This window comes from Pseudomonas sp. 24 E 13, from assembly GCF_900004715.1.
Lineage (GTDB): Bacteria > Pseudomonadota > Gammaproteobacteria > Pseudomonadales > Pseudomonadaceae > Aquipseudomonas > Aquipseudomonas orientalis_A.
In genome coordinates this window covers 43,999-94,484 of sequence record NZ_CVTO01000094.1, presented here as the reverse complement: position 1 = coordinate 94,484, position 50,486 = coordinate 43,999, and the positions used below count along the sequence as shown (strand labels likewise).

The window sequence follows — 50,486 nt, the reverse complement described above, 5'->3', positions numbered from 1 at the left end:
TTGCCCACGGATTCAAGCCTGCGTTCGGCCAGCGTGGTTTAACGGGGCGCCTAAGATCAAGATCAAAAGCCAGATCAAGGGCGACTCGCTTCGCATCGTGGTTAGCGTTGGGTGCTACCGCGTTGTGTCGATACCTATGGCTGTCAGGTGCCCGCGGGGGCATCCGGCACGTGCGGCAGCGGCGTACCCTTGGGCCATAGCATCCAGATCTGTCCCTGCTGCTTCATGTTCCCCGCCAACTCGCCTGCTGCTTCGCCTGTGCCCCAGAACAAATCTGCGCGTACTTCTCCGGTGATGGCGCCGCCGGTGTCTTGGGCTGCGACGGGTCTGGCGATCGGTGAGCCGTCGGGTTTGGTGGTGGACAGCCACAACAGACTCCCCAGCGGAATCACCTTGCGGTCAACCGCTACGCTGTATCCTGCTGTCAAGGGCACGTTCAGCGAGCCGCGCGGCCCTTCATTGCTGTCGGGGCGGGCGCTGAAGAACACGTAGCTGGGGTTGCTCGCCAGCAGTTCGGGGATGCGTTGCGGGTGCGCCTTGGCCCAGGCGCTGATGGCGGCCATGCTCACGTCTTCCTTTTTCAGCTCGCCCTGCTCGACCAGCCAGCGACCGATAGGGCGATAGGGATAGCCGTTCTGGTCGGCATAACCCACGCGCAGTTGACGACCATCGGCCAGTTGAATACGCCCGGAGCCCTGGATCTGCAGGAACTGCAGGTCCATCGGGTCGGTCAGCCAGGCGATCGGCTTGGCGCTCGAGCCTTGGCCGTTGAGGGTGCCGGCATCGTCATATGGCTTGAGCACGCGGCCCTCCAGGCGACCGCGCAGGCGTTTGCCCTTGAGTTCCGGGTAGATGGCTTCCAGGTTGACGATAATCAGGTCGTCCGGCACGCCATACACCGGCACATGGGCGGTGGCGGTTTCGGTGAGGCTGCCGGGGTAGACCGGCTCGTAGTAGCCGGTGATCAGGCCGTTCGGCGTGTTGTCGGCTGAACGCAGGCCAAATACATCCAGGCGCTCCTTGAGGAACCCGCGAACCGCCACGGCATCGCCCGGCACGCTCGCTGCGGCTGCGCAAGTCGCACCCCAGACCGGGTCGGCCTTGAGGCGCTGGCAGGCACTGCGCCAGGATTCGAAACCCGCCAGCAGATCGCTGTCGGAAACAGACGGCAGCGCCTCCCACGGCGCGCTCACGTAAGTGGCGACGGCATGGGGTTTGGCGGCTTCTTCTTTGGCGGGCTCTTTGCCCGCGTCCTTGCCCAGGTCGCAGCCGGCCAGCAGCGCGATCATCGGCAGAGCCCACGCCAGGCGGCTCCAGGGTTTCCAATTGTCATTCATGCACGTAATTCCTGAAGCGATTGCCCGGGCTTTATCGCGTTGGGCAACCCTTATTATTAATAGGGCTATTGGTCTTTGCGGACGAGGCGGGGATACTGGCCGCCGTTTCCCGTGACCCTGAGCCACCATGACTTTTAAACATATGACGGTTGTAGTGCTGGCCTGCCTGGCCTTGTCCGCCTGCGGCGGTGTTGACCCCAATTCGCCCCTGGGCCAGCGCAAGGCGATCTTCAAGCAGATGCTCAAGACCAGCGAAGACCTGGGTGGCATGTTGCGCGGGCGTATCCCGTTCGACGGCGCCCGGTTTGCCGACGGCGCGGTCAAGCTGGACGTGTTGGCCCATGAACCCTGGCAGCACTTCCCGAGCGTACGTGAAGACGACCACACCAGTGCCAGGGACGAAGTGTGGCAAAAGCAGGCGCAATTCCAGCAACTGGCTCGCGACCTTGAAGCGGCCACCGGTGAATTGGTGACCGCAAGCCGCGTCCAGCCCTATAAGGCCGGCAGCCTTCAACCTGCGGTGCAGAAAGTCGAAGATGCCTGCAGCGCTTGCCATAAGCAGTTCCGGGACCATTGAGCGGTTTTACTGGTCGAGTTCTTCCACCGCATCCTGCAACTCTTTGCGCGATTCGGCGAGCTTGTCCTTGCGCTTGTTGATCTTGTCCGCATCGCCTTTTTTCATGGCCTTGTCGAGGTCGGCTTGACGGCGGCTGACTTCGTGCTTGGCATCGAGCACCTTGTTTTCGCGCTCTTTCTTCAGCGATGCGTCAGTGCAGTTGGCGGTGACCTCGCTCAGGGCTTTTTCCAGCCCGGCCTGTTGGGCGCTGTTGCCATGGGCCTTGGCCTGTTCGATCTGGGTACTGATGGCTTGGCGCTTGGCGGCGCAGCCTGTCAGTTGGGGGGCTTCGTCGGCGGCCAGCAGCGGCGTGGTCGTGAAGCTTGCGAAGGTGAGTAACGCAAGAGGGGCAAGAAATTTCATATAAGGGCTCCAAGGTAGCAATCAGAGGGCCGGGCCGGTTTCAAAAACCGTCTATGCCGGCGCCATGTAATATTTCAGCCAATGCTTGTACCTGCGGGTCGCGGAAAAAAGCGCTCAGTTGCGCTGCGCGTCCCGGGCCGATGCCGTCAGAGGCCAGCCAGGCTTGGGTGTCTTTGGCGACCAGCGTATGCCAGTCGCCCTGCAGGTTGTTGCGCGCCGCGGGCGGCACCCCCAATGCTTTGAGCCATTGTGCAAAAGGCCGTTTGCGGGCGCTGTGAATACTGTCGAGCACCCGCGTACGGGTGCGTTCGCCGAAGCCATCAATGTTAGCAAGCTCTGCCGCATCCAGGGTCAACCAATCGAGAAAGCCTGCGATTAGACCGGCCTGGATCAATACGTTCCAGGTCTCACGCCCCATATGGGGCAAGGCCAGGCCCTGGTTGCTGCTCAGCCAGGTGAGGCGCGAGAGCAGTTGCTCCTCGCAACCCGGGTCCAGTTGCCAGCAACTCAAGGCATGAAAGTCGCGAGTATCGGGCACCGGCACTTCCACCCGGGTCTTGTTACGCAGGACCACCTCATCGAGCCGGGGAATGACCTGGCCGGCCAGGCTGATGGACACTTGGTCGCCGGGACGGATGTCCAGGTTCTGCCAGTTTTTCAGCGAGCCTGCGCTGACCCGCCTGATTTGCCGATCATCCAGCCACACGGGGTCCAGTTCGAGAATCGGTGTGATACGCCCGGTACGCCCGATCCTGAACTGCACCTTGCGCACCAGCGCCAACGCCTTGCTCACCGGGTACTTCCAGGCCACGGCCCAGTAGGGTGCGCTGGCTTTCCAGCGTTTGGCCGGCGCGCGCGCCGCCTGATGCAACACCACGCCATCGCTGGCGAACGGCAGCGGATGGTTGTACCAATGCAGACGCCAACGCGCGGCATCGCTGATGCTGGCGATGGACTGGCTATACCGCTGGCTGTCGGTAAACCCCCACCGCGCCAGCGTGGCCAGGCGCTCGGTGAAGCTGGCCGGGCCCTCGGGCCAGGCCCACACGAACAGCCCGATCCCGCCTGCCTCGGTGTCGCTCAATTGCCGTCGGTTCATCAAGCCAGCCACTTTACTGCGCGCGTTGAGCCCGCCCTGTGCGGACTGTACGTGGTCGTCGAGGCGCCAGTAGAGCTCGCCTTGCAGTACCGCATCGACCGGCTCCGACAGTTGCTGGACGATACCCGGGATTCTGCGGGCGCCAGCGGACCAATCGTGACCGAGCAGGCCGTCGCCGCGGCTGATGAGTTGGTGCAAGCGGCCTTTGCGATACACCAGGGTCACGGCGACGCCGTCGACCTTGGGTTGAATCCAGACCTCCTGTCGGGTGCTGAGCCAATCACCCACTTCGGATGCGTCCAACAGCTTCTCCAGCCCGGTATGGGCGACCGGATGGCGGACTGTGCCACGAGCGCTTGCCAGCGGATTGTCAGCCCTGGGTGTGGGTTGCAGCGCGCATTTGCGCCAATGGGCCAGGCGACGCCGGGCCTGGTCGTACAGTTCATCGCTGATGGGGGATTGACCCTGTCGGTGGTAGGCGTCATCCCATTGGCTGACCTGCCTGGCCAACGTGTCGATTTGCGCTCGGACATCATCGGGGCAGTCTTCGGCCCAGGCCCGGCACGCTAGAAAGCTGATCAGGAAAATCATCAACAGACGCATCGTGAGCATCCTTGCTCGGAAAGGGTGCTCAGCCTAAGTGATCGGCACGGCCACAAAAAAGCCCCGACCGAGCGGGGCTTTTTACCGGGTGTTTCTGCTTGGGTGAACAGGCCGCCCCACGCGTGCGGCGCGTCGTTGTTATGCGTCTCGGCGCCGCGCTTTTGCTGGCCCGCGTCGACTTCGGCCGTGGTTTCAACGATTTTGTTGCAACCTTTGAGAAACGAAAAAGCCCCACCGGGCGAACCCGGCGGGGCTTTGGCGGCCGCGAGCGATTACAGGCCGGCAGCGGTCCGCAGGTCGTTGGCGCGGTCGGTTTTTTCCCAGGTGAAGGTGGTGAAGGTGTCGTCGCCGACCGTCTTCTGCGCAGGGGTACGGCCGAAGTGGCCGTAGGCTGCGGTTTCCTTGTACATCGGGTGCAGCAGGTCGAGCATGGTGGTGATCGCGTAAGGGCGCAGGTCGAAAATCTCACGCACCAACTTGACGATCTTGTCATCGCTGATCTTGCCGGTACCGAAGGTATTCAGCGAGATGGACGTCGGCTGGGCTACGCCAATGGCGTAGGACACCTGGATCTCGCAACGCTCGGCCAGGCCTGCGGCGACGATGTTCTTGGCCACGTAGCGACCGGCGTAGGCGGCGGAACGGTCAACCTTGGAAGGGTCTTTGCCCGAAAATGCACCACCGCCGTGGCGGGCCATGCCGCCGTAGCTGTCGACGATGATCTTGCGACCGGTCAGGCCGCAGTCACCCACCGGGCCACCAATGATGAACTGGCCGGTCGGGTTGATATGGAACTGGGTGTCCTTGGTGAGCAGTTCGGCCGGCAGCACGTGCTTGACGATCAGCTCCATCACGCCTTCGCGCAGGTCTTTGTAGGAAACGTCCGGGTTGTGCTGGGTGGACAGTACGACGGCGTCGATACCGACCACTTTGCCGCCGTCGTAGCGGCAGGTGACCTGGGACTTGGCGTCCGGGCGCAGCCATGGCAACAGCCCGGATTTGCGCGCTTCGGCCTGGCGCTGCACCAACTGGTGGGAGAAGGTGATAGGCGCAGGCATCAGCACGTCGGTTTCATTGCTGGCGTAGCCGAACATCAGGCCCTGGTCGCCGGCGCCCTGATCTTCAGGCTTGGCGCGGTCGACGCCCTGGTTGATGTCGGGGGACTGCTTGCCGATGATGTTCATCACGCCGCAGGTTGCGCCGTCAAAGCCCACGTCGGAGCTGGTGTAGCCGATGTCGGTGATCACGTCGCGCACGATCTGTTCCAGATCGACCCAGGCCGTGGTGGTGACTTCGCCGGCGATGATCGCCACGCCCGTTTTCACCAGAGTCTCGCACGCCACACGGGCGAACTTGTCTTCAGCAATGATGGCGTCCAGCACCGCGTCAGAAATCTGGTCGGCGATTTTGTCCGGATGCCCTTCAGACACGGACTCGGAGGTGAAAAGGGAGTATTCGCTCATCTCGATGTTTTCCTGATATTTACCGATGGTGAGTGTCGCCAGCCGGTCGCTGAAAATGGCGGACCTGAATCTGGAAACCATTACGTAAACCTACATAGAGGCTTTCCCCGGGAACGAGTCCCGCAGCGGTGGCCCAACGGGCCAGATCGTCCTGTTCAAAACCCAGCCAGAGATCACCGCAGGCCTCCTTGGCCCAATTCTGGTTGTGGCTGCATAAATCCGTCACCAGCAGGCTACCGCCGGGGTGCAACAGCCCGGCCATTTGCCTGAGCGCATCGGCCGGGGCGGCGAAATGGTGCAAGACCATGTTCAGCACCACGCAATCGGCCTGCAGGCGGGTGTCACTCAGGGCGTCGGCCAGTTGCAGGCTGACATTGGCCAACGCTTCGCGCTCACACAACTGGCGGGCCAGTTCGAGCATCGCCGGGCTGTTGTCCAGTGCCGTCACCTGCCCGAAGCGTCGCGCCAGGTCCGGCAGAAAACCGCCGTCGCCAGGGCCCACTTCCAAGGCCGTGGCCTTATCACTGAAGCTCAGCTTGTCCAACAGCGCCAGTACGCTTTCGCGGTACTGGGGCAAGCCGGCGATCAGGTCCTGCTGGGCGCGAAACTTGTCGGCGACCCGGGAGAAAAAGTCCTGGCTGGCGGCAGCACGTTGCCCATGCACCTGGGCGATCCGCGCTTGCACAGCGCCGGGCAGGCCCAGGTTGTCGACTTCTTCGAGCAGCGCCGCGTGCAATTTGCCGCCGAGCAACTCGGTGTGGGGCAGGGCGCGGCGGTAAAAAATCGCATTGCCTTCGCGGCGAGTGGCCACCAGGTCGGCCTGGGCCAGTACCTTCAAATGATGGCTCATGCCGGACTGGCCGATGGCGAAGATCTGCGCCAGTTCCAGTACCCCGAATGAATCATTGGCCAGTGCGCGCAATACGTTCAAGCGCAACGGATCACCCGCAGCCTTGCAAAGGGCTGCCAGTTCATCGCTGTCGGCGGGAAGCAGGGAGGGCACGGGTAGGTTCATAAGGCCAGCAGTCTAGAGACGGGTGGTACTCGCCGCAAGGCCAATATCAAAAAGTTTTGATATTGATCGATAAGTGGCGGTTATAAGCAGCCGCTATTGCCTTTAGACGAACCCGCAGCGCAATTGTGCAAGGGATCGGCGCGCAAACCGCGGGAAAAACCTGCTCAAGTGACTATCTGTCATTGCCCGCAGGCGGTGGCTGAGGGAAAATGCCGGTCCTTTTTTCCGTTTCCTTATTCAAGCCCCCAGGAGATCAGCGATGCCCAGCCGTCGTGAGCGTGCCAACGCCATTCGTGCCCTCAGCATGGATGCCGTGCAAAAAGCCAACAGCGGCCATCCCGGTGCCCCGATGGGCATGGCGGATATCGCCGAGGTACTTTGGCGTGACTACCTGAAACACAACCCGAGCAATCCATCGTTCGCCGACCGTGACCGCTTCGTGCTGTCCAACGGCCATGGCTCGATGTTGATCTATTCGCTGCTGCACCTGACCGGCTATGACGTCACCATCGACGACCTCAAAAGCTTCCGTCAACTGCACAGCCGCACCCCCGGCCACCCTGAATTCGGCTACACCCCAGGCGTCGAGACCACCACTGGTCCCCTGGGCCAGGGCCTGGCCAACGCTGTCGGCTTCGCGCTGGCTGAAAAAGTCCTGGGCGCGCAGTTCAACCGCCCCGGCCATGACATCGTCGACCACCATACCTACGTGTTCCTCGGTGATGGCTGCATGATGGAAGGCATTTCCCACGAAGTCGCCTCCCTGGCCGGCACGCTGGGCCTGGGCAAGCTGATTGCCTTCTACGATGACAACGGCATCTCCATCGACGGCGAAGTCGAAGGCTGGTTCACCGATGACACCCCCAAGCGTTTCGAAGCCTACAACTGGCAGGTAATCCGCAACGTCGACGGCCACGATCCGGAAGAAATCAAGATCGCCATCGACACCGCCCGCAAGAGCGCGCAGCCGACCCTGATCTGCTGCAAGACCACCATCGGTTTCGGTTCGCCGAACAAGCAAGGCAAGGAAGACTGCCACGGCGCCCCACTGGGTGACGCGGAAATCGCCCTGACCCGTGAAGCGCTGAAGTGGACCCACGGCCCGTTTGAAATCCCGGCCGATATCTACGCCGAATGGGATGCCAAGGAAAAAGGCCTGGCCGCCGAAGCCGAGTGGGACCAGCGTTTCGCTGCCTACTCCGCCGAATTCCCGGAGCTGGCCAATGAACTGGTACGTCGCCTGGCCGGTGACCTGCCTGCCGACTTCTCGGAAAAAGCCTCCGCCTACATCGCCGAAGTCGCGGCCAAGGGCGAGACCATCGCCAGCCGTAAAGCCAGCCAGAACACCCTGAACGCCTTCGGCCCGCTGCTGCCCGAGTTCCTCGGCGGTTCGGCCGACCTGGCCGGTTCCAACCTGACCCTGTGGAAAGGCTGCAAAGGCGTGTCGGCTGAAGACGCCAGCGGCAACTACATGTACTACGGCGTACGCGAGTTCGGCATGAGCGCCATCATGAACGGCGTGTCCCTGCACGGTGGCCTGGTGCCTTACGGCGCGACCTTCCTGATGTTCATGGAATACGCCCGTAACGCCGTACGCATGGCCGCGCTGATGAAGAAGCGTGTGATCCATGTGTACACCCACGACTCCATCGGCCTGGGTGAAGACGGCCCGACGCACCAGCCGGTCGAGCAACTGACCAGCCTGCGCACTACGCCGAACCTGGATTGCTGGCGCCCCGCCGACGCGGTGGAATCCGCCGTGGCCTGGAAGCACGCCATCGAGCGCAAGGATGGCCCTTCGGCGCTGATCTTCTCGCGTCAGAACCTGCAACACCAGGTGCGGACCGACGCGCAGATCGCCGACATCAGCCGTGGTGGTTATGTGCTCAAGGACTGCATCGGCGAGCCGGAACTGATCCTGATCTCCACCGGTTCCGAAGTGGGCCTGACCGTCCAGGCCTACGACAAGCTGACCGCGCAAGGTCGCAACGTTCGCGTTGTGTCCATGCCGTGCACCAGCGTGTTCGAAGCCCAGGACGCCGGCTACAAGCAATCGGTACTGCCGTTGCAGGTCAGCGCGCGTATCGCTGTCGAAGCGGCCCACGCTGACTACTGGTACAAGTACGTGGGCCTGGAAGGACGCGTGATCGGCATGACCACCTACGGTGAGTCGGCGCCGGCGCCAGCGTTGTTCGAAGAGTTCGGTTTCACCTTGGAAAACATTCTGGGTCAGGCTGAAGAGCTGCTGGAAGACTAAGGCGCTAACGCGGTGGCCCACTGGCCACCGCCTCTACTGTAGGAGCGAGCTTGCTCGCGAAGATCGTCAACGATAACGCAGCGTTTCTGGTTTAACGCGGCGCTCTCAAGTTCTTCGCGAGCAAGCTCGCTCCTACAGTTTGTGTCGCCCACAATGCGAGAACCCCATGCCCCAACCGCGTCCCTACAAAGTTGCACTCAACGGCTACGGCCGCATTGGTCGTTGCGTCTTGCGTGCGCTGTTCGAGCGAGGGGCGGCGGCCGGGTTTGAAATTGTCGCGATCAACGATCTGGCCGACATGGCCAGCATCGAATACTTGACACGCTTTGACTCCACCCACGGCCGTTTCCCCGGCGAAGTGCGGATCGAAGGTGATTGTCTGCATATTAATGGCAGCTGCGTGCAGGTCTTGCGCAGCGCCACCCCTGAAGGCATCGACTGGAAAGCACTGGGCGTCGACCTGGTGCTGGAATGTTCCGGTGTCTATAACACCCGTGCCGACGGCCAGCGTTTTCTCGACGCCGGCGCACCGCGCGTGCTGTTTTCCCAGCCGATGGCCAGCGAGGCCGACGTGGACGCCACCATCGTCTACGGCATCAACCAGGATTGCCTGACCGGCGCTGAGCTGCTGGTGTCCAATGCCTCGTGCACCACCAACTGCAGCGTGCCGTTGTTGCGCCTGCTGGATCAGGCGATCGGCATCGATTACGTGTCGATCACCACGATTCACTCGGCGATGAACGACCAGCCGGTGATCGACGCCTATCATCATGAAGACCTGCGCCGCACGCGCTCGGCATTCCAGTCGGTGATTCCGGTGTCCACCGGCCTGGCCCGCGGCATCGAGCGACTGTTGCCGGAACTTGCCGGACGAATCCAGGCCAAAGCCGTACGGGTGCCGACGGTGAATGTGTCTTGCCTGGACATCACCCTGCAAACCGTCAGCGACACCGATGCGACGGAGGTCAACCGGATCCTGCGCGACGCCGCCACCCGCGGCCCGCTCAAAGGCCTGCTGGCTTACACCGAGTTGCCGCACGCCAGTTGTGATTTCAACCATGACCCGCATTCGGCCATTGTCGATGCCAGCCAGACCCGCGTTTCCGGCCCGAGGCTGGTGAACATCCTGGCCTGGTTCGACAACGAATGGGGCTTTGCCAACCGCATGCTTGATGTGGCAGAACACTATCTGCACATCGCCGCTAAACAACCTCAACAGTAACTCAGGAACTGCGACCCATGACCGTGTTGAAGATGACCGACCTCGATCTGCAAGGTAAGCGCGTACTGATTCGCGAAGACCTCAACGTCCCAGTCAAGGACGGTGTTGTCACCAGCGATGCGCGAATCCTGGCCTCGCTGCCGACCATCAAGCTGGCCCTGGAAAAAGGCGCGGCCGTGATGGTCTGCTCCCACCTGGGCCGTCCGACCGAAGGCGAGTTTTCCGCCGAAAACAGCCTCAAGCCGGTCGCCGAGTACCTGAGCAAGGCCCTGGGCCGTGACGTGCCGTTGGTCGCAGATTACCTGGGTGGCGTGGACGTGAAAGCCGGCGACATCGTGCTGTTCGAAAACGTGCGCTTCAACAAGGGCGAGAAAAAGAACAGCGACGAACTGGCCCAGCAGTACGCAGCATTGTGCGACGTGTTCGTGATGGACGCCTTTGGCACCGCCCACCGCGCCGAAGGTTCGACCCACGGCGTGGCCAAGTTCGCCAAGGTCGCCGCGGCCGGCCCGCTGCTGGCGGCTGAGCTGGATGCGTTGGGCAAGGCCCTGGGCGCCCCGGCGCAACCGATGGCTGCCATCGTCGCGGGTTCCAAGGTCTCCACCAAGCTGGACGTGCTCAACAGCCTCAGCCAGATCTGCAACCAGTTGATCGTCGGCGGCGGCATTGCCAACACCTTCCTGGCTGCAGCGGGTCACCCGGTGGGCAAGTCCCTGTACGAGCCGGACCTGCTGGACACCGCCCGCGCCATCGCCGCCAAAGTCAGCGTGCCGCTGCCGGTGGACGTGGTGGTCGCCAAGGAATTTGCTGAAAGCGCCGAAGCGACCGTCAAGCTGATCGCTGACGTGGCCGACGACGACATGATCCTGGACATCGGCCCGCAAACCGCAGCCAACTTCGCTGAACTGTTGAAAGCTTCCCAGACCATCCTGTGGAATGGCCCGGTCGGCGTCTTCGAATTCGACCAATTCGGCAATGGCACCAAAGTATTGGCCAAAGCCATTGCTGAAAGCTCCGCATTTTCCATCGCCGGCGGCGGTGACACCCTGGCGGCCATCGATAAATATGGCGTTGCTGATCAGATCTCCTACATTTCTACCGGTGGCGGTGCGTTCCTTGAATTCGTCGAGGGCAAGGTACTGCCGGCCGTGGAAGTGCTGGAAACCCGGGCCAAGGGTTAAGGCGCGCGTGATCAGGAAAAGGAGCGTTCCCATGATCAAGTCGTTGGCACTGGTGATCGCAGCGGGCCTGTTGGCCGGCTGCGGCAGCACGCCGAGTGCGGCGCCCGAGGCGGAAAAGGCCTCGGCACCGCTTAAAAAAAGCTGCTACCAGGCTGACTGGCAAGCCGAGACCATGCCGGTGATCAACAAGCGCATCGGCAACGAACGGCTGGAGAAATACGACTCCGCGCCCAACGGTCAGGAACAGGGTTGCCCATGACGGGTCTGATCCACTAACCCACAGCAACGGCGGCCCCTGGTCGCCCTGCGAGGATTGGCAATGAAAGGCGTTTTCGCCCTGGCAACCCTGGCCTTGTTGGCCGGTTGCAGCAGCATGAGCATGTTCGACAAGGCAGAGCCTGCAGACAAGTGGACCACCTGGACCTGCGACAGCAAGGCCGAGGTCAACTGGCGCTTTGTCAATCAGGACCGCAGCGAGGTGGATGTACGTCTCGGTGGTTCGGACCGGGTCTACCGCCTCAAGCAGGACGTGGCGGCATCGGGCGCGCTGTACAGCGACGGCCAGCTGGCCTTTCACACCAAGGGTGAGGAAGGCCTGGTGTATTGGGTGGCCACGGATGATTTGATTGGGCGCGGCTGCAAGGCCAACTGAGATCTGTCATGAGATGAGATCCAAATGTGGGAGGGGGCTTGCCCCCGATTGCGGTGTGTCAGTCAGCACTTGGGTGTCAGGCTGACCGCTATCGGGAGCAAGCCCCCTCCCACATTGATTCGGTTTCAACTTGGAATTTGAGTCGGCTACACCAGCAATAACGATTCAGCAGCTCAAGCTCAACCCCTTGATCTGCAATAACTTGAATAGCAGCCGCCGCTACGGCAGGCTTGCACGATTAACGACCCTCGATCGGGAGAGACAACACAATGGCACTTATCAGCATGCGTCAAATGCTGGACCACGCAGCCGAGTTCGGCTACGGCGTTCCAGCCTTTAACGTCAACAACCTTGAGCAGATGCGCGCCATCATGGAAGCCGCTGACAAGACCGACTCCCCCGTGATCGTCCAGGCTTCGGCCGGTGCCCGCAAATACGCCGGCGCGCCGTTCCTGCGCCACCTGATCCTTGCCGCCATTGAAGAATTCCCGCACATCCCGGTGTGCATGCACCAGGACCACGGCACCAGCCCTGACGTGTGCCAGCGCTCCATCCAACTGGGCTTCAGCTCGGTGATGATGGACGGCTCCCTGGGCGAGGACGGCAAGACCCCGACCGATTACGAGTACAACGTACGCGTGACCCAGCAAACCGTGGCCATGGCTCATGCCTGCGGCGTGTCGGTAGAAGGCGAACTGGGCTGCCTGGGCTCCCTGGAAACCGGCATGGCCGGTGAAGAAGACGGCATCGGCGCCGAAGGCGTGCTCGATCACAGCCAGATGCTGACCGACCCGGAAGAGGCTGCGGACTTCGTCAAGAAGACCCAGGTCGACGCCCTGGCCATCGCCATCGGCACCAGCCACGGCGCCTACAAGTTCACCAAGCCGCCTACCGGCGACGTGTTGGCGATTGATCGCATCAAGGAAATCCACAAGCGCATCCCCAACACCCACCTGGTGATGCACGGCTCTTCCTCGGTACCGCAAGAGTGGCTGGCGATCATCAACCAGTACGGCGGCGACATCAAAGAGACCTACGGCGTGCCGGTTGAAGAAATCGTCGAAGGCATCAAGTACGGCGTGCGCAAGGTCAACATCGATACTGACCTGCGCCTGGCGTCCACGGGTGCGATGCGTCGCCTGATGGCGACCAATCCGAGCGAATTCGATCCGCGTAAATTCTTCGGTGCGACCGTGACCGCGATGCGTGATGTGTGTATCGCGCGTTATGAAGCATTTGGTACCGCCGGTAATGCTTCGAAGATCAAGCCGATTTCTTTGGAGGCTATGTATCAGCGGTATTTGAAGGGTGAGTTGAACGCTAAGGTGAACTGAGTCTTAAGCGTTTAACTAAGGAAGCCCGCAGCGATGCGGGCTTTTTTTTGCCTTGGGTTTGATCAGGCGGCGTGGGGCGTATCGAAACCACGCTGTTCAATCACTCGAAACACATCACTCACATCCTGCACCAGAATGCGTGCGGTATTGGCCGCGTTGTTCAGGTCGCGCTCGGCGAAGTCCGGCAGGCTGGAGCAAGCCATGAGGTTGAGGTGTTCGAGGGCGGCGTTGAGGCGTTCGCGCAGGCAGGCGTGGAGGTCCAGCAGTGGGGCGTTGCTGTCTATCAAGAGAACGGGCGAATCGGTCGCGGACTCAGTGCAGGGATAAAAACGGCGGGGCGGAAGTTGGTTGTTCATGGCAAATCCTTAACTCGAAAGAAGAATAGCCACCGTTTGCTGCGAAACAAATTGGGTGGCAGCTGTACGCGGGTTCGCAGACCGAGGAGTTAAGACCCGGCAGACCCGAAGGTCTCCCACGCACAGCCGCCATAACAAAGACGACCTTCGGCTGGGAGCCTGGGCTGTTTTGACGGATGCGGAATTAACTCTGTAGGGCTGCGAAACCCTGTCGCCGATCAATGCCAGCGATGGAGCGAACTATAAGCGGCCATCTGTCTGGCCGCAACGGTACTGTAGGACGAACACCGGCCTCTCAGGCCAGGCAGGACAACTGTGGGAGGGGGCTTGCCCCCGATTGCGGAGTGTCAGCATGCACAGTCGGCGGCTGGCCCACCGCTATCGGGGGCAAGCCCCCTCCCACAGGGTATTCAAGCGTCTGGACTTATCCTCGCGCTCATCGGACATGGCCTACTCGCATTGAGGCCAATCCGTTACTCGTGAGCAGACGCTCGTCGGCAATTGCATCAGACGTATGGTGATTGAAATGTCCGTTATAACGGACATAATCAGATTAATTTCATTAAAAGTTCTGTATAGGTGACATTTTGCTCATCACTACTCCCCCGGCTTTTGGCGAGCGGATCAGGCAATTGCGCCGGGCGAAGCACTACAGTCAGCAGCAACTCGCGGAAAAAGCGCGGTGCAGCCGTAAAACCATCATCGACCTGGAAGCGGGGGAAAACGTCGCCATGTACACCGCCTTCAGGGTGATTATGGCGTTGGGAATGGCATTGGAAGTGGTTGACCGGCGAATCGATCTCAAATCCCTTGCCGAGTTGGTAGAGCACGATGAGTAAAATCAAGCGGCTTAACATTGCCACACCTCAAGGCAATGCGGGTGAACTGTCCGAGGGGTCGCAGTTTTCCTTCGCCTATGCGTCGGCCGAGGCGTCTCGTGAGGTGTCATTGGTCATGCCTTACGACCCGACGCCTACGGTCAGTAATGTTCTGCATCCAATTTTCGATATGAATGTGCCCGAAGGTTTTCTGGCTGATCAAATCAAGCGCCGCATGGCCAAGCATATGCAGGTGGACGAAATGCGCCTGCTGTCGATCATTGGAGGTAACCAGATTGGTCGGCTGAGTTATGAGAATCCTGTAGAAGCATCGGTCCCTGTTAAAGCTCAGGTGGGATTGCAGGAGATATTGTCAGCACAGGGCTCGCAGGGTGTGTTCGATTTCCTGGTAGACACCTATTTTGAATCAGGTATTTCGGGAGTGCAGCCCAAGGTGCTGGTGCCTGATCTGGACAAGCTCAAAGGCAACCGCAAAACCATGCTCAGCTCTGACCTGATTGTAAAATCCGGCGCAGATGAATATGCCCACCTGGCGCAAAACGAATTCCTCTGTTTAGAAGCAGCTCGCCTTTGCGGCTTGGAAACGCCGCGTTTCTGGCTCTCCGACAGTGGTGATCTTTTTGTCATGGAGCGCTTTGATCTGACACCGTCCGGCAGGTTGGGCTTTGAGGACATGGCTGTATTGCTGGGATTGAACAAGGATCCTCACGACAACTACAAATATTCCCAAAGTTACGAAACGCTCGCCGCGGTGATCCGCGAGGTTTGCGGCCAGGGCGATGTGTTGCGTGAGCTCGAACGTTTTTTCTCTATGATTTGCCTGTCGGTCATGGTGCGCAACGGCGATGCCCATCTGAAAAATTTCGGCGTGCTCTATACCCATCCGGGCTCCCCCGAAACCGCGCAGTTGGCGCCTGTGTTCGATGTCACAACCACCACGGCCTATGAACACTACAATCCGAAATCCGGCCAGGCATTGGTTGATCGCACGTTGGCAATCAAGATGAACAAAACCAAGGCGTACCCTGACCGTCAGCAACTGATTGAGTTTGGTCGCAAGCACTGCGGTGTAGCAGCCCCAGGCGTGATCATCGAGCGTATTGCAGACGCGATGTCCGAGGCGCTTGGCGCCCATCAGACGCGAGTTGATGTTGAGCTTTTTTCCACAATGCGCAAGGAGTGGGACGCGGGCCGTGCGATGGCGTTACACGACTCGGTGGCGGCGGGTATGCGACGCAAGCCGGTGGTAAAGCCTTTGCATTAAGGCTTGTGGAAAACCCGCACGATTGCGGTGTGTCAGCAAACGGAGTGGGTGACTGGCCCACCGCCATCGGGGGCAAGCCCCCTCCCACAGGTGGACTGCAGTGGCTTCAAGGCCTGGGAACGGTCCCTGGGTTTATCAGACCTTGCCTGCATACGCTGGGCCGATCCGTTTTACTCGTGATCAATATCCAACTTGGCAAACGTCACCCGTGCGCCTTCCTTGCTGTCCCCACTGTTGTCCTGCACATACACCCCCGCCTTGAAGTACAGCGGTTTGTCGCCCCAGGCCGCGCCGATGCGATCATTCCACTCGCTGTCGGCCGCGTTCACGCTGAGCAATCCGGCCTTGTTGAGGTTGATCACATAGGTAAAGCTCTTCTCCAGGGGCACGTTGGAGGCGACCGTGATGACCCTGCTTTCGGATTCATCCGGGCGCATGCGCACTTTGGCGACGATGTTGCCGGTCTGGGTTTTTTCCTTGAATTGGTACTCCAGCTTGATCAGGGGTTTCTGGCTGTCATAGGCATGGATCTGGCCGATCACGACCTTGCCGCTGGACGGCACCTGGTTGACGGTGAGCGTGGCGCGCAGGAAGTTGTCGGCCTCGGGGTAGGTCCAGTTGCGCAGGCGCCCGTCGGCGTAGGTTTCGCGCAGTTCGCTGCGCGGGTAGATGGCGTTTTCGGTGCGGGTGCCGGTGACGGGCGTCCAGAACTGCACATCGCTGCCTTCGGCCAGGAAGTACTGGTCATTGAAGCCGCTGAGCAGCTTCGGGGTTTCGATGGTCGTGGGCGGGGAGCCGACCGGAATGCTCAGGTTCCAGGTGGAAAGGTCGATCATGGTGTTGGCCTTTTGACGAGGGGTGAACGCTTTAGCCCGAGGGCTGCACAGGTTCTTTATAGGTGGTGTTAACCCACTTGTTAAACGCTGGCTGGCGATTTATTGGCGTCAGAGGAATGCCAAAAAGCCATGTTGCCCATGGTACGCGGGCTGTAGCGCCTTACCGTTAGTCGGCTTCCCGGGGTTTGGCGCGATGATGGCACCGACGTTACTTCTGCTTTTATATTCCCGGGGCTAGAGTGAGGCCTCATTATTTGTCCGGTTTTGAGTACCCGAAGTGACCGGTGCAGTTCCTTAAGGAAGAGACGTAGCATGGATTGCGCTTCAAACCTCGGCGACGGTAGTTCAGTTCTCCTGGTGGTCGATGACTACCCGGAAAATCTCGTCAGCATGCGTGCCGTGTTACAGCGTGAAGACTGGCGAGTGATTACCGCGACTTCCGGTTTGCAGGCCCTGGAGTTGCTGCTGGAGCATGACGTCGACCTGGTGTTGCTGGACGTGCGGATGCCCGGTATGGATGGCTTCGAGGTGGCCCGTCTGATGCGCGGCAGCCAGCGCACGAGCATGACGCCGATCATCTTTCTCTCGGCCAATGCCCAGTCCCCCGACGCGGTGCTCCAGGGCTACGCCAGCGGTGCGATCGACTACCTGTTCAAACCCTTCGACCCGCATATTCTCAAGCCCAAGGTACAGGCACTGCTGGAACATCAGCGTAATCGCCGTGAGCTGCAGCGGTTGAGCCATGACCTGGAGGCCGCCCGCGCCTTCAATGCCTCGGTATTGGACAACGCCGCCGAAGGGATTCTGGTGGTGGGCGAGGGCAGCGTGATCCAGTACGCCAACCCGGCTATCTCCAGGCTGCTCAATGCCACGATGGCCGAGTTGCAGGGCGAGAGTTTCCTGAGTTTCCTGCAAAAGCCCCATGTGCCGGCCTGGCTGGGGTTCCCGATGTACGAGGCGTATTGCAAAGGCGAAACGTGGCGCTTGCACGACGCTATTTTGCGCACCAGTCGCGGTCAACAGGTGCCGGTGGCGTTGTCCTGCGCACCCTTGCCCGCAGAGCAGAAGGCAATGGTGGTGACGGTGCTGGACATGTCCGAGGTGCGCCACCTGCACCAGCAGTTGGAGTTTCAGGCGGTGACCGACCCGTTGACCGGGCTGCTCAATCGTCGGGGCTTCCACCAGACGGTGGAGAGCATGTTGTCGCGCAGCGAGCGCAATGAGCAGTCGCTGGTGCTGCTGTACCTGGACCTGGATGGCTTCAAGCGCGTCAACGACACCCTGGGCCACGACGCCGGCGATCGCGTGCTGCGCTGGGTGTCCGAGCAGATGCAGGCGTGCCTGCGCTCCTACGACATTCTTGGGCGCATGGGCGGGGATGAGTTCACGGCATTGCTGGAGCTGGAATTCCCGGAGCAGGCCGCGAAGATTGCGGAAAAACTGATCGAGCGGGTGTCGGTGTGCCAGCAGGTCGACGGTTTGGAGGTGATGCTCGGCGTCAGCATCGGTATCGCGACCTTCCCGGACTGCGGCTCGGACCTGAGCGGCCTGCTGCGCGCGGCGGACATCGCCATGTACGAAGCCAAGCGCGCCGGCCGTCAGCAATATCGCTATTACGACCATGAAATGAACGGTCGAGCCCGCTCGCGCCTGATGCTTGAAGACAGTGTGCGCACCGCGATTCAAAACAAGGATTTCGTCCTGGTGTACCAGCCCCAAGTGTCGCTGGTGGACGGGCGCTTGCGGGGTGTCGAGGCGTTGCTGCGCTGGCAGCACCCGAGTGTCGGTGACGTGCCGCCGGGATTGTTCCTGCCGCTGCTGGAAGAGGCGCGGCTGATCAGCCAGTTGAGCAGTTGGATTTACCAGCAGGTCGCTGCCCAGCGCCAGGTCTGGCAAGCGTCTTTCGATGATGAGCTGGTGTTGAGCGTGAGCCTGAGCAGCAGCCAGTTCAATACGCCCAACCTGGTCGGCCAACTGCGGCAGGTCCTCGAACGGCACGGTTTGCAGGGGCGGCAACTGGAGGTGGAAATCAGTGAAGACTGCCTGATGAGCAACCTTGAGGAATCGACCAAGCAACTCACATTGTTGCGTGAGCTGGGGGTGCGTATCGCCCTGGATGACTTTGGCGCGGGTCGCTGTTCCCTGGCCCACCTGCGCGACCTGGCGTTCGACACCCTCAAGCTTGACCCGCAATTGGTGGCCCGATTGCCAGGCTCCGCGCGGGATGCCGCAATGGCGCGCAGCATCATCGAGCTGTGCGGGCATTTTGAGGTGCTGGTGATCGCCGAAGGCGTGCAGACCCTCGAACAGGCGCAGTGGCTCAAGGCCAACGGGTGTTCATTGATCCAGGGCACCTGGGCGGCGGCACCGCTGATGGCCGAGGACGTCGTCGGTTGGTCGCACCCTCACGCGCTGTGAATTCGCTACACTGGCGGCCGTCCGAATCACATTGCAGCCCCCATGACCGCGTTGAAATACCTTCAGGCCTATCCCGCCGCCCTTCAGGAACAAGTGCGCCAATTGATCGCCAAGGACCAGTTGGGCGCCTACCTGGAGCAGCGTTACCCCGAGCGCCACGCCGTGCAGAGCGACAAGGCCCTGTACAGCTACGCCCTGGCCTTGAAGCAGGAACACCTGCGCAATGCACCGTCGATCGACAAGGTGCTGTTCGATAACCGCCTGGACCTGACCCACCGCGCCCTGGGTTTGCACACCACGATTTCCCGGGTGCAGGGCGGCAATCTCAAGTCCAAGAAAGAGATCCGCATCGCCTCGCTGTTCAAGGAGGCGGCCCCCGAGTTTCTGCGCATGATCGTGGTGCACGAACTGGCGCACTTCAAGGAATCGGACCACAACAAGGCGTTCTATAAACTCTGTGAACACATGATGCCGGGCTACCATCAGGTGGAATTCGACCTGCGGGTGTACCTGACCTGGCGCGATTTGCAGGGCAAGCCCCAATTACAAGGCGATTGACCATGGATGTGAGCAAGACCAAGAGCAGCTTTTACCGTCGCTTGTATGTGGCGTACCTGATCGACAGCGGGCTGGCCAGCAGCGTCCCGGCGCTGACTGAAGTGACCGGTATGCCGCGGCGCACGGCGCAGGACACGATTGCGGCGTTGGCCGACCTGGATATCGTGTGTGAGTTCGAGCAGGAAGAGGGTGCGCGCAATCACGCCGGGGGTTATCGGATTCGTGAGTGGGGGGCGATTGATCGGGGGTGGATCGAGGCCAATCTTGCGGCGGTCAAGCGGGTGTTGGGTTATCCCTGAGTGATGCGGTGTCTGGGCTGGCGCTATCGGGGGCAAGCCCCCTCCCACATTTGAATGTATTCACACATCAAGTGTGGGAGGGGGCTTGCCCCCGATGAGGCCCTCAAGCCCGGCGCATACCAATATGTGGAATATCGTCCTCCAGATATTCCTCACCCTCCACCACAAACCCATACCGCCCGTAATACCCCTGCAAATGCGCCTGGGCGGACAGGAAGATCGGTGTCTCGGGCCAGATCTCCTCAATCTGCTTGAGGGTCTCTTCCATCATCAAATGCCCCAGCCCGGTGCCCCGCGCAGACGGCGCGACGATCACCCGGCCAATCACCACATCGCCGCCCTGGGACTCCGGGTCGAGCAGCCGCAGGTAGGCCACCAGCTCATCCGCTTTCCAGGCCATCAGGTGGTGGGTATCGCCGGACAGGTCCTGCCCGTCGATGTCCTGGTAAACACACTGTTGCTCAACCACGAACACTTCGCCACGCAGGCGCAGGATGGCGTACAGCTGTTCCTTGCCCAGATCGTCGTGATGTCTGCAGATCCAATCGACCGTCATGAGGTGCGCTCTTGTCAAAGGCTTGGCAGGGATAGTAAGTGCGACCGGCGCTGCTGTCCAAAGCCGGTCATTTTTGTGAATGGCGTCAATTTGCCATCATTCAGTGCATGCGTGCCTGACTTCTTTGTGCAATAACCAATGCAGGCTCATTGATGAGCTACTGTTATCAGGCCATCGCCTGCCCGCCAAGGATTTTAAGCATGCCGCGATTGTCTCGTGCCGTTGCTTTGATTGCAGTGTTGTTGCTGGCTCAACCGGTATTGGCGCAGCGTTTGCGCCTGGTGGCGGACGGTTGGCCGCCGTTTACCGATGTCACCCTGATCAACGGCGGGCTGGCTACGGATATTGTCAGCACCGCGCTGGCTCGGGCCGGGTACGCGAGTGATTTTGAGCAGGTGCCTTGGGCGCGCGCGCTCAAGGGCATAGGCGATGGGCGCTACGATGTGCTGATCAACGCCTGGTACAACGATGAGCGCACGCAGTTGGGTGAGTTTTCCGCGCAATATCTGGTCAACCGCGTGCGCTTTATCAAGCGCCGCGACGACCCTGTCGATTATCAAGACCTGCAACGGTTGCACGGCGAAAGCATCGCCGTGGTGCGTGGTTATGCCTATTCGGCGGCGTTCGACCAGGATGCGCTGCTACAGAAAGTGCCGGTGCATAACTTTGCCATGGCCGTGCGGATGCTGGCGGCGAAACGTGTGCGCCTGACCCTGGAGGATGAGTTCGTGGCGCGCTACTACCTGGCGCGCGAGTCGCCCAGGGTGCGCAGCGCCGTGGAGTTCGTGGGCGAGCCGCTGAGCGAGAACAGCCTGCATATCCTGGTCAGCCTGAAGAACCCCGAGCATGCGCAGATCGTTGCCGGCTTTGACCGGGAGATCGCCAGGATGAAGGCGGATGGCAGTTATGCGAAGTTGATGAAGGCCCATGGGATGTAGCGTCTGTGCAGGCCTCATCGGGGGCAAGCCCCCTCCCACACTTTTGATTTGTGAACACCGTCAAATGTGGGAGGGGGCTTGCCCCCGATAGCGGCCTAAGCCGCGCTGGTATCCTTGATCAAGTGCGCCGCCAACGTACGCAACGGCCCCAACTGCCGACAAATCAACGCCAACTGCGTCTGCACCAGCCGCTGGCCCTCATCGATCTCATCCGGCATCTGCTCAAGCTGCGCGGCCAGTGCTTCCTCATCATCGCTCTGGATCGCAATCGGCTGTTTGTTCGCCAGCCCCGTGGCGATCTCATCAATGCTCGCTGCCAGGCTGTTGCCCGCGCCTGCGATCAACTGTTCGCGCACGTCGGCCGGCAGTTGGGTATCGCGGTGCGCGCCAAGGCCCGACAAATAGCTGAGCAGCGTGTGCGAGAGCACCAGGAAGCGGAAGCCGACGTCGGCCTCCTTACGAAAGTGCCCAGGCTCCATCAGCATATTCGCCAGGGTGGTGGACAGCGCCGCATCGGCGTTGTGCGCGTTGCGACGGGCCAGCCGGTAAGCCAGGTCGTCGCTCTTGCCGGCGGCGTACTGCTGCATGATCTGGCGCAGGTAAATGCTGTTGCAGGTCAGGGTGTTGGCCAGCACCTTGTTCAGGCGCCGGCCTTGCCAGTCCGGCAGGAACAGGAACACCGCCAGGCCCGCGATCAGGCTGCCGAGCAAGGTATCGAACAGGCGTGGCAGGAACAGTCCGTAGCCATCGCCCACCTGGTTGAAACAGAACAGCACCATCAGGGTGATCGCCGCCGTGGCCAGGGTGTAGCGCGTGGTGCGGTTGATAAAGAACACCAGGCCGGCGGCGATGGCGAACATCGACTGCACCACCGGGTTTGGGAACAGGTCGAACAGCGCCCAGGCCACGGTCAGGCCGATCGCGGTGCCGATGATCCGCTGGCCGAGCTTGCGGCGCGTCGCCCCGTAGTTCGGTTGGCAAACAAACAGCGTGGTGAGGATGATCCAGTAACCCTGGGAGGCATGGATGGCATGCAGGGTGGCGTAGCCGACGGTCAATGCCAGGGACAGGCGCAAGGCGTGGCGAAACAGCAGCGAGGTGGGCGTGAGCTGGGTGCGCAGGCGCGTCCACATTTCCTTGAGGTTGCGTGGGGCACGGTCCAGCAGGTTGCTGTCGGTGGCGTCGGCCAGGGCGTCGGGGTTGCTTGCGTCGCCGAGCAGGCGGTCGAGGGTCGACAGGTTCGCCGCCAAGGCGCGCAACGAGCGCAGCAAACCGCGCCAGGCTGGATTGCTCTGGATGCGCAGGTGTTCCAGGGAGGCATTCAAATCGCCCAGGGCTTCGGCGAAGCTGTCGTCATAAATGAACGGCTGGCGCAGTTGGATCGACTCGGCCAGGGCCTGGCAGGCCTTGCCCTGCTGGCGCAGCAGGCGTTGGCAGCGGAACAACACGTCGCTGTGGAAGAACGCGTCGGCCAGTGCGTTATACGGGTAGTGGGACGAACTGGCACGCTCGTGGATGTCCTGGGCCAGAAAGTACAGCTTCAGGTAGCGGCTGACCTTCGAGCCCGGCCGGCCATTGCCGACGCGGTGCAGGATGATTTCCTTGGCCGCATTCAACGCCGCGACCACGCGGCCATTCTGCTGGGCCAGTTCCAGGCGGCGTGCTTCCACATCCAGTTGGCGGATCGGCTCGAACAACGCAGATTTGAGCTTCAGGTAACGTCCCAGCTCGCGGAACAACCGCGCCAGGCTCTGTTGCACCGGCTGGTTGGAAAACAGTGCCTGCCACAGCACCGACAGTACGCCGTACCAGGCCGCGCCCGCCACCAGCAGCAACGGCTCGTGCCAGAAATCACTGACGGCACCGCCGCGCTGGTCCACGCCGATCATGGTGTAGACCGACAGGATCAACGTGGCCGAGGCAATCGCGCCATAGCGTTCGCCGAGCGCGCCGAGCATGGTCAGGCCGAACGTGGCCAGGGCCAGGGAGGCCGCGAAAATCCAGGGGTAGGGAAACAACAGCTCCACCGACAGCGCGGCGATGCTGAAACACACCAGCGTCACCGCCAGGGCGTTGAGACGGCCTTGCCAACTGTCATCGGTCTCGGCCAGGGCGCTGGCGATAATCCCCAGGAACAGCGGGATCAGCAGCGTCATTTCATCCTGATACCAGCACAGCGCCATGCTGCCGGTCAGGGCGATGAATACCCGAATGCTGTAGCTGAATTTATCCAGTGCCCACAGGCGTCGCAGGGACTGCTTGAACGAGGTCGATGACATGAAGTCTGGAGTCTTCCGGGACGTTGTCGCTAAATTGAGCTATCAAGGACGCCACGGCAAGGGTGGTGATCACATCCAACAGAAAATTATTCCCGCACACCCATTCTCAATGTGGAATGCAGTCAATGTGGGAGGGGGCTTGCCCCCGATAGCAGTGTGTCAGCCACTGCATGTGCAAACTGATACACCGCCATCGGGGGCAAGCCCCCTCCCACATTTGACCGAGTACACCCTTCAGGCATATTGCGCGGCTGCGTAGCCCGAAGCCCAGGCCCACTGGAAATTGAACCCGCCCAGGTGACCGGTCACATCCAGCACTTCACCGATGAAGTACAGCCCGGGGCTTTTCAGGGATTCCATGGTCTTGGACGACACTTCCCGCGTATCCACCCCGCCCAGCGTCACCTCGGCCGTGCGATAGCCCTCGGTGCCCGCCGGTACCAGTTGCCAGTTGCCGAGCTTCTCGGCGATGTCGGCGATTTCGGCATGGGTGTACTGCTTCATCGGCTTGGACGCGAACCAGGTGTCCGCCAGCAGGTTGGCCATCTTCTTAGTGAAAATCTCGCCCAGCAGTGTCTTCAACTCGCTGTTGGGACGCTCGGCCTGTTGCTGTTGCAGCCACGTGTGGGCGTCGTGGTCGGGCAGCAGATTGATCTCCACGGTGTCACCCGGCTCCCAGTAGGAGGAAATCTGCAAAATCGCCGGCCCGCTCAGGCCGCGATGGGTAAACAGCAGGTTCTCGCGAAAGCTCTGGCCGTTGCAGCTGACCAGGCAATCCACCGAGGTGCCGGACAGCTCGCCGCACAGGTCCTTGAGCTGGTCGGTGATGGTGAACGGCACCAATCCCGCGCGGGTCGGCAGCAGTTCATGGCCGAACTGTCTGGCCACTTGATAACCGAAACCGGTAGCGCCCAGGGTCGGTATCGACAAGCCGCCGGTGGCAATCACCAGGGACTCGCAGTGCAGCTCGCCCAAGGTGGTGTGCAACTGATAGCCGCTGTCGAGCCTGGCGATTTGCTGGATGGAGGTGTCCAGGTGCAGGCTCACGCCGGTCTGGATGCATTCATCGAGCAGCATGCCGAGGATGTCGCTGGACTTGTTGTCGCAGAACAGCTGGCCGAGCTTCTTTTCGTGGTACGGCACGCCGTGCTTGGCCACCAACCCGATGAAATCCCACTGGGTGTAGCGCGCCAGGGCCGACTTGCAAAAGTGCGCGTTGTGCGAGAGGAAGTTGGCCGGCTCGGTGTACAGATTGGTGAAGTTGCAGCGGCCACCACCGGACATCAGGATCTTTTTGCCGGCCTTGTTCGCATGGTCGATCAGCATCACCTTGCGCCCGCGCCCGGCGGCGGTCAGTGCGCACATCAAGCCTGCGGCGCCGGCGCCAATGATCACAACTTCGGTCGAGCGCACAGCCATGTCCTCATACAAATATTCATCTGAAATGTAATCAAAACTGTGGGAGGGGGCTTGCCCCCGATAGCGGTGTATCAGTAACAGATGGACTGACTGACACACCGCCATCGGGGGCAAGCCCCCTCCCACATTGGATCTTCATTGGATCAACGGTCGTGTTACAGGATCCGCACGCGCAACGAACGGCCTTTGATCTTGCCGTCGTTCAAGCGCTGCAGCGCCTGCTTGGCGATGCCGCGTTCCACGGCCACGAAGGCCTGGAAGTCAAAGATTGCGATTTTGCCGACCTGGGCACCCGGGATGCCGGCGTCACCCGTCAGGGCGCCGAGGATGTCGCCTGGGCGCACCTTGTCCTTGCGACCGGCGGCGATGCACAGCGTGCTCATCACCGGCAGCAGCGGGCCACCGCTCTGCGGCTTGAGGTTGTCCAGTTGATCCCAGTTCAGCGGCGACTTCTGCAGTTGCTCGATGGCCTGGGCGCGGTGCGCTTCGGACGGCGCCACCAGGCTGATGGCGAGGCCGGTCTCGCCCGCGCGACCGGTACGGCCAACACGGTGAATGTGGATTTCCGAGTCGCGGGCCAGTTCGACGTTGATCACCATGTCCAGCGAGTCGATGTCCAGGCCACGGGCGGCGACGTCGGTGGCCACCAGCACCGAGGTGCTGCGGTTGGCGAACATGGCCAGTACCTGGTCACGGTCGCGTTGCTCCAGGTCACCGTGCAGGCCGACGGCGGAAATGCCTTTGGACGTCAGGTGATCCACGGTTTCCTGCACTTGCTGCTTGGTAAAGCAGAACGCCACGCACGACGCCGGGCGGAAATGCGCCAGCACCTTGGTCACGGCGTCCATGCGTTCTTCCGGCGAGATCTCGTAGAACCGCTGTTCGATCTGATCGTCGGAGTGGAACGCTTCGGCCTTCACTTGCTGCGGCGCGCGCATGAACTTGGAGGCCAGTTGCTTGATGCTCACCGGGTAGGTGGCCGAGAACAGCAGGGTCTGGCGGCGTGCCGGGGTCTTGCTGATGATGTCTTCGATGGCGTCGTAGAAACCCATGTCGAGCATGCGGTCGGCTTCGTCGAGGATCAGCGTGTTCAAGCCGTCCAGTACCAGCGAACCTTTGCGCAGGTGCTGCTGGATGCGGCCCGGGGTGCCGACGATCACGTGGGCACCGTGCTCAAGGGAGGCGATCTGCGGGCCGAGGGACACGCCGCCGCACAGGGTCAGCACCTTGATGTTGTCTTCGGCGCGGGCCAGGCGACGGATTTCCTTGGCCACCTGGTCGGCCAGCTCGCGGGTCGGGCACATCACCAGGGCCTGGCACCCGAAATAGCGCGGGTTGATCGGGTTCAGCAGGCCGATACCGAAGGCGGCGGTCTTGCCGCTGCCGGTCTTGGCCTGGGCAATCAGGTCCAGCCCCTTGAGGATCACCGGCAAGCTCTGCGCCTGGATCTGCGTCATCTCGACATAACCCAGCGAGTCGAGGTTAGCCAGCATGGCGGCGGACAGGGGCAAAGTATTAAAAGCGGTGGCGATGGTGGTCACGGGACTGGCTCTGCAAAACAAAATGTCGCGCAGTGTACCAGTCTCGTGGGAATTTCCCCGCAAGTTCTAGACGAGACGCCGGTCAGTGCTCGATATCATGCTCGCGGCTGACCACGCGTTTGCCGTCTTTTGGCGACAATTGCAGGAAGATCGCCGCCGCCAGCATCGCCATGATGCCCACGGTGAGGAACGTCAGCTGGAACGCGCCGAGCACCGTGTTCACCCCATCGTTGCCGGTCTCCAGGGTGAACCCGCCGAGCAGGGCACCGGCGCAGGCCACGCCCAGGCTCAGGGACAGTTGTGCCACCACCGACAGCAAACTGTTGCCGCTGCTGGCCTGGGCGTCGTCGAGGTCGATCAGGGTCACGGTGTTCATCGCCGTGAATTGCAGCGAGTTGATGGCGCCGAGCACCGCCAGCATCGCCAGCAGCAGCGGGTAAGGGGTTTGTTCGCTGACCAGGCCCATGCTTGCGAGCATGGCGCCCAGGGCCAGGGTGTTGCCGGTGAGCACCACGCGATAACCCAGGCGCTCGATCAACGGCCGGGCGATGGACTTGGCAAACATCGCCGCCGCCGCCAGCGGCAGCATGCTCATGCCGGCCTGTGACGGCGAATAACCCAGCGCCACCTGCAACAGCAAGGGCACCAGGAACGGCAGCGCACCGCTGCCCAGGCGCGCGAACAGGTTACCGAGGATGCCCACGGCAAAGGTGCGGGTCTTGAACAGCACCGGCGAGAACAGGGCGTTGTCGATATGCCCGGCGCGCAGCCAATACGCCGCCAGGCACGCCAGCCCGCCGAACAGCAGCAACATCACCCGCAGGTGCGGCAGGTGCAGTTCGCCCAGGCCCTCCATGGCGATGGTGATCAGCACCATGGCCGCGCCGAACAGCAGGAAGCCGAGGCTATCGAAACGCGTGCGCTCGCTGCCGCGCAGGTCGGGGATGAACTTCCACACCGCGTAGCAGCCGATCATGCCCACCGGCAAGTTGATCAGGAAGATCCAGTGCCAGGTCAGGTATTGCACCATCCAGCCGCCCAGGGTCGGGCCGAGCAATGGGCCGAGCAGGCCGGGGATGGTAATGAAGCCCATGATCCGCACCAGCTCGGAACGGGGATAGGCGCGCAGGACCACCAGGCGCCCGACCGGCAGCATCAGCGCGCCGCCCAGGCCCTGGATCACCCGCGCACCCACCAGCATGCTCAAGCTGCTGGACAAGGCGCACAACAATGATCCGATGCTGAACAGCAGGATGGCGCCAAAGAAGATTTTCTTGGTGCCGAAGCGGTCGGCGATCCAGCCCGACGCGGGGATCAGCAAGGCGACGGTGAGCATGTAGGCAATGACCACGCCCTGCATGCGCAGCGGGTTTTCCGCCAGGTCCCGGGCCATGGCCGGCAGCGCCGTGTTGAGGATCGTCCCGTCCAGCGACTGCATGAAGAAGGCAATCGCGACCACCCAGGGGAGCCAGCGGGCGGTCTTGGCGTCGAGAGGGGCACGATTCGGCATGGGAACCCTTTTGTTAGCAGGCTATGTGTTGGCGATTATGCGCCATTCGTCGCTGTTTTTCCCACTAGCGGTTCGTCTATAGCCGACAACGCGGCGTGCTCGCCCACCAGAAAATCCAGCAAGGCACGATGCACCGCCAGCGCCGCCTCGCGTGATTCCAGGTCGAGCAAATGGCCGGTGTGTTCGGCCACGGCGAAACTGCTGCGCCCTACGTAATCGCCGAACAAACGGGCTTCGGCGGCAGGGGTGTATTCGTCCAGCGTACCGTTGAGGAAGTGCACCGGTGTTGCAATGTGCCGCAGCGCCGGCAAGTAGTTGCCATCGCCCAGCGCCAACACCTGGTGGATATGAAAACGCGCCTGGCGATATTCGGTGGTGGCCATGTTCGACAGGTGGCGGTGGTTGTTGCGCTTGAGGCGCGGCGACAGGTATTTGCCGACTGTCTCGTTGAGCAGGTGGCCCACGGCGGATTTGTCATCGGCCTCGATCAGCACACGCACGCGCTCCACGTACGCAAGCATGGCCGGGTTGAGGTTGGGGGCGAGGGCCATCACCACCGAGCTTTCGATGGACGGCGGGTTGTGCGCCAGGGTCAGCAGCGTGGAGATACCGCCCCAGGAGGCCGATACCAGGTGGTTGACCTCGAAGCGCTCCACCAGGGCGCGGAGCATCTGCACTTCGTCGTCCTTGGTCACCAGGTCCAGGTCGGTGTTGTATTCACGCGAGTAGCCGGAGAAAGGCAGGTCGAACAGCACCACATTGAAATGCCCGGCCAGGCACCTGCTGGTGCGCGCAAAGGCACGCGTGGTGGACAGTGCACCGTTGACCAGCAACACGGTTTTTCTGCGCGGGTCGTTGCCCAGTTGCTCTACATGGACGTTGTAGTGCTTGTACAGCTTCTCTATGACAAAACTTCCCTGGGTCATCGCAACACTCCCTGTTGTGTGGCGGTATGCCACTAGCTCTTATAACGAGGTTTTTTGCAGGCGACAACAGGCCTGCCCGCGAAGAGCACGAAGAAGGGAATTGGCGGTAGGAAGGGTTGAAACCGAGCTGTCTGAAATCAACTCAGGACAATGTGGGAGGGGGCTTGCTCCCGATAGCAGTGTGTCAGTCAGTACATGTGTCACTGATACACCGTCATCGGGAGCAAGCCCCCTCCCACAGGGGGTTTGTATTTACAACGTCAGGGTCAGGCGTTTGACCAGGGCGCCCGGCAGCAGATTGGACGCGGTGTTGCGCTGGCTGTAGGTACTGGCCGACAGCAGCAGTTCCCGTTCAATCGTCAACGCTTCCAGCTGTGAGCCAAGCAGGCTGTACACACTGTCATCAAAGCGCATGGTGCTGACCGGGGCCTTGATCTCGCCGTCTTCCACCCAGAACGTGGCGAAGCGGGTCATGCCGGTCAGGCGCGCCGCCGGCAGGTCGGAGTAGTTCAGGTACCACAGGTTGCTGATGTACAGCCCGGTGCCCAATTGCTTGAGGACATCGGCCTGGGCCAGGTTGCCGGCGGCCATCTGCAGGGCGCTGGGGGACTCGTCGCCGCCGGCGCCGTTGGCGCTGAGGCCATATTCGGCGGCGCTGCGCGAGTTGACCAGTTGCCCGTCGGCGCGGCCTGCATCGATCAACCTGACATCGCTGCGCGGGTAGCCTTCCGGGGAAAAGGCCTGGCTCAGTGAACCGCTGATCTGCTCGCTGACGGTCACCAGCGGGCTCAGGTGCTGTTCGCCGGCATACAGGCGTTGCAACGAGCTGCCTTTGCTGGCGATGGCCTGGGCGGAAAAACCGCCCCAGGTCACGATGCTGATGATCTCTTCGAGTGCCGCCGGAGCGAGGTAGGCGCGGTACTGTCCGGGCGCCAGCGGGTGCAGCGGTCGGCCCAGGAAGTGGAGCTGGTCGCGCGCCTGTTGGACGCGCCGGGCGAACTCGGCACTGTCCCAGGTGTGCCCGGCGTAGCTGGCCTTGACCGCTTCGCCATTGGCGTGGAACAGGCTGAAGTCGAAGTTGAAGCTATTGGCCTGGTGCCAGCCGAACGCGCCGTCGGAGCTGGCAAAGCCACGGCTGATGGGACCGGCGGCATAGAAGCCGACCATGTCCACGTCTTCTGCAGCCTGGCTGATGTCTTGCAGCACCTGGGCCAGCTTCGGCAGGGGGCGTAGCTGTTCGTTGTGACTGTGCCAGGCGTCGTGGTTCAGCAACAGGTACGGGTCCGCCGGCAGTAACGGCAAGGTTTCGCGCAGTTGTTGCAGGCCATCGGCCAGACGCTGGCGATCCAGCGCCGGCTCGCCGGACAGGGTGATGCCCAGGTCGGCGTGGCGGCCGTCGTTGATCAGCTTGAGGTTCAGGCTCGATTGTTGCACCTGGCCGGCCTGGCGTACCTGCGCGTGGTTGAACCGCACGAACTCCGACGATTCATCCGCGTAGCCGAGGTGAAATTGCTCTTTATCGGTGATGGCCTGCTTGAGCCAGTCCACCAGTGCCTTGAAGTTATTCATCAGGCGTCTCCCCCGAATACATCGACGTTGCTGAACACACAGGCCGGCGACGCATGGCCGACGCGGATCACCTGGTTGGGTTCACCCTTGCCGCAGTTCGGCGTGCCCAACACCTTGAAGGTGCTGGCATCGCCGACCGCGCTGAGGTTGCGCCAGAACTGCGCGGAAATGGCGCGGTAGTTGGGGTTCTTCACCACACCCTTGAGTTCGCCGTTTTCGATCAACTGGCCCCACTCACACCCGAACTGGAACTTGTTGCGCGCATCGTCGATGGACCACGAACGATTGGTCGACATCAGGATGCCGTGTTCAATACCGCCCACCAGTTGCGCGAGGTTTTTATCGCCGGGCTCGATATTCAAGTTGGCCATGCGATCGATGGGCGGGCGATTCCAGCCGCAGGCGCGGCTGTTGGCGACGCCTGGCAGGTTGGCGCGAAATTGCGACAACGCGCCGCCCAACGGCTTGAGCAGCAGCCCTTCGCGGATCAGGAACTGCTTGCTGGCGCGGGTGCCGTCATCGTCATGGCTGTAGCTGGCAAGCTGCTCGGGGATGTCCGGGTCGAAGGTCACGTTGAGCAGCGCTGAACCGTATTGCAGGTGGCCGAAGTCGCTGGCCTTCACAAAGCTGGTGCCGGCGTAGTTGCGCTCGTCGCCGAGGATGCGGTCCAGCTCCAGCGGATGGCCGATGGACTCGTGGATCTGCAGGATCATCTGGTCGGGCATCAGCAGCAGGTCACGCGGACCCTGGGGCGTGTTCGGTGCCAGCAACAGTTGCAGGGCCTCGTCGGCCACGCGCGGCGCGGCGCCGATCAGGCCGAAGCGGCTGATCACGTCAAACCCGCCTTGCTGGCCGAAGTTGCTGCCGCCGAGGGTGCGGGTCTGGCTGTCGTTACCGTCGAAGGCCGTGACATTGACGCCGGGGAACACAAAGCGCTGGGCCTGGCGCAATTGGGCGCCGGCGGTGTTGAGGTAGATCTGTTCGACGGTGGTCTGGCCCAGACTCACGTCCCAGCTGACCAGGCGCTCATCCCTGGGCACGGCAGCCGACTCATCGCCGAGCAGTTGGTAGCAGTCGCTCAGGGTGGGGAAGGGCTGGTCGAAGTCGGGCGACAGGTAGTCGGCAACGTCACTGGACACCGCTTGCTCGCGCAGGTCGAGCAGGGCGTGGGGCAGGATCTGCCGGGCCTGCTGCTCGGCGCGCTCGAGGGCGGCTTGCAGGCCGGCCAGGGAAATATCGTTGGTCGCGGCGTAGGCTTCCACGCCGTTGAGGCGCACGGTGAGCATGGCGCCTTCGTCGTGGCTCAGGTGGGGCGGTTCGGCGACGTTCTTGCGTACCGACAGGTATCGGCCGGATTCGCGGACATAGCGCAGGGAGAAGAATTGGGCGTTGGTGCGCAGGGCACTGAAGTGTTTCTTGAGCGTGGCGTGGTGTTCGAACATGGGGCCTTCCTTGTGGGCGGCTCAGCGCGGGCAGGCCAACAGAGTAGGCCGGGGTTGGGAGCTGATCAAGGGAGGTGGTTGTGTGTTGTTTGTTCGGGCCTCATCGGGGGCAAGCCCCCTCCCACATTTGAAGGTGTTCACAAATCAAAGTGTGGGAGGGGGCTTGCCCCCGATGGGAGTGCCGCAGTGTTTCAGTTACTGCGCAATTTCACGCATCGGCTTGCCACGCACCGGCGCATCGCCGGCCACGTAGTAGTCGGCGGTGCTGCGCGGCAGTGGCGCGCGGCCACGGATCTTGTCGGCGATTTTCTCGGCGATCATGATCGTCGGTGCGTTCAGGTTACCGGTGGTGATGATCGGCATGATCGACGCATCCACCACACGCAAACCCTGCATGCCGTGCACGCGGCCTTCGCCGTCGACCACCGCCATCTCGTCGGTGCCCATCTTGCACGAGCAGGACGGGTGGAACGCGGTCTCGGCGTGCTCGCGGATGAACTTGTCCAGTTGCTCATCGGTTTGCACGTCGATACCCGGGCTGATTTCGCGGCCACGGTAAGGGTCCAGCGCCGGCTGCTGCATGATTTCGCGGGTCAGGCGGATGCCGTCACGAAATTCCTGCCAGTCCTGTTCGGTGGCCATGTAGTTGAAAAGGATGCTCGGGTAGTCCCGTGGGTTCTTCGACTTCAGGTGCACGCGGCCACGGCTTGGCGAACGCATGGAACCCATGTGCGCCTGGAAGCCGTGCTCTTTCACGCCGTTGCTGCCGTTGTAGTTAATGGCGACCGGCAGGAAGTGGTACTGGATGTTCGGCCATTCGAATTCCGGGCGCGAACGGATAAAACCGCCGGCCTCGAACTGGTTGCTGGCGCCGATACCGGTGCCGTTGAACAGCCATTCGGCACCGATGGCCGGCTGGTTGTACCAAAGCAGCGAGGGGTACAGCGACACGGGCTGGGTGCAGGCGTACTGCAGGTAAAGCTCAAGGTGATCCTGCAGGTTTTCGCCGACGCCTGGCAGGTCATGGACCACCGGGATGTCGAGGCTTTCCAGCAATTTGGCCGGGCCGACGCCGGAGCGTTGCAGCAGTTGCGGCGAGGCGATTGCGCCGCTGCACACCAGCACTTCCTTGCGCGCACGGGCTTCGACGCGCTCTTCGGCAGCGCCGATCAGGTAACGCACGCCGACCGCACGCTTGCCTTCGAACAACACCTTGTCGGTGAGGGCGTGGGTGACGATGGTCAGGGTCGAACGCTTTTTAGCCGTGTCCAGGTAACCGCGTGCGGTGCTGGCGCGACGGCCATTGGGCGTGACGGTACGGTCCATCGGGCCGAAGCCTTCCTGCTGGTAGCCGTTCAAGTCTTCGGTACGCGGGTAACCGGCCTGTACGCCGGCTTCGACCATGGCGTGGAACAGCGGATTATTGCCTGCTTTGGGCGTGGTCACGCTGACCGGGCCTTCGCCGCCGTGGTAGTCGTTGGGGCCGATGTCGCGGGTTTCGGCCTTGCGGAAATACGGCAGGCAGTCCAGGTAGGTCCAGTCTTCCAGGCCCGGCAGCTTCGACCAGTTGTCGTAGTCCATGGCGTTGCCGCGGATGTAGCACATGCCGTTGATCAGGGAAGAGCCACCCAGGCCCTTGCCGCGACCGCATTCCATGCGGCGACCGTCCATGTGCGGCTCTGGATCGGTCTCGTAGGCCCAGTTATAGCGGCGGCCTTGCAGCGGGAAGGCCAGGGCGGCCGGCATCTGGGTACGGAAGTCGAGACGGTAGTCCGGGCCACCGGCTTCCAGCAACAGGACGGTGACGCCTTCGTCTTCGGTCAGGCGAGTCGCCAGGGTGTTGCCGGCGGAGCCGGCACCCACAATGATGTAGTCGTATTCTTGGGACATTGGATGCACCCTCTTTGAAGTGTGGTCAGGTCGGGCCGCTATCGGGGGCAAGCCCCCTCCCACATTTGAAGGTGTTCACAAATCAAAGTGTGGGAGGGGGCTTGCCCCCGATAGCGGCCTCAAAGGCACTACAAATCCTGGTTCTTAGAACACCGAGGCGTAATCACCCAATTCAACCTGTACCGATTTGATGCGCGTGAAGTTGTTCAGCGAGCTGATCCCGTTCTCACGGCCCACACCCGATTGCTTGTAGCCACCCACCGGCATCTTGGCGTCGGACTCGCCCCAGGCGTTGATCCAGCAGATACCCGCTTCCAGTTGATGAATCACGCGGTGAGCGCGGTTCAGGTCCTTGGTGACCAGGCCGGCTGCCAGGCCGAAGTCGGTGTCGTTGGCGCGGCGGATCACTTCTTCTTCGGTTTCATAGGTGAGGATGCTCATCACCGGGCCAAAGATTTCTTCACGCACGATGGTCATGTCGTCGGTGCAGTCGGTGAACACGGTCGGGGCCACGAACGCGCCTTTGGCCAAGTCGCCGTCGGTCAGGCGATCGCCGCCGCACAGCAGGCGTGCGCCTTGCTCTTTGCCCTTGGCGATGTAGCCCAGCACGCTTTCCATGTGGGCGAAGCTGACCAGCGGGCCGAAGTTGGTGTTGTCGTCCTGCGGGTCGCCTACACGGATGCGCGCAACACGTTCAAGAATCTTGGCTTCGAACGCTGCTTGCAGATGCTTGGGCACGAACACGCGGGTGCCGTTGGTGCAGACCTGGCCGGAGCTGTAGAAGTTGGCCATCATCGCGATGTCGGCGGCGCGATCCAGGTCGGCGTCTTCGAACACGATCAGCGGCGACTTGCCGCCCAGTTCCATGGTCACTTCCTTGAGCGAGGAGCTCGACGCGCTGGCCATGACTTTCTTGCCGGTGTCGGTGCCGCCGGTGAACGAGACTTTCTCGATGCGCGGGTGCTCGGTCAGCCAGGTGCCGACTTCACGGCCGCTGCCGGTCAGTACGTTGAACACACCGGCCGGAACGCCGGCTTCGGTGTAGATCTCGGCCAGTTTCAGGGTGGTCAGCGAGGTGACTTCGCTGGGCTTGAAGATCATCGCGTTACCGGCAGCCAGGGCCGGTGCGGATTTCCACAGGGCGATCTGGATCGGGTAGTTCCACGCGCCGATACCGGCGACCACGCCCAGCGGCTCGCGGCGGGTGTAGACGAATGAGGTGTCGCGCAGCGGAATCTGCTCGCCTTCGATGGCCGGCACCAGGCCCGCGTAGTATTCCAGCACGTCGGCGCCGGTGACGACGTCGACGTATTTGGTTTCGGAGAACGCCTTGCCGGTGTCCAGGGTTTCCAGGGCGGCCAGCTCATCGTTGCGCTCGCGCAGGATGTCGACGGCGCGGCGCAGGATGCGCGAACGCTCCATGGCGGTCATGGCGGCCCAGATCTTCTGGCCTTTTTCGGCGCTGACCACGGCACGTTCAACGTCTTCCTTGGTAGCGCGTTGCACTTGGGCGAGAACTTCACCGTTAGCCGGGTTGATGGCTTCGAAGGTGGCATCGCTGCCAGCGTCGCTGTAGCCGCCGTCAATGTAGAGTTTTTGCAGTTCGAAACGGGCCATAAAGTCCTCGCAAGTGCATAAGTGGTTGGCGCGGTTCGGGAGTTGAGCGGTTATGTGCTCTGACTCACCTGCTTGGCCAATTGGAAATCCATGTATTCGTGAGCAATGCGTTGCGCCTGCTCCGTGTCGAAAGCGTCTCCCGACAGGGCACCGCGCAACCACAAACCGTCGATCAGGGCCGCCAGGCCTCGGGCTGCGCTGCGTGCTTCGGGCAACGGCAGCGCACGGCGGAACTGGCAACACAGGTTGGAATACAGACGTTGATCGTTGATCCGCTGCAACCTGTGCAAAGACGGGTGGTGCATGCTGGAGGCCCAGAAGGCCAGCCAGGTTTTCATTGCCGGGCCGTTGACCTGGCTGGCGTCGAAGTTGCCGGCGACGATCACCTGGAGGTGGGCGCGCGGGCTGTCATCCTTCAACGCTTGTCGACGTGCGTGGATGTTTTCCATCAGCACGCTCATCAAGTACTGCATCGTCGCTGCGATCAGGCCGTTCTTGTCCCGAAAGTAGTGACTGATGATGCCGTTCGAGACGCCTGCCAAACGGGCGATCAGCGCAATGCTGGCATCTCCCATTCCGACTTGATCGATGGCCGTCATCGTGGCTTCGATCAACTGCTGGCGGCGTATGGGTTGCATACCGACCTTGGGCATGTAGCACCTCTCCTTTGGCCTGCCGACAGGCGATCCACGTCCGTCGGCTTGAAGGCCAGTCTATTTTGTTTTGATTGAACGTTCAATCAACAAAGAATAAGCTCTGCGACAAATGGTCGCTGCCTACAGAAGTTTCCTACCTGAGAGCCGCGACCTCTGACACCTGCTAAAACCCCTGAAACAGGCCGTATCAGGGCTTGGGCACCGCTTCGGCGGGGTCCAGGATTTTCGGGATGTCTTTATAACACCCGTCCGTCGACTGCCGAAAAATCGATGTCCCGGGATAACCGTTGCCTTGTGTTTCTCTCTCGCACTGCCCGGAGCATCTGCGCCATGAGTTCTGCCTCTCTTATAAAGACTCCGCCCGAAAAGGTGCGGGTCAACGGTTGGGTGTTCTACACCTCCACCGCGCTGATTCTGTTGTTGACTGCCATTCTGATCATCGCCCCGCAGGAGGCCGGGCGCATGCTCGGCGTCGCCCAGGCCTGGCTGTCGAAAAGCTTCGGCTGGTACTACATGGTGGTCATCGCCGCCTACCTGGTGTTCGTGGTCGGCCTGGCGTTTTCGTCCTATGGCAAGTTGAAACTGGGCAGCAAGGACGACACCCCGGACTTCAGCTACGGCGCCTGGGCCGGCATGCTGTTCTCGTCGGGCATCGGCATTTCGCTGCTGTACTTCGGCGCCTCCGAGCCGCTGGATCACTACTTCAACCCGCCCGAAGGCGCATCTGCCAGCAATGGCGCGGCACGCCAGGCCCTGCAACTGACCTTCCTGCACTGGGGCCTGCATGGCTGGGCGATCTATGCGCTGGTCGGTCTGGCCGTGGCGTACTTCGCGTATCGCCATAACCAGCCGCTGGCCTTGCGTTCGGCGCTGTACCCGCTGGTGGGCGAGCGCTGGGTAAAAGGCGCGGCCGGCCACGCGGTGGACGGTTTCGGCATGTTCGTGACCTTGCTCGGCCTGGTGACCAACCTGGGGATTGGCGCGATGCAGGTGTCGTCGGGGCTTGAAAACCTGTTCGGCATGGCGCACAGCAATACCAACCTGCTGATCGTGATCATCGTGATGAGTACCGTGGCGACCATCGCGGCGGTGTCGGGTGTGGAGAACGGCATTCGCCGCCTGTCCAACCTCAACATCATGCTGTTCAGCGGCTTGTTGATTTTCGTGCTGCTGTTCGGCCCCACGCTGCACTTGCTCAACGGCCTGGTGCAGAACACCGGTGACTACCTCAACGGTATCGTGCTGAAAACCTTCGACCTGTATGTGTATGAAGGAGACGGCGCCAAGACCGAACGCTGGATGGGCCTGTGGACCCTGTTCTACTGGGCTTGGTGGATTTCCTGGGCACCTTTCGTGGGCATGTTCATTGCGCGTATTTCCCGTGGGCGGACCGTGCGTGAACTGGTGGCCGGCGTGCTGCTGATCCCGCTGGGCTTCACCCTGGCGTGGTTGTCGATCTTCGGCAACTCGGCGCTGGACCTGGTGCTGAACCATGGCGCCGTGGAGTTGGGCAAGACCGCGCTGGAACAACCGTCCATGGCGATCTACCAGTTGCTTGAGCATTACCCGGCGTCGAAAGTCGTCATCGGTGTGTCGATCTTCGTCGGCTTTGTGCTGTTCCTGACGCCGGCGGATTCCGGCGCGGTGATGATGGCCAACCTGTCGTGCAAGGGCGGCAACGTGGATGAAGATGCGCCGCACTGGCTGCGCATCTTCTGGTCGGCGGTGATTACCCTGGTGACCATCGGCCTGCTGTTCGCCGGCAACTTCGAAGCCATGCAGACCATGGTGGTGCTGGCGGGGCTGCCGTTCTCGGTGGTGCTGATTCTGTTCATGTTCGGTTTGCACAAGGCCATGCACCAGGACGTGGCCATCGAACAGGAGCAGGCGCAGTTGGCTGAACGCGGGCGTCGCGGCTTCAGCGAGCGCTTGACCGCACTGGACCTGCAACCGAGCCAGGGCACCGTGCAACGCTTTATGGACAAGCACGTCACGCCGGCGCTTGAAGAAGCGGCGACGGCGTTGCGTGAACAGGGTTTGCACGTGCAGACGCTGCTGGGCAAATCCATGCGCTGCATCGGTGTGCGGATCGAGATGGAAGAGGGCAACCCGTTTGTCTATGAAGTCAGCCTGGATGCCTACTCGTCGGCGCCGGCTGACTTGCCTGAAGAAGAGCGCACGCGGTATTACCGTGCCGAGGTGTACCTGCACAACGGGCCTCAGGAATACGACCTGATGGGCTTCACCCAGGAGCAGATCACCCGGGATGTGCTCGATCAGTTTGAAAGCCATCGGCAACTCCTTGGCCGGGTCTATAGCTGATAGTTGGGCTTGCCATGATCGTTCCCACGCTCCGCGTGGGAATGCATCCCGTGACGCTCCGCGTCACCAGCGCAGCGGACCGTTGACGGGACGCGGAGCGTCCCAGGCGGCATTCCCACGCGGAGCGTGGGAACGATCAGCTCCTTCAGCCCAGGTTCTTGCCCAGCAGGGCATGGTAGAGCTCGCTGTCACCCAGGATGCCCACCACCTTGTTGTTGTCATGCAGCACCAGCTTGTTGCCTGTCTGATACCGAATCTGCAGCGCATCGCGCATGCCGATGTTGGAGTCCACCAGCGTCGGCACCCGGCCCAGACCTTCCACCGCTTGCCCCGGCGCCCAGTTCTGCAGGTTCATCACCACGCCGTTCTGCCGCGCGCCCTGGATGGTGTTGCCTTCGGCCAGGTCCAGCCAGGAGTCGCCGCCCGGGTCCAGGCATACCGAACCGTTGACCCGCGTGCAGTTGTCCAGCGTCCGCATCAGGCTGCGGCCGCACAGCACGTTCAGCGGGTTGGTATGGGCGACGAAGGTGCGCACATAGTCGTCCGCCGGGTTCAGCACGATCTCTTCCGGCACGCTGTACTGGATGATCTTGCCGTCTTTCATGATTGCGATGCGGCTGCCCAGCTTGAGGGCCTCGTCGAGGTCGTGGCTGACGAACACGATGGTCTTGTTCAGCTTGCGCTGCAGTTCCAGCAGTTCATCCTGCAGGCCTTGGCGAATCAGCGGGTCGAGGGCGGAGAAGGGTTCGTCCATCAGCAGGATATCGGCGTCCATCGCCAGCGCACGGGCCAGGCCGACGCGCTGTTGCATGCCGCCGGACAGCTCGTCCGGCTTCTTGTTGCGCCATTGGGTCAGGCCCACCAGTTCGAGTTTTTCATCGACCAGCGTGCGCCGTTCCTTTTCCGGACGGCCCTGCATTTCCAGGCCGAAGCTGATGTTCTCGCGCACCGTCAGCCAGGGCATCAGGGCGAATTTCTGGAACACCATGGCGATGCGTTTGGTGCGCATCATCTTCAGCTCGGCCGGCGTGCAGGAGGCGATATCGATCTGGCGCCCCTCGTGCTCGACAAACAGTTGACCACGGCTGACCGTGTTGAGGCCGTTGATGCAGCGCAGCAGACTGGATTTGCCGGAGCCCGACAGGCCCATCAGCACACAGATCTCGCCTTTTTCGATATCCAGGCTGGCGTTTTCCACGCCGACAATCTGCCCGGTTTTTTTCAGGATTTCGTTACGGCTCATGCCCTGGTCCAGCAGCTTGAGCGCTTCGCGTGGGTCTTTGGAAAAGATCACGTCGACTTTGTCGAATCGGATAATGCTCATGCATCACCCCCTACTTTGGCGTCGGGTTGTTTGCAGATACGGTCGAGCATGATGGCCAGCAATACGATTGCCAGGCCCGCTTCAAAGCCCAGGGCGATATCGGCGGTGTTCAGTGCGTTGACCACCGGCTTGCCGAGGCCGTCGGCGCCGACCAGCGCCGCGATCACCACCATCGACAACGACAGCATGATGCATTGGGTAATGCCGGCGGCGATGCTCGGCATGGCGTGGGGCAGTTCAATGCGCGAGAGCAACTGGCGGCGCGAGCAGCCGAAGGCCTTGCCGGCGTCCATCAGTTCTTGCGGAACGTCGCGGATACCCAGGTAGGTCAGGCGGATGGGCGCGGCAATCGCGAACACCACGGTGGAAATCAGCCCAGGCACCACACCCAGCCCGAAGAGGGTCAGGGTAGGGATGAGGTAGACGAAGGTCGGCACGGTCTGCATCAGATCGAGTACCGGCCGCATCATGGTGTAGAACATCGGCTTGTGCGCGGCAACAATGCCCAGCGGCACGCCGATGACCACGCAGACCAGGGTGGCGAACAGCACCTGGGCGAGGGTTTCCATGGTTTCCTGCCAGTACCCCAGGTTGAGGATCAGCAGGAAGGAGGCAATGACAAACACCGTCAGGCCCCATTTGCGTTGAATAAAATGAGCCAGCAGCGCAATCAGACCGATCAATGCCAGCGGATTGAACCAGGTCAGCGCAAACGTCACGCCGTGGATCATCGTTTCCAGTGTCGATGCGATTGCGTCGAAGTAGTTGGCACCGTGTTGGGTCAACCAGTCGACGAAGGCAGCGATGTACTGGCCTAGTGGGATTTTCTGTTCAGTCAGCATGGTAGTGAATGTCCACATGCGAAGGGGAATACATCCCGGGGCAGCGCACCGCCCCGGGGTCAGCGGGGGTTACTTGGCGAGGTAAGCCTTGACGGCGTCGAGTCCTGGTTTGCCATCGACGGTGGTGACACCGGCCAGCCAGGTGTCGAGCACTTGCGGGTTCTTCTGCAGCCAGGCCTTGGCGGCGGCGTCGGCCTTCATCTTGTCGTCCAGGACGTTACCCATCAGGGTGCTTTCCATGTCCAGCGTGAACACCAGGTTTTTCAGCAACTGGCCAACGTTGCTGCATTCCTGGGTGTAGCCCTTGCGGGTGTTGGTGTAGATGGTGGCCTGGCCGTAGTTGGGGCCGAACGAATCGTCACCCCCGGTCAGGTACTTCATCTTGAAGCGGGTGTTCATCGGGTGCGGTTCCCAGCCCAGGAACACGATGGCCTGGTTGCGCTTTGAGGCGCGTTCAACCTGGGAGAGCATCCCGGCTTCACTGGATTCGACCACCTTGAAACCGGCGGTCTTGAGGCCGAAGGCGTCTTTGTCGATCAACGTCTGGATGGTGCGGTTGCCGTCGTTGCCCGGCTCGATGCCGTAGATCTTGCCGCCCAGCTCATCCTTGAATTTGGCGATGTCGGCGAAGTCTTTCAGGCCCTTGTCATACAGCGCCTCGGGCACCGCCAGGGTGTATTTGGCGTTCTCCAGGTTGGCACGTACGGTTTCCACCGTGCCGGCTTCGCGGTACTGCTTGATGTCGTTTTCCATGGTCGGCATCCAGTTGCCGAGGAAGATGTCCATGTTCTTGCCGTCGGCCAGGGACTTGTAGGTCACTGGGACCGAAATCATCGTGGTGCGCGGCTTGTAGCCCAGGCCCTTGAGGATTTCGCTGGTGGTCGCGGTGGTGACGGTGATGTCGGTCCAGCCGACATCGGAGAAGTTGACGGTCTTGCACTGTTCCGGTTCTGCGGCGTGCGCCATGACCGGCAGACTCAGCATGGCGGCCAACAACAACGAGGGTGAACCTTTCATCGGGGTAGACTCCTGTGTTTTTTCTGGCGGCATTCGCCGCGCTTTATAGTGCTGCTATTGGAGTGTGCGTTGGACAGCTCTGGCACGGTGCCTTGCAAACGAGTCGTGACTGATCATGTACCAGTGAAAATCTGACGCCTACAGGGGGCGTCGTATCCAGTACAGGGAGGGTCGCATCCAGTACCGATGACGTCGCTTACAGATTTTTCCAAAGGTAAAACCGCTGTTTTTACCCTTCTGCACCGCAAAAAACGCCCAAAACAGGCCATTACACGCGAGCGACGCTGGTGAGCATGGATGCGTCGGTGTGAGACGCCGTGAGCGGCCACAAAAGCTTGATGATGCGGCCATCTGGGCGATCTGAGCGTAGCACCTCGTTCAAGCCTGGCCGTGCTTATCGAGGAGTTCTACCGCAATGGCTATCAGTGTTTTCGACCTGTTCAAGATCGGCATCGGGCCTTCGAGTTCTCACACCGTCGGCCCCATGCGCGCCGCCGCGCTGTTCGTTCAAGGCTTGCGCGAGCGTGATCTGTTGGGCCAGGTTCGGCGCGTCGAGGTGCAACTCTACGGCTCGTTGTCGGCCACCGGTATCGGCCATGGCAGTGACACCGCCACCATCATGGGCCTGATGGGCGAATGGCCGGACGCAATCGACCCGTCGCAGATCGGCGTGCGCATTCACACGCTGCGCGAAACCGACACCTTGTTGCTCGACGGCCGTCTGCCGGTGCCGTTCGTATGGTCACGGGACATGCGCCTGCTCGACGAAAACCTGCCGTTCCATCCCAACGCCATGACCCTGGTGGTGTGGGGGGATGACGGCGAGTTGCACCGCGACACCTACTACTCGGTGGGCGGCGGCTTTGTGGTGGATGAAGCTCAGGCGCAAAGTGGCGTGGCCGATATGGACGGCACCGTACTGCCTTACGATTTCTCCAGCGCGGCCGAGTTGCTGCAGCTGTGCAAGACCCACAACCTGCGGGTCGCCGAACTGATGCTGGCCAACGAGAAAACCTGGCGCTCCGAAGAAGAAATCCGCAGCGGCCTGATGAAACTCTGGCGTGCCATGCAGGATTGCGTGGAGCAGGGCCTCAAGCACGAAGGGATCCTGCCCGGCGGTCTCAACGTGCGCCGTCGCGCTGCCAAGCTGCACCGCAGCCTGCAGGAACTGGGCAAGCCGAATGTGATCGGTTCGACCTTGAGCGCCATGGAGTGGGTCAACCTGTTCGCCCTGGCGGTCAACGAAGAAAACGCCGCCGGTGGGCGCATGGTCACCGCACCCACCAATGGCGCGGCGGGGATTATTCCGGCCGTGCTGCACTATTTCATGAAGTTCAGTGAAGAAGTGACCGAGGCCAACGTGGTCGACTATCTGCTCGGCGCGGCGGCAGTGGGTATTCTGTGCAAGAAGAACGCCTCGATCTCCGGTGCCGAAGTCGGTTGCCAGGGCGAAGTGGGTTCCGCCTGCGCCATGGCCGCAGCGGGCCTGGCCGAAATTCTCGGCGCCACGCCGGAGCAACTGTGCAACGCTGCGGAAATCGGCCTGGAACATAACCTGGGCCTGACCTGCGACCCGGTGGGCGGGCTGGTGCAAGTGCCGTGTATCGAGCGTAATGCGATTGCGGCGGTCAAGGCGATCAATGCGGCGCAGATGGCCTTGCGCGGCGACGGCCAGCACTTTATTTCCCTGGACCGGGTGATCCGCACCATGCGCGATACCGGGGCGGATATGCACGACAAGTACAAAGAAACGTCGCGCGGTGGGTTGGCGGTCAGCGCTGTTGAGTGCTGAGACCGCGTCGCCTGCATCGGGAGCAAGCCCCCTCCCACACTTGACCGCATTCCTACAGGATGTACTCGGTCAAATGTGGGAGGGGGCTTGCTCCCGATAGCGGTGGTCCAGGCGACACTGCTCACAAAGTGAACACCCCCAACCAAAACCGCCACCTTTTAGCGCGTCGCAAATAGATAAGTAGCCTGCGAACGATTTACCCCTCCGTTACCCGTCCCCCGTGCTTTGGGTGACAGACTTTTCCTACGCCCGCAAAGCGCCTTCCCACAAGTGCTACCGTTCTGCTCACGGCCCTTGAACGCCCATCCTGTGCGTTATATCCCACGTTTAATGCGCGGGCTTATATAGACGCGTCAACAGGTCGTTTTCAGGATTTGTTGAATGGCCATTCAAATTTAGGCATGGCATTTGCTCTATCAATTCAAAGCCTCTGTCCTTGCAAGGGATGAGCGCAATAACAAGAGCCTCGCCTGAGGCCATCACCTGCTTTGTGTGAGGAGATACTGTGATGACGTCGTCCAACTCCGGGGGCCAACCCCAGAACCGTGCGCCTCAATCCATCGGCTTTTTGCTGCTGGACAATTTCACGCTGATTTCCCTGGCGTCGGCCGTGGAACCGCTGCGCATGGCCAACCAGCTGTCCGGCCGCGAGCTGTATCGCTGGACAACCCTGAGTGTCGACGGCAACCAGGTGTGGGCCAGCGATGGCCTGCAGATCACGCCCGATGCCGCGATGCACAAGGCCCCGGTGCTGGACACGGTGATTGTCTGCGGCGGCGTCGGCATTCAGCGCACCGTCACCCGCGAACACGTGTCGTGGCTGCAAAGCCAGGCGCGTCAGTCCCGGCGTCTTGGGGCGGTGTGCACCGGCAGTTGGGCCCTGGCCTGCGCAGGTCTGCTCGATGGTTTTGATTGCAGCGTGCACTGGGAATGCCTGGCGTCGATGCAGGAAGCGTTCCCCCGCGTAGCCATGAGCACCCGCCTGTTCACCCTAGACCGCAACCGCTTCACCAGCTCCGGCGGCACTGCGCCGTTGGACATGATGCTGCACCTGATCAGCCGCGACCACGGCCGTGAACTGTCGGCAGCCATCTCCGAGATGTTTGTGTACGAACGCATCCGTAACGAACAGGATCACCAGCGCGTGCCGCTCAAGCACATGCTCGGCACCAACCAGCCCAAGCTGCAGGAAATCGTTGCGCTGATGGAAGCCAACCTGGAAGAGCCCATCGACCTGGACGAACTGGCGGTGTACGTCGCCGTGTCGCGTCGCCAACTGGAGCGGCTGTTCCAGAAATACCTGCACTGTTCGCCGTCGCGCTACTACCTCAAGTTGCGCTTGATCCGTGCGCGGCAGTTGCTCAAGCAGACGCCGATGTCGATCATCGAAGTGGCGTCGGTGTGCGGGTTTGTGTCCACGCCGCACTTCTCCAAGTGCTACCGCGAATACTTCGGCATTCCGCCGCGGGATGAGCGCGTAGGTTCCAACACCACCCAGCAAGTGGCGATGATGCCAATTCCGCAGGCACTGGTGTTGTCACCGCTGTCGGGGCCGATGTCGGCGTTGAGCCAGGCGCGCAATGAGTCGACGTTCGCCAGCGTAAGGCTCTGACACTGGCCGCTTTAAATTGTAGGAGCGAGCTTGCTCGCGAAAAACTCAAGATCGCTGCGGGGTGTCTGATTACCCGCGTTATCGTTGACGATTTTCGCGAGCAAGCTCGCTCCTACAGGGAGAGTGTCTCTCAGGCGCCAGAGTTCTGCTTGAACTGCATCAAAGCCGGCAACAACTGCTTATCGATCGCCTGCCGCACCGCCGGCAGAATCGTCGCCTTGCCGGTGTACATCTGTTCCACCATGCCCTTGAGCGCCCTGGCCCGCGCTTCGCTCAAACCGCGTACCGCACACTCGCATGCCTGCTCGGCCGTGGCACCGCTGGACACTTCAAAACCCAGCGAGCGCAGTTGGCTCAGCAGGTCATCCTGGTCAATCAAATCCGCGTGCATCATGACGTTTATCCTGGTGTAGGGAACGGTGATTGAGCTGGATTCTGGTAGGCCCCCGGCCGGTGGGCAAGCGCAGAATCGAGCAATGCCTCGGATGGCTATGAACAGGTCGTTTTCGGGTTACTCAGGCCTGCAGGTAATAGGCACACTGGCGCCAGGCACGCAGCTTGATGGTTTGGTCACCCTCGGGATGCACGGCTCACACAAGGCACCTCTGCCCCGATCCAGTCACGGCTGGTTCGGGGCTTTTTTTGCCGGCAAACCGATGACCCGGCCGAGCAGGGCGGGCCGTGGCAGCTCGGCCTGTGCAGCGCTGATTGCGGTGAGCTTGTGCAGCGTGGCCTCAGTGAACGGCGTTGCGTGCGGGCCGGCCAGGTCGACATGCAGCAGCATCTGTTCGTTGCCGGCCAGCTCCTTTTCATCACCCAGCAGATGCAGGCTGTGATAGAGGTGCAGGCGCTTGGCATCAAAGGCGATCAGTTGGGTGCGCACTTCGACCTCGGCCCCCAGCTTCACTTCGTGCAGGTAGTTCAAATGCAGTTCCAGGGTGAACAGCGAGTGGCCGCTGGCTTCACGGTTATCGCTGTCCAGGCCCAGGGTGTCCATCAACGCGTCGGTGGCGTAGCTGAAGATCAGCAGATAGAACGCATCGCGCAGGTGGCCGTTGTAGTCCACCCAGGCGGGCTGGATTCTAGTTGTGTAGGTTTTTAATGCGGACATGGGGCTGTACTCGGTAAAAAATGTGGGAGGGGGCTTGCCCCCGATGGCGGTTCGTCAGCGGCAGATGGGCTGGCTGACCCACCGCTATCGGGGGCAAGCTCCCTCCCACATTCTGTTATTCGGCGAAGGTCATGCCGTGTTTGGCTTTAGTAACCTTGACGGCCTCCAGCACCGCCAGCAAGCAATCATCACGATAGCGCTCCAGCGCCGAAATGCTGTGGCTGCCCAGTTGGTCGCTGGTACCGGCGACCACATCGTCAATCAACGTGTCGGTCAATTCGGGCGCGGGCAGATACGTCCACGGCAACTGCAACGCCGGGCCGAACTGCGCCATGAAGTGGCGCATGCCCGCGTCGCCGCCCGCCAGCGTGTAGGTGAGGAAGGTGCCCATGAACGACCAGCGCAGGCCGGCGCCAAAACGAATCGCGTCGTCGATTTCGCCGGTGGTCGCCACGCCATCGTTGACCAGATGCAGCGCCTCGCGCCACAGCGCTTCCAGGAGCCGGTCGGCAATAAACCCAGGCACTTCCTTGCGCACGTGCAGGGGCCGCATGCCGAGGGATTCATACACCTTGATGGCGGCTTGGATCGCCTCCGGCGCGGTGCGTTTGCCGCCCACCACCTCCACCAGGGGCAACAGGTACACCGGGTTGAAGGGGTGGCCGACCACGCAGCGTTCGGGGTGGGTCGAGTCCTCATAGAATTCGCTCGGCAGCAGCCCTGACGTGCTCGAGCCGATCAACGCATCCGGCTTGGCCGCTGCGCTGATCTGGCGGTGCAATTGCAACTTCAGCTCCAGGCGTTCCGGGGCGCTTTCCTGGATGAAGTCGGCGTCTTTGACGCACGCTTCGATGGTACTGACAAAGCGCAGGCGATCCTGGGAAGCGCCCGGGGCCAAGCCTTGTTTCTCCAGCGCGCCCCAGGCATTGGCGACACGCTTGCGCAGCGCCGCCTCGGCACCGGGCGCCGGGTCCCAGGCCACGACATCCAGGCCGTGGGCGAGGGCGCGGGATACCCAGCCGCTGCCGATAACACCGCTGCCGAGGGCGGCGAAGGTTTTGATTTCTGTGATAAAGCGCATGGGTGCATTCCTAAAGAGTTTGGTGATCCCCTGTGGGAGGGGGCTTGCCCCCGATGGCGGTGCGTCAGTCGATGCATTCGTTACTGATCCACCGCAATCGGGGGCAAGCCCCCTCCCACATTTTTTATCCGCGCTTGGTCAGGCCCATCTTCACGCGGCCTTCCGCCGGGGTCATGACCCGCGCCCCCAGGCGGCTGAGGATTTCACTGGCGCGCTCGACCAGTTGGCCATTGGTGGCGAGCACGCCCTTGTCCAGCCACAGGTTGTCTTCCAGGCCGACCCTCACGTTGCCGCCCAGCAGCACTGCTTGCGCTGCCATCGGCATTTGCATGCGGCCAATGCCGAAACCGGCCCACACCGCGTCGGCGGGCAGGTTGTCGACCATGGCTTTCATGGTGGTGGTGTCGGCCGGGGCGCCCCACGGGATGCCCAGGCACAGTTGAAACAGTGGGTTGTCGAGCAGGCCTTCCTTGATCATCTGCTTGGCGAACCACAGGTGGCCGGTGTCGAAGATTTCCAGCTCGGCCTTCACGCCCAGCTCTTGAATACGCTTGGCGCCCGCCCGCAGTTGCGCCGGGGTGGACACGTAAATGGTGTCGCCATCGCCGAAGTTCAGGGTGCCGCAGTCCAGTGTGCAGATTTCCGGCAGCAGTTCTTCCACATGCGCCAGGCGGGTCAGCGGGCCGACCAGGTCGGTGTTGGGACCGAACGCCATAGGGTGCTCGCCGCCGCCGATCTCCAGGTCGCCGCCCATGCCGGCAGTGAGGTTGACGATGATGTCGATGTCGGCCTCGCGGATGCGCTCCATCACTTCGCGGTACAGCGCCACGTCGCGGCTGAACTTGCCGGTGTGCGGGTCACGCACATGGCAGTGCACCACGGTCGCGCCGGCCTTGGCCGCTTCCACGGCGGCGGCCGCGATCTGTTTGGGGGTGACCGGTACGTGCGGGCTTCTGGCGCTGGTGTCGCCAGCACCGGTGAGTGCGCAGGTGATGATGACGTCGTGGTTCATGGGACGGTTCCTTACAGGCGTGGTGGTGCCGTTCGCGGCCTCAAATGGCCGCGAAACGGTGATTCGGAGAAGGTTATTGGCTGGTCAGTTTCAGGTTGGCAGCGGCGGGTTTGCCGTCGAAGGTGGTCACGCCTTGCAGCCAGCGCGCCTGGTCTTGCGGGTGATCCTTGAGCCACTGCCGGGCCGACTCAATGGGGTCCTTGTGATCCAGCAGGGGCTGCATCATCCGGCTCTCATCGGCGGCGGTGAAGGTCAGGTTGGTCAGCAGCTTGTGCACGTTGGGGCATTGCTCGGCGTAGGCCGGCGCGGTGACCGTCCACACGGTGGCCATGCCTTCGTTCGGGCCCAGGGCGTCGTCGCTGCCGGTGAGGTAGGTCATGGCGACGTTGACGTTCATCGGGTGCGGCGCCCAGCCGAAGAACACCACGGCTTCCTTGCGGCGTACCGCACGGTCGACGGCAGAGAGCATGGCCGCTTCACTGGATTCAACCAGTTGGAACTTGCCCAGGCCGAACTGGTTCTTGGCGATCATCGCCTTGATCTGGGTATTGGCGCCTGAGCCCGGCTCGATGCCATAGATCTTGCCGCCCAGCTCTTTCTCGAACTTGGCGATATCGGCAAAGGTCTTCAGGCCCTTGTCCGCCAGGTAAGTGGGGACTGCGAGAGTGGCGCGGGCGTCTTCCAGGCTCGGTTTGTCGAGCACCTTGACTTGCCCGGCGTCGACGAACGGCGTGATGGTCTGGGTCATCAGCGGGTTCCAGTAGCCCAGGAACAGGTCCAGGCGCTGGTCGCGGATGCCGGCAAAGATGATTTGCTGGGAGGCGCTGGTCTGTTTGGTTTTATAGCCGAGGCCGTCGAGCAACACCTGGGCCATGGCACTGGTGGCGATCACGTCGGTCCAGTTCACCACGCCCAGGCGTACGTTCTGGCATGAAGCGGCATCCGCTGCCATGACGTGGGTGCTCAAAATAGCGCTGACGCTGAGTGCAAGCACGCTGCGGCTGATCAGTCGGTTCATGGTGGAGCCCTCGGCAGGTCGTTATTGTGGGGTCCGGCGTCTTTGTGCGCCGTGCAGCCAAGTTACGTACCTTCGCCAGCGCCGAAACGCACAGCGGCGACCGGCTCTTGCACTGCAGCGACCTGCGCGCTTGAATCCGCCCTTGAACGGGAGTATCACAGTGCCACGCTGGTCGTCCCACGAGAGCGCCATCATGTCCCAGGATTTTTATTTTTTGCTGATGCCGGGGTTCTCGGCCATCGGCTTTATCTCCGCCCTTGAGCCGCTGCGCGTGGCCAATCGCTTTCGTGGCGAGTTGTACCGCTGGCACATATTGAGCGCCGACGGCGGTGCGGTGCTGGCGAGCAACGGCATGTCGGTCAACGCCGATGCCGCGCTGGAGCCGCTGAAAAAAGGCGCGACCTTATTGGTGGTGGCCGGCTTTGAACCCTTGCAGTTCGCTACGCCTGCCCTGGCGCACTGGTTGCGTCGCCTCGACCACGACGGTGCAACCCTCGGCGCCATCGACACAGGTGCCTGCGTACTGGCCGAGGCGGGCCTGCTCGACGGCCACCGGCTGACCCTGCACTGGGAAGCTATCGACGCCTTCAAGGAGGCCTATCCGCACCTCAGCGTGACCCAGGAGCTGTTCGAGATCGACCGCCGCCGCATCACCTGCGCCGGCGGCACCGCGTCCATCGACCTGATGCTCGACCTGATCGCCCAGGCCCACGGCCCGGACCTGGCAATCCAGGTCTCCGAGCAATTCGTGCTCGGCCGCATCCGCCCGCGCAAAGACCACCAGCGCATGCAAATCGCCACCCGCTACGGCATCCATAACAAGAAATTGGTGCAGGTGATCGGCGAAATGGAGCAGCACACCGAACCGCCCCTGAGCACCCTGGCCCTGGCCGAGGCGATCAAGGTCACCCGGCGCCAACTGGAGCGGCTGTTTCGCCTGCACCTGAACGACACGCCCAGCAACTTCTACCTGGGCCTGCGCCTGGAAAAAGCCCGGAAACTGCTGCGCCAGAGCGGCATGAGTGTGCTGGAGGTGAGCATTGCGTGCGGGTTTGAGTCGCCGTCGTATTTCACAAGGAGCTATCGGGCAAGGTTTGCGAAATGCCCGAGGGAGGATCGGCGACGGGAGGTGGTTTGATCGTTTTTTAGTCAATTAGGTATAAAAGCGGCCGGCACCGCGGATCAATGTGGGAGGGGGCTTGTCCCCGATGAGCATAGGTATCTACACAGTTTTGGTGCGACACCGCACCTGTGGCGAGGGAGCTAACGCGTATCTACCTGACGCTCCGAGGTCCAAATG

Annotated in this window: 43 protein-coding genes; 17 read left to right on the top strand and 26 right to left on the bottom strand. The window is 61.7% G+C overall.

Annotation, left to right across the window (positions count from 1 at the left end):
- Positions 1 to 143: 143 nt before the first annotated feature.
- The gene (locus BFP90_RS06795) at positions 144 to 1,337 is read right to left on the bottom strand and encodes a murein transglycosylase A (protein ID WP_065896310.1); all 1,194 of its coding nucleotides are present in this window, start codon (positions 1,335 to 1,337) and stop codon (positions 144 to 146) included.
- Between the two features lie 127 nt (positions 1,338 to 1,464).
- On the opposite strand from BFP90_RS06795, the gene BFP90_RS06790 reads away from it, so the two are divergent.
- On the top strand, positions 1,465 to 1,914 hold the full coding sequence (locus tag BFP90_RS06790) for a c-type cytochrome (RefSeq protein ID WP_065892425.1): 450 nt from the start codon (positions 1,465 to 1,467) through the stop codon (positions 1,912 to 1,914).
- Positions 1,915 to 1,920: 6 nt separating this feature from the next.
- Here BFP90_RS06790 and BFP90_RS06785 read toward each other — a convergent pair whose 3' ends face one another.
- The 4 genes from BFP90_RS06785 to BFP90_RS06770 all read right to left on the bottom strand — a co-directional run bounded on the left by BFP90_RS06785 (position 1,921) and on the right by BFP90_RS06770 (position 6,496).
- On the bottom strand, positions 1,921 to 2,316 hold the full coding sequence (locus tag BFP90_RS06785) for a DUF1090 domain-containing protein (RefSeq protein ID WP_065892426.1): 396 nt from the start codon (positions 2,314 to 2,316) through the stop codon (positions 1,921 to 1,923).
- Positions 2,317 to 2,356: 40 nt separating this feature from the next.
- On the bottom strand, positions 2,357 to 4,018 hold the full coding sequence (gene ligB, locus BFP90_RS06780) for an NAD-dependent DNA ligase LigB (RefSeq protein ID WP_065896309.1): 1,662 nt from the start codon (positions 4,016 to 4,018) through the stop codon (positions 2,357 to 2,359).
- A gap of 272 nt (positions 4,019 to 4,290) precedes the next feature.
- Complete coding sequence (metK, locus tag BFP90_RS06775; protein ID WP_065892428.1) at positions 4,291 to 5,481, bottom strand: methionine adenosyltransferase; 1,191 nt, start codon at positions 5,479 to 5,481, stop codon at positions 4,291 to 4,293.
- Between the two features lie 19 nt (positions 5,482 to 5,500).
- Positions 5,501 to 6,496: an ArsR/SmtB family transcription factor gene (locus tag BFP90_RS06770; RefSeq protein ID WP_065896308.1), complete on the bottom strand. Its 996-nt coding sequence runs from the start codon at positions 6,494 to 6,496 to the stop codon at positions 5,501 to 5,503.
- 259 nt (positions 6,497 to 6,755) lie between these two features.
- On the opposite strand from BFP90_RS06770, the gene tkt reads away from it, so the two are divergent.
- The 6 genes from tkt (at position 6,756) to fba (ending at position 13,142) form a co-directional block, all read left to right on the top strand.
- Positions 6,756 to 8,753, top strand: coding sequence for a transketolase (gene tkt / locus BFP90_RS06765; protein WP_065892430.1), 1,998 nt, complete (start codon positions 6,756 to 6,758; stop codon positions 8,751 to 8,753).
- 166 nt (positions 8,754 to 8,919) lie between these two features.
- Positions 8,920 to 9,975 carry an erythrose-4-phosphate dehydrogenase gene (gene epd / locus BFP90_RS06760; RefSeq protein ID WP_065885403.1) on the top strand — a complete coding sequence of 352 codons (1,056 nt, stop codon included), beginning with the start codon at positions 8,920 to 8,922 and terminating at the stop codon, positions 9,973 to 9,975.
- A 17-nt stretch (positions 9,976 to 9,992) separates the two neighbouring features.
- Positions 9,993 to 11,156 (top strand): phosphoglycerate kinase, encoded by a 1,164-nt coding sequence (locus tag BFP90_RS06755; protein ID WP_015886293.1) that lies wholly within the window; start codon positions 9,993 to 9,995, stop codon positions 11,154 to 11,156.
- A gap of 31 nt (positions 11,157 to 11,187) precedes the next feature.
- A complete protein-coding gene (locus tag BFP90_RS06750) occupies positions 11,188 to 11,415 on the top strand; it encodes a hypothetical protein (protein WP_065885404.1) in 228 nt (75 codons plus the stop codon).
- Positions 11,416 to 11,475: 60 nt separating this feature from the next.
- Positions 11,476 to 11,808 (top strand): MliC family protein, encoded by a 333-nt coding sequence (locus BFP90_RS06745; RefSeq protein WP_065896307.1) that lies wholly within the window; start codon positions 11,476 to 11,478, stop codon positions 11,806 to 11,808.
- 269 nt (positions 11,809 to 12,077) lie between these two features.
- Positions 12,078 to 13,142, top strand: coding sequence for a class II fructose-bisphosphate aldolase (gene fba / locus BFP90_RS06740; protein WP_003177554.1), 1,065 nt, complete (start codon positions 12,078 to 12,080; stop codon positions 13,140 to 13,142).
- Positions 13,143 to 13,204: 62 nt separating this feature from the next.
- Here fba and BFP90_RS06735 read toward each other — a convergent pair whose 3' ends face one another.
- A complete protein-coding gene (locus BFP90_RS06735; protein WP_065892434.1) occupies positions 13,205 to 13,498 on the bottom strand; it encodes a fructose-bisphosphate aldolase in 294 nt (97 codons plus the stop codon).
- Between the two features lie 587 nt (positions 13,499 to 14,085).
- On the opposite strand from BFP90_RS06735, the gene BFP90_RS06730 reads away from it, so the two are divergent.
- Complete coding sequence (locus tag BFP90_RS06730) at positions 14,086 to 14,337, top strand: helix-turn-helix transcriptional regulator (RefSeq protein WP_065896306.1); 252 nt, start codon at positions 14,086 to 14,088, stop codon at positions 14,335 to 14,337.
- Positions 14,330 to 15,601: a type II toxin-antitoxin system HipA family toxin gene (locus BFP90_RS06725; RefSeq protein WP_065896305.1), complete on the top strand. Its 1,272-nt coding sequence runs from the start codon at positions 14,330 to 14,332 to the stop codon at positions 15,599 to 15,601. Before BFP90_RS06730 ends, BFP90_RS06725 begins: the two co-directional genes overlap by 8 nt.
- Before the next feature lie 170 nt (positions 15,602 to 15,771).
- Here BFP90_RS06725 and BFP90_RS06720 read toward each other — a convergent pair whose 3' ends face one another.
- Positions 15,772 to 16,437, bottom strand: coding sequence for a polysaccharide lyase family 7 protein (locus BFP90_RS06720; RefSeq protein ID WP_065896304.1), 666 nt, complete (start codon positions 16,435 to 16,437; stop codon positions 15,772 to 15,774).
- 312 nt (positions 16,438 to 16,749) lie between these two features.
- On the opposite strand from BFP90_RS06720, the gene BFP90_RS06715 reads away from it, so the two are divergent.
- The 3 genes from BFP90_RS06715 to BFP90_RS06705 are packed head-to-tail and all read left to right on the top strand — an operon-like array spanning position 16,750 to position 19,712.
- Entirely contained in the window at positions 16,750 to 18,855 is a 2,106-nt protein-coding gene (locus BFP90_RS06715) for a putative bifunctional diguanylate cyclase/phosphodiesterase (RefSeq protein ID WP_065896303.1), read from the top strand.
- 42 nt (positions 18,856 to 18,897) lie between these two features.
- Positions 18,898 to 19,413: a M48 metallopeptidase family protein gene (locus BFP90_RS06710; protein WP_065885410.1), complete on the top strand. Its 516-nt coding sequence runs from the start codon at positions 18,898 to 18,900 to the stop codon at positions 19,411 to 19,413.
- 2 nt (positions 19,414 to 19,415) lie between these two features.
- A complete protein-coding gene (locus BFP90_RS06705) occupies positions 19,416 to 19,712 on the top strand; it encodes a winged helix-turn-helix domain-containing protein (RefSeq protein ID WP_065885411.1) in 297 nt (98 codons plus the stop codon).
- A gap of 103 nt (positions 19,713 to 19,815) precedes the next feature.
- Here BFP90_RS06705 and BFP90_RS06700 read toward each other — a convergent pair whose 3' ends face one another.
- Positions 19,816 to 20,268, bottom strand: a complete 453-nt coding sequence (locus tag BFP90_RS06700) for a GNAT family N-acetyltransferase (protein WP_065896302.1) — start codon at positions 20,266 to 20,268, stop codon at positions 19,816 to 19,818.
- Positions 20,269 to 20,468: 200 nt separating this feature from the next.
- Here BFP90_RS06700 and BFP90_RS06695 point away from each other — a divergent pair, with 200 nt between their 5' ends.
- On the top strand, positions 20,469 to 21,206 hold the full coding sequence (locus tag BFP90_RS06695; RefSeq protein ID WP_065892438.1) for a substrate-binding periplasmic protein: 738 nt from the start codon (positions 20,469 to 20,471) through the stop codon (positions 21,204 to 21,206).
- Between the two features lie 95 nt (positions 21,207 to 21,301).
- On the opposite strand, the gene yccS is transcribed toward BFP90_RS06695, so the two are convergent.
- The 10 genes from yccS to betI form a co-directional block, all read right to left on the bottom strand.
- Positions 21,302 to 23,485, bottom strand: coding sequence for a YccS family putative transporter (yccS, locus tag BFP90_RS06690; protein WP_065896301.1), 2,184 nt, complete (start codon positions 23,483 to 23,485; stop codon positions 21,302 to 21,304).
- A gap of 234 nt (positions 23,486 to 23,719) precedes the next feature.
- Positions 23,720 to 24,898, bottom strand: a complete 1,179-nt coding sequence (locus BFP90_RS06685; RefSeq protein ID WP_065896315.1) for an NAD(P)/FAD-dependent oxidoreductase — start codon at positions 24,896 to 24,898, stop codon at positions 23,720 to 23,722.
- Between the two features lie 161 nt (positions 24,899 to 25,059).
- Positions 25,060 to 26,397, bottom strand: coding sequence for an ATP-dependent RNA helicase DbpA (gene dbpA, locus BFP90_RS06680; protein WP_240995367.1), 1,338 nt, complete (start codon positions 26,395 to 26,397; stop codon positions 25,060 to 25,062).
- A 130-nt stretch (positions 26,398 to 26,527) separates the two neighbouring features.
- On the bottom strand, positions 26,528 to 27,955 hold the full coding sequence (mdtD, locus tag BFP90_RS06675; RefSeq protein WP_065885417.1) for a multidrug transporter subunit MdtD: 1,428 nt from the start codon (positions 27,953 to 27,955) through the stop codon (positions 26,528 to 26,530).
- A 35-nt stretch (positions 27,956 to 27,990) separates the two neighbouring features.
- Positions 27,991 to 28,881: an alpha/beta fold hydrolase gene (locus tag BFP90_RS06670; RefSeq protein ID WP_065892440.1), complete on the bottom strand. Its 891-nt coding sequence runs from the start codon at positions 28,879 to 28,881 to the stop codon at positions 27,991 to 27,993.
- A 252-nt stretch (positions 28,882 to 29,133) separates the two neighbouring features.
- Positions 29,134 to 30,450, bottom strand: a complete 1,317-nt coding sequence (locus tag BFP90_RS06665) for a TldD/PmbA family protein (RefSeq protein ID WP_065896300.1) — start codon at positions 30,448 to 30,450, stop codon at positions 29,134 to 29,136.
- Entirely contained in the window at positions 30,450 to 31,892 is a 1,443-nt protein-coding gene (locus tag BFP90_RS06660) for a TldD/PmbA family protein (protein ID WP_065896299.1), read from the bottom strand. The genes BFP90_RS06665 and BFP90_RS06660 overlap by 1 nt, the downstream gene beginning before the upstream one ends.
- Positions 31,893 to 32,087: 195 nt before the next feature.
- Entirely contained in the window at positions 32,088 to 33,782 is a 1,695-nt protein-coding gene (gene betA, locus BFP90_RS06655; protein ID WP_065896298.1) for a choline dehydrogenase, read from the bottom strand.
- A 144-nt stretch (positions 33,783 to 33,926) separates the two neighbouring features.
- Positions 33,927 to 35,399 carry a betaine-aldehyde dehydrogenase gene (betB, locus tag BFP90_RS06650; protein ID WP_065896297.1) on the bottom strand — a complete coding sequence of 491 codons (1,473 nt, stop codon included), beginning with the start codon at positions 35,397 to 35,399 and terminating at the stop codon, positions 33,927 to 33,929.
- 50 nt (positions 35,400 to 35,449) lie between these two features.
- Entirely contained in the window at positions 35,450 to 36,052 is a 603-nt protein-coding gene (betI, locus tag BFP90_RS06645) for a transcriptional regulator BetI (RefSeq protein WP_057723583.1), read from the bottom strand.
- Between the two features lie 390 nt (positions 36,053 to 36,442).
- Here betI and BFP90_RS06640 point away from each other — a divergent pair, with 390 nt between their 5' ends.
- Complete coding sequence (locus tag BFP90_RS06640) at positions 36,443 to 38,377, top strand: BCCT family transporter (RefSeq protein ID WP_256097458.1); 1,935 nt, start codon at positions 36,443 to 36,445, stop codon at positions 38,375 to 38,377.
- A 145-nt stretch (positions 38,378 to 38,522) separates the two neighbouring features.
- Here the strand turns inward: BFP90_RS06640 and choV are convergent, their stop codons facing one another.
- The 3 genes from choV to BFP90_RS06625 form a co-directional block, all read right to left on the bottom strand.
- On the bottom strand, positions 38,523 to 39,701 hold the full coding sequence (choV, locus tag BFP90_RS06635; RefSeq protein ID WP_065885424.1) for a choline ABC transporter ATP-binding protein: 1,179 nt from the start codon (positions 39,699 to 39,701) through the stop codon (positions 38,523 to 38,525).
- Positions 39,698 to 40,543 (bottom strand): choline ABC transporter permease subunit, encoded by an 846-nt coding sequence (choW, locus tag BFP90_RS06630; protein WP_003194913.1) that lies wholly within the window; start codon positions 40,541 to 40,543, stop codon positions 39,698 to 39,700. Before choW ends, choV begins: the two co-directional genes overlap by 4 nt.
- Before the next feature lie 69 nt (positions 40,544 to 40,612).
- Positions 40,613 to 41,560 (bottom strand): choline ABC transporter substrate-binding protein, encoded by a 948-nt coding sequence (locus BFP90_RS06625; protein WP_065885425.1) that lies wholly within the window; start codon positions 41,558 to 41,560, stop codon positions 40,613 to 40,615.
- A gap of 415 nt (positions 41,561 to 41,975) precedes the next feature.
- Between BFP90_RS06625 and BFP90_RS06620 the strand changes: the two genes are divergently transcribed.
- Together BFP90_RS06620 and BFP90_RS06615 are read left to right on the top strand one after the other, a co-directional pair.
- Positions 41,976 to 43,352, top strand: a complete 1,377-nt coding sequence (locus BFP90_RS06620) for an L-serine ammonia-lyase (RefSeq protein WP_065892446.1) — start codon at positions 41,976 to 41,978, stop codon at positions 43,350 to 43,352.
- Positions 43,353 to 43,860: 508 nt separating this feature from the next.
- Entirely contained in the window at positions 43,861 to 44,964 is a 1,104-nt protein-coding gene (locus BFP90_RS06615; protein ID WP_065885427.1) for a choline metabolism transcriptional regulator GbdR, read from the top strand.
- A gap of 130 nt (positions 44,965 to 45,094) precedes the next feature.
- Here the strand turns inward: BFP90_RS06615 and BFP90_RS06610 are convergent, their stop codons facing one another.
- The 5 genes from BFP90_RS06610 to BFP90_RS06590 form a co-directional block, all read right to left on the bottom strand.
- The gene (locus tag BFP90_RS06610) at positions 45,095 to 45,358 is read right to left on the bottom strand and encodes a hypothetical protein (protein ID WP_065885428.1); all 264 of its coding nucleotides are present in this window, start codon (positions 45,356 to 45,358) and stop codon (positions 45,095 to 45,097) included.
- Between the two features lie 225 nt (positions 45,359 to 45,583).
- A complete protein-coding gene (locus tag BFP90_RS06605; protein WP_065896295.1) occupies positions 45,584 to 46,075 on the bottom strand; it encodes a thioesterase family protein in 492 nt (163 codons plus the stop codon).
- 115 nt (positions 46,076 to 46,190) lie between these two features.
- Positions 46,191 to 47,156, bottom strand: coding sequence for an L-carnitine dehydrogenase (locus BFP90_RS06600; RefSeq protein ID WP_065896294.1), 966 nt, complete (start codon positions 47,154 to 47,156; stop codon positions 46,191 to 46,193).
- Between the two features lie 124 nt (positions 47,157 to 47,280).
- Positions 47,281 to 48,168: a 3-keto-5-aminohexanoate cleavage protein gene (locus BFP90_RS06595; protein ID WP_065896293.1), complete on the bottom strand. Its 888-nt coding sequence runs from the start codon at positions 48,166 to 48,168 to the stop codon at positions 47,281 to 47,283.
- A gap of 73 nt (positions 48,169 to 48,241) precedes the next feature.
- Positions 48,242 to 49,186, bottom strand: coding sequence for a choline ABC transporter substrate-binding protein (locus BFP90_RS06590; protein ID WP_065896292.1), 945 nt, complete (start codon positions 49,184 to 49,186; stop codon positions 48,242 to 48,244).
- Between the two features lie 193 nt (positions 49,187 to 49,379).
- Between BFP90_RS06590 and BFP90_RS06585 the strand changes: the two genes are divergently transcribed.
- Complete coding sequence (locus BFP90_RS06585) at positions 49,380 to 50,324, top strand: GlxA family transcriptional regulator (protein ID WP_065892452.1); 945 nt, start codon at positions 49,380 to 49,382, stop codon at positions 50,322 to 50,324.
- The last annotated feature ends 162 nt before the right edge of the window (positions 50,325 to 50,486 follow it).

Bases quoted from the DNA above. Each gene is read 5' to 3' on its own strand.
- BFP90_RS06795 (WP_065896310.1), bottom strand. From the start codon at position 1,337: ATGAATGACAATTGGAAACCCTGGAGCCGCCTGGCGTGGGCTCTGCCG.
- BFP90_RS06790 (WP_065892425.1), top strand. From the start codon at position 1,465: ATGACTTTTAAACATATGACGGTTGTAGTGCTGGCCTGCCTGGCCTTG.
- BFP90_RS06785 (WP_065892426.1), bottom strand. From the start codon at position 2,316: ATGAAATTTCTTGCCCCTCTTGCGTTACTCACCTTCGCAAGCTTCACG.
- ligB (WP_065896309.1), bottom strand. From the start codon at position 4,018: ATGCGTCTGTTGATGATTTTCCTGATCAGCTTTCTAGCGTGCCGGGCC.
- metK (WP_065892428.1), bottom strand. From the start codon at position 5,481: ATGAGCGAATACTCCCTTTTCACCTCCGAGTCCGTGTCTGAAGGGCAT.
- BFP90_RS06770 (WP_065896308.1), bottom strand. From the start codon at position 6,496: ATGAACCTACCCGTGCCCTCCCTGCTTCCCGCCGACAGCGATGAACTG.
- tkt (WP_065892430.1), top strand. From the start codon at position 6,756: ATGCCCAGCCGTCGTGAGCGTGCCAACGCCATTCGTGCCCTCAGCATG.
- epd (WP_065885403.1), top strand. From the start codon at position 8,920: ATGCCCCAACCGCGTCCCTACAAAGTTGCACTCAACGGCTACGGCCGC.
- BFP90_RS06755 (WP_015886293.1), top strand. From the start codon at position 9,993: ATGACCGTGTTGAAGATGACCGACCTCGATCTGCAAGGTAAGCGCGTA.
- BFP90_RS06750 (WP_065885404.1), top strand. From the start codon at position 11,188: ATGATCAAGTCGTTGGCACTGGTGATCGCAGCGGGCCTGTTGGCCGGC.
- BFP90_RS06745 (WP_065896307.1), top strand. From the start codon at position 11,476: ATGAAAGGCGTTTTCGCCCTGGCAACCCTGGCCTTGTTGGCCGGTTGC.
- fba (WP_003177554.1), top strand. From the start codon at position 12,078: ATGGCACTTATCAGCATGCGTCAAATGCTGGACCACGCAGCCGAGTTC.
- BFP90_RS06735 (WP_065892434.1), bottom strand. From the start codon at position 13,498: ATGAACAACCAACTTCCGCCCCGCCGTTTTTATCCCTGCACTGAGTCC.
- BFP90_RS06725 (WP_065896305.1), top strand. From the start codon at position 14,330: ATGAGTAAAATCAAGCGGCTTAACATTGCCACACCTCAAGGCAATGCG.
- BFP90_RS06720 (WP_065896304.1), bottom strand. From the start codon at position 16,437: ATGATCGACCTTTCCACCTGGAACCTGAGCATTCCGGTCGGCTCCCCG.
- BFP90_RS06715 (WP_065896303.1), top strand. From the start codon at position 16,750: ATGGATTGCGCTTCAAACCTCGGCGACGGTAGTTCAGTTCTCCTGGTG.
- BFP90_RS06710 (WP_065885410.1), top strand. From the start codon at position 18,898: ATGACCGCGTTGAAATACCTTCAGGCCTATCCCGCCGCCCTTCAGGAA.
- BFP90_RS06705 (WP_065885411.1), top strand. From the start codon at position 19,416: ATGGATGTGAGCAAGACCAAGAGCAGCTTTTACCGTCGCTTGTATGTG.
- BFP90_RS06700 (WP_065896302.1), bottom strand. From the start codon at position 20,268: ATGACGGTCGATTGGATCTGCAGACATCACGACGATCTGGGCAAGGAA.
- BFP90_RS06695 (WP_065892438.1), top strand. From the start codon at position 20,469: ATGCCGCGATTGTCTCGTGCCGTTGCTTTGATTGCAGTGTTGTTGCTG.
- yccS (WP_065896301.1), bottom strand. From the start codon at position 23,485: ATGTCATCGACCTCGTTCAAGCAGTCCCTGCGACGCCTGTGGGCACTG.
- dbpA (WP_240995367.1), bottom strand. From the start codon at position 26,397: ATGCTGGCTAACCTCGACTCGCTGGGTTATGTCGAGATGACGCAGATC.
- mdtD (WP_065885417.1), bottom strand. From the start codon at position 27,955: ATGCCGAATCGTGCCCCTCTCGACGCCAAGACCGCCCGCTGGCTCCCC.
- BFP90_RS06670 (WP_065892440.1), bottom strand. From the start codon at position 28,881: ATGACCCAGGGAAGTTTTGTCATAGAGAAGCTGTACAAGCACTACAAC.
- BFP90_RS06665 (WP_065896300.1), bottom strand. From the start codon at position 30,450: ATGAATAACTTCAAGGCACTGGTGGACTGGCTCAAGCAGGCCATCACC.
- BFP90_RS06660 (WP_065896299.1), bottom strand. From the start codon at position 31,892: ATGTTCGAACACCACGCCACGCTCAAGAAACACTTCAGTGCCCTGCGC.
- betA (WP_065896298.1), bottom strand. From the start codon at position 33,782: ATGTCCCAAGAATACGACTACATCATTGTGGGTGCCGGCTCCGCCGGC.
- betB (WP_065896297.1), bottom strand. From the start codon at position 35,399: ATGGCCCGTTTCGAACTGCAAAAACTCTACATTGACGGCGGCTACAGC.
- betI (WP_057723583.1), bottom strand. From the start codon at position 36,052: ATGCCCAAGGTCGGTATGCAACCCATACGCCGCCAGCAGTTGATCGAA.
- choV (WP_065885424.1), bottom strand. From the start codon at position 39,701: ATGAGCATTATCCGATTCGACAAAGTCGACGTGATCTTTTCCAAAGAC.
- choW (WP_003194913.1), bottom strand. From the start codon at position 40,543: ATGCTGACTGAACAGAAAATCCCACTAGGCCAGTACATCGCTGCCTTC.
- BFP90_RS06625 (WP_065885425.1), bottom strand. From the start codon at position 41,560: ATGAAAGGTTCACCCTCGTTGTTGTTGGCCGCCATGCTGAGTCTGCCG.
- BFP90_RS06620 (WP_065892446.1), top strand. From the start codon at position 41,976: ATGGCTATCAGTGTTTTCGACCTGTTCAAGATCGGCATCGGGCCTTCG.
- BFP90_RS06615 (WP_065885427.1), top strand. From the start codon at position 43,861: ATGACGTCGTCCAACTCCGGGGGCCAACCCCAGAACCGTGCGCCTCAA.
- BFP90_RS06610 (WP_065885428.1), bottom strand. From the start codon at position 45,358: ATGATGCACGCGGATTTGATTGACCAGGATGACCTGCTGAGCCAACTG.
- BFP90_RS06605 (WP_065896295.1), bottom strand. From the start codon at position 46,075: ATGTCCGCATTAAAAACCTACACAACTAGAATCCAGCCCGCCTGGGTG.
- BFP90_RS06600 (WP_065896294.1), bottom strand. From the start codon at position 47,156: ATGCGCTTTATCACAGAAATCAAAACCTTCGCCGCCCTCGGCAGCGGT.
- BFP90_RS06595 (WP_065896293.1), bottom strand. From the start codon at position 48,168: ATGAACCACGACGTCATCATCACCTGCGCACTCACCGGTGCTGGCGAC.
- BFP90_RS06590 (WP_065896292.1), bottom strand. From the start codon at position 49,186: ATGAACCGACTGATCAGCCGCAGCGTGCTTGCACTCAGCGTCAGCGCT.
- BFP90_RS06585 (WP_065892452.1), top strand. From the start codon at position 49,380: ATGTCCCAGGATTTTTATTTTTTGCTGATGCCGGGGTTCTCGGCCATC.